This is a genomic window from Paraburkholderia ginsengiterrae (assembly GCF_001645125.1).
In the GTDB taxonomy this organism is placed as follows: Bacteria; Pseudomonadota; Gammaproteobacteria; order Burkholderiales; family Burkholderiaceae; genus Paraburkholderia; species Paraburkholderia ginsengiterrae.
On the sequence record NZ_LXKA01000221.1, the window covers coordinates 287,876 to 343,472 of the forward strand.

The following is a 55,597-nucleotide window of genomic DNA, read 5'->3' on the forward strand; positions in this document are numbered from 1 at the left end:
TCAGATCCGCACCCGTCATGTAGGAGCTCTGGTCCGACGCCAGGAAGAGCGCCGCGCTGGCCATCTCCTCTGCCCGCGCGAGGCGGCCGATCGGGACCATGCTCTGGTACATGCTCACCAGATCCTCGCGGGACGCCGACTGGGCGTCGAGAATCGGCGTGTCGGTGACGCCTGGGCTGAGCATGTTGACGCGAATGCCGCGATCCTTGAATTCCGCGGCCCAGGTGCGGGCATAGGAGCGCAATGCCGCCTTGGTCGCCGCGTAGGCGGTGTGGCCGGGAATGCCCATGAGGTGCATGGCCGACGAGACCAGGATGATCGATCCGCTTCCTGTCATCAGCGGCAGCAGCTTCTGCACGAGGAACACGGGGCCGCGAGCCATGAGGTTGAATGCCTTGTCGAAATGCTCGGGTGTGATGGTGTCGATCGTAGCCTGCTCCGTATAGCCGGCGTTCGACACGACGATGTCGACCACGCCTTTTTCGCGCTTGACGATTGCGGCGACACGGTCGAGATCATCGAGATTCGCGGCGTCGGCCTGGATGGCGGTGACGTTGCGCCCAATCAGCCTGGCGGCTTCGTCGAGCTGTGCCTGGCGACGGCCGAAGATAAACACGTGAGCGCCTTCGGCGACGAACCGCCGGGCGATCGCCAAACCGATGCCGGTCGTTGCGCCGCTAATGACGGCAATCTTTCCTGCGAGGGTGGACATCAGAACCTTCTGTCTGTTCGTGAATGACAGAACGATGGTAATTGCCACCTTCGCGAATGATAATTGGCGGAATTTTCATAAGATCCATTCTTTGCGAGAATAGATCGTGGAACCTGGTGCAGCGGTCAGTCACCCCGTGGCCATGCGAGCCGATCACCGCCCATTGCGTCCTTTTGGGAGCGTGAACCGTCTACTTCGCGTGGTCGAACGCCGGCTCCGAGAACCGCTCGATCCAGACTGCCAGGCGGTCGGCCGCAAAACTGGCAGCGCGTGTGCCCGCGCGGCAGACGATGGCGTCACCTTCGCGCACACACTGCAGGGCGCCGCCGGCTTCTTCCAGCCAAAGCAGGCAGGCCAGCCAGGCAGCGTGCTCGGCCGAGACGGCCAGACCCACCGGCCGGGTGAGGAACTCACTCAGCGTGGCAGGTGTTGTCCAGGTCAGCGCATCGCCATCGCCGCGTACCGAGGCGCCGAGGACTTCAGTGAAGATCTGCACCGCGTCGGCCGCGCCGCGCCCCGCATTCCGCGTGCGCAATTCCATCAGGCGCGTGCTGACCGCGTGGCCGAAGCTGCCGCTGCATTCGCTCTCGGCACGCACAAGGTCGGCGTAGTCCATACGCTGCCAGTCCGGTTCCACATTGCGCGTGCCGGCCAGTTCGTTGCCGACCAGCCAGGTTTCCACCGGCTGGAAGCGGCCCGGGCCGATCAGGCTGGCGCACAGCGTGTGCACGATGCCGATGCGGGTGGCCACGGTCTGCGTCTGCAGCACGCTCAGCTTCTCGCGCACGAGTTGGTCGCGTTCCTTGCGCAGTCCCGACAGCTCCAGTGCCTGCTTCATCTCCATGCGCAGCGCGGCGATGTCCCACGGCTTCTTGATGTAGCGATGTATCTGGCCCTGATTGACGGCCTCGACCGTCTGGTCCAGCTCCGAATAGGCCGTCGTCAGGATCCGGACGATGTGGGGATAGCGCTCGCGCGCGTAGCGCAGAAGTTCGTTGCCATGTTCGCCCGGCATGCGCTGGTCGGACACCAGTACGGCCAGGCTGGCGGCGTGGGCATCCAGCATGGCCTTGCCGTCCTCGACGGAGGCGCCCGTCACCACCGGCGCGATCGCGCCGATGGCGCGCTCGAAGTATTTGACCGCAGTGGCTTCGTCATCGACGAACAGAATCGCCGGAGGTGGCGTCTGGTTGGCAAGCGTGTTGCTCATTGGTAACTCCTGTGCATTCGATTCTTCAAATGGGGTAACTCCGGCGTCGCGGCCGTGCCGGCGCCAGACGCGGATGCAATCCTGATACTCCCGCCAAAGGACTGCATGACGCGGTTGCAGAAAATCATGCCGAAGCCGCCAACGCCGGCGTGCGGGATAACTGGGCCGGCCAGCAATCGCTGCTCAATCGCTGTATCACCTCGGGCGCAATTGCTGGGCCGCTACCGCGGATGCCAGCACCTCACGGACCGTGCCCACGCCCAACGGCTTCTCCAGGATTCGAAACACCTCGTCAGGATTGACCGCTCCCCGCAGCGCGTCCTTGTCCACGTAGGCTGTCACCAGGATCCGCACGATATGCGGATACTCCTGCGAGACCTGCCGCAGCAGTTCGCCGCCGTGCCGGCCCGGCATGCGGAAGTCGGTCACCAGGATCGCCACCCGTGCGCCTTCGCGGCGCAGGATCGAGATGGCCTCTTCCGCGTCGCTCGCGAGCAGCACCTCATAGCCGCTGCCGGCCGAGCGCGCAAAATACTTGCGGGCCAATTCCTCATCATCGACATAGACGACAGTCGGCCGCGCTTGCTGGGTCTCACTCATTTCATTCTCAATCTGAATCTCACTCGACACGCGGCAGGTCGAAATTGAACGCGGTCCACTCTCCCAACTGGCTTTCCGCAAACAATGTGCCGCCGTGCCGCTCCACCACTGCATAGCTGATGGACAGGCCAAGGCCGAGGCCCTGGCCGACATCGCGGGTAGTGAAGAACGGTTCGAACACGCGCGCCAGATTTTCCTCGGCAATCCCCGGGCCGTTGTCGTGCACGTTCACGTGCAGCCGGTCGTCGCGCCATCGTGCCGAGACATGAACCTGCGGCGATACGGTGGCTTCCTTGTGCATGGCCAGAGCCGCATTCGAGAACAGATTGATGAGCACGCCGATAATGGCGGCTTCGTCGCCCAGCACGAGGGTGTCGCCGGGCAGGTCGCGCGTGACCGTCACGCCGCGCAGCTCATGGGCGCTCAGCCGGATCGACGAATCAAGCGCCTTCTCGAACAGGAACGGCACGTCGTCCGCCTCCGCGCCTGGCTTGCGGTAGGCAAAGGTTTTCAGGTCCGACACGATATGCTGGATGCGGTGCATGCCCTGCTTGACGTCAACCAGGCACTCCTGCAGCGACGGACTGTCCTTGACCTGCGGTTCCTCCATGGCGATTTCGATCGCCATCAGGCAGAAGTTCACCGGGTTGTTGACCTCGTGGAGCAGCCCCGCGGACAACGTGCCGATCGCAGCCATCTTCTCCTGCTGCAGAAGCTGGCCCTTGATCTGCGACAGGTTTTCATTGGTGCGGGCGAGCTGATCGTTTTTGTGCGCCACCTCGTCCTTCAGCCGGAAAAGCTGGAAACGGCCCTTCTCGTTGAAATACGTGTAAATGGAGCTGGCCAAAGCGCAGAAGAAGATCAGGATGAGCTGGAACTCAAACTTGCTAGGGTCCTTGATGCCGCCCAGATGTGTCACGCAGGCGACGTAGTAGAGCGCGCCCGTGGCGAGGCCGAATGCCAGCGTCTGCAGGTAGCCGGAGGGGAACAGGATCCCCACCGCAAAGATCGTCAGCATGAGCCCGGCATAGAACAGCGATTGCTCGCCCTGCGTGGCAAAAATCATCCACGAGATCATGATCTGTGGCAGCAGCAGCCAGCAGAAGGTGATGACCTGCACGTGGCGTTTGCCTGTTTTCGTGTAAAGCGAGAGCAATGCCAGGCCGATCGCCGCGCTGGTCAGCATCCGGACGATGGCAAAGTACTTCTGCTCAGCCGGATACACGACATAGTCCATCGCCATGCCCATCAGCACCAGCACGATCACGGTCACGCCACCGGCCTTGCTGCACAGCAACCGGTAGTCGCGCAGCTCTTCACGATAGTTCGATTGCAGCCCAACCAGTGATGTCGTCATCTCAGGCTACTTGTTGCTGGCCGATCACCACCTCGGCAAACACATTAACCCCGGTCGGGTCCGTGTACAGACGTGGCTCGCCGCAGTTCTCCGGCATGATTTCGGCCATCTGTGCCTCGTTGCGGTAGATCAGATACCACTCCAGCACGTGTTCCATGCTGAAGCGCTCCGGGTTGTCGGCGTGGACGTTGGTGACGAGCAGGCGGCCGCCCAGTCTGGTGCGGCTGGCGAAATGCTGGTTCAGGCGGGCGCAGACCTTGTCCGACAGGTAGTCGAACAGGCCGGCGCAATAGACCGCGTCGAACTCGCGCGCGTCCGGCGCGTCCGCGTCGATCCGGCGCTTGAGCAGGTGGTGGACCGAATCATGCGTGTAGCTGATGGTCATGCGCTTGGACTTTTGCTGTGCGATGGCCCCGAGGCGCTCGCGCGTCCAGTCTAGCGTTTCCTGGCTGAAGTCGAGCAGGTCGAACGTCAGCCATTCCGGTTCGTCGTATTCATCCATGAAACGCTGGATTTCCTGAGCCGGGCCACATCCCACGTTCAGCACCCGGAACGGCCGCTGCGCGGCGCGCGCCTCATTGGCCAGCCGGGTCAGGTAGTCCACCAGCAGATCGATGCGATTGCGGTGCGCGCGTGCCACGGCCGTCTGCAGGAAGGCCGCGTTGACGATCTGGAAATACGTGCTCGGGCCCTGGCGCGGATCGTCGATCATCTGGTTGACCATCTGATAGTCACCGGCATAGCCCAGCGGCTTCGTGAAAGTTCGGAAGACGAAGGGCGAGCGCAGCAGCAGCGGATGGAGCGCCGCTTGGGCAAACGCACGGTGCGCCGGCGCCAGTTCTTCGTCGACGAGGCGCGCCTCGCCTTCGAATTCGTCGAAGTAGAACTTGGTCCTTTCCATCAGTGGCGATGCCAGTTCGAGGAAGAAGTCCTCGCGCAGGCTTTTGCCGTCCTTCGGCATAACGTCGGCCAGGTCCGCTTGCTCGACCCAGCGCGACATGTCCGACAGAAAAGCCCGGATCTGGTTGACCGCGATCTGGTAGTCACGGCGGATCTGGAAACGATCGGTCCAGTCCTGCGCGAACCGGCGGGCTTCTTCTCCCACGGCGCGCGCTTCCAGCGTGCCGCCACTCAATTCCCGCCACTCGTCGATCAGCGTCACCGAGACAATGGCTGTCAGGCCGGTGTTGACCATACTGATGACGACCGCCTTGCCCGAATAGGCGTGTTCCACGCCCATCTTGACCGACAGGTCGCTCAGCACCTCACTGACCTGGACGATCGAGTACGGGTTATAGACCTCCATCACCAGGGACTTGCGCTGGAGATTGATGATCGTGCCCCGCACCTGCTCGCCCTGCGAGTTGCGGAAGCTCACTACCGGATCGATTTGCGTTTTGGAATACACAGTATTGCGGCTAGGTAGGTACCACGAGAGGTTGGCGGCATCACGGCTTTATCGAGGCTTGGTGGCCTGATGGGCCTGAAGGCCGGCTTCGGAACGATACGGACCTTTGCGATTGCAGCATTCTACTGATAAAAAAAGAATACTGTGATCCTACGCGGGTTTCATCTGATGATACTAGCTGTGAGAGCCGCGCTCCCTAACAAATTGCGTAGCATGCACGTCATCTTCCGGAGAAATACGATGGACCGGTTTCACGAAGTGACCGCCTTTATCGCCGTCGTGGAAGCGGGGGGGTTTTCCGCGGCGGCGCGCAGGACCGGCGAGTCGCAGTCCGCCATCAGCAAGGCAATCGGCGCTCTCGAGCGGCGCCTCGGCGTCGCGCTATTCAATCGGAGCACCAGGAGCGTGACCCTGACGGATCAGGGGCAGCGGTACTACGATCGGACGAGGCCGCTGGTCGACGAGATGGATGACGCCGACAGCGAAATGACCAGCAGCACGCTCGCTGTCTCGGGTTCGATCAGGATCGCCGCAGCGTCCACCTTTGGCCGCCTGCACGTTCTTCCTCTCATCCCCGGCCTGCTGTCGCGCTATCCTGGCCTTCAAGTGGATCTGGTTCTTTCGGACTTCGTACGAAATATGGTGGACGATCGGATCGATCTGGCGATCCGAGTAGGACAGGTCAATGAACCTGACGCGGTCGTCAAACGAGTAGCGGGTACTCCGCTTGTGTGCGTCGGCTCCCGCCGCTACTTCGAGCAGCGCGGCATCCCCAGCACGCCCGCGGACCTGGTGCATCACAATTGCCTTTTATACGGCGGCCTGGAGGAGTCGGCGGATTGGCCGTTTGTTGGGCCGGAAGGGCGATTCAGCGTGACCGTTCGCGGCAACCTTTCGTCCAACAGTGTCGAGACGATTCGGGCTGGTGTGCTCGCCGGTGTGGGAATTGGTCTCTTTGCGAAGGTTTCGCTTTCGGACGAACTTCAGCATCCGGACGTGATCACGGTTCTCGACGAATTCATCAGCGACGTTAGAGATGTCAGCCTCGTCTGGCCCAAACGCCGGTTTGTGCCGGAGCGCGTGCGGCGCGTGACGGAGTTCTTCGCTTCGTCACTGCCGTCACGTCTTTAGCCACTCGGAATCAGTAGTCGTACACGTGCTCGGTCACGAGGCCGTTTTTCCCGGCTGCCGCCAGAAAATCGGACAAGCCGCGAACCGGCATCAGCAGCGCGACGCGCCGTGTATTGGCGGGCAGAGTCAGCGGCTGTTCGAACAGGATGCGACCGCTGCTGGCCGGCAGCGACGCGTCGTTTTTCATCCACACCGTAACCAGAATCTCCGATGTATTGCCCGCGATATCCGTGAGCCGAATGCCCTGTTGCGCAAGTGCTGTCGCCGCCACCCTGAAATCGAAATAGCGGGGCAACGCAAGTAACGCGCGACCGTCCGGCAGACGAGCCAGCACGCTGACGTGAGCCTGCGCCGACCAGCCATCGGGCAGGTGGTCGACGACCACGTCGGTCGTCATCAGGGCCGGGGTGTAGGCGGCCCGGGTGGCCTTCTCGATCAGCTTTCCGTACACGGCCTTGATCGCGTATTCGGTGGTCAGCGCATAGCGGCGTTCCCATTTGCGCACGACCCCCGGCCCCCACATCGGCACATCGCTCCAGAGGTGACGCAGCCGTGCGCCGAAGTCGAACAGATACCACGGCTCCTGACGGATGAAGTCCACGTACTCCTGCGCCGCCTGGGCGGCGAAGCGATCCTCGTCGGTCAGCTTTTTCCCGCCGAGCAGCCAGCTCGCGCGACCCACGGTGTTTTCGTAGAGCGAGCGCAGCACGTATTCCACAGTCGTGCTCGATGCGATCACCCAGATCATCACGTGATAACCGGGATTGAGCGGGTAGTTGTCGCGCATCTGCTCACGCGTGACCGTTGCGTAACTCGACCAGAGTTGGCCGATCTGATCCAGAAACGGAAAATCATGCGGCGGCGCATGTTGCACGATCCGCGCGTATTCCGCCGGGCTATGGACCAGATACCACTCGGGGAAAGTCAGCAGCGTCTGCTCAGTGCCGCGGCGATCCGCGTCCGGCACGGGGCTTTGGTATAACGCTCCCGGCGTTCCGGACGAAAGGGGCGCCTCCTCCGCCTGCGCAGCCGGCGCCGCGAACGCGAGCGCGACGCCGATGACTAGCAGCGCGTTGCGCAACAGCCGCGTCATGCCGCGCCTCCCTGGCGCACGAACGCCAGCAGGATGTTGTCCGACGGATCGCCCTGTTGAGTCAGGCGCATGCCGGTATGGCGAAAGCCGGCGGCTTCGACACGCGCAATCCAGTCATCCACGCTCGCGAAATGACGCAATTCGGACCGGTTGGTTTCCCAGCTTTCGCCGAGCCCCGCGTTGAACACCGTGTGGGCCAGCGACACGAATGCATCCATGGCCGGCGTCGTGACGTCGTGATCGCGAACCACGAAATAGCCGCCGGGCCGGACGATGCGCGCGATCGAGTCGAGAAACGGCGCGAGCTTTTCCGGCGCCATGTGATGCAGGCCGACGAAGCAACTCACGAGATCGGCGCTGGCGGCAGGCAGCGCGATGGGTGCATAGTCGTTCAACGGCTGGAACTCGCCGATCGAGCCGAACTGCCCGCGCTCGACGATATCGACCGGGCTCATGCCCGGCTGCACGTCGTGCACAAGGGTCACCTTGCCTTTAAGGTGCAGATATTTTTTCATGGCCCGGACGTAGCGCCCGGTCGTGCCGATCTCCACGTAGTCCTGTAACGGCGCATCGCCCAGCAGCATGGCGGTCTGGCGGCCCATTTCAGCCTTCTGCATCGACAGTGACGGCAGCGCGTGCGTGAGCATGGCGAGGCGCGGAGTGATCGCTTGGAGCCCCGCCTGGATCGCGCGATAAATGTGCTCGTCGCCCGTATGTTCGGCCGTCGACGCCTTGATCAACGTATGCAAACGGTCTTCGGGCAGCACGTTGAAAATGTTCTGCAGGAACGTATAGAAACGATCGGCTTCGCGCTCGCTGTGATAGATCGTTTCGAACAGGGTGCCGTCGCGGTCCGCCTGGTTCGCCGCCATGGTCGCCATGGTCACCATGGCCGGCGAGGAATCAGGTGTTGCGGCGGCCGGCAAATGCGCCGCTTCAGACGCGCTGAGTTCGGGTGCATAGTACCGATCCCACAGCGCACCCCGCAGCCGATACCGCGGATCGAATTGCCGCTTGAGTGCAAACATTTCACGTGCGCGCGGATAGGCACGATGGAATTGCTCGTGCGTCGCGTGCAACTGGTAGGGCAGGTAGTAAGTGCCCCCCACTTCGAGTACTGCGTCGATCAGTTCACGCGTCCAGACCGCCACGCGCTCGATCGCATTCGCGCGGGTGCGCTGCTTGTAGTAAAGCACGAACGCAAACGTCTCACCGCGGGCCCACGCCATGACGGTGCGGTTGTCGGCGAGTGCGTGGCGGATCGAAATGTTGACCGCGTTCACCCGGTGCCGCGAAAGTACCGCCGAGAGCGCCTCGGCGAATCGCGTGACGGCTTCCACGGGCACGAAGTACTCCTGCAGCACATACGTGCGCCGGCGGCGGCCGACCGGCTCGAGTTCCGCGACGTCGTACCCGGCTTCGTAGTTGCGCCAATGCACTTTCTTGCCGAAATGCAGCAGCGGGTCGTACAGGAATTCGCGGCGGAATTTACCGAGCGGCGTTTCAGTGATCGCCCATAGAAAATACTTCGCGGCAAGAAAGCCGCGACTGAGCGGCTGCAGCCGCGCCGAAGTGGCCGGCTCGTCGGTGACCGTCCAGCTGATCGCGCGGCCGCGCACATAACGCGGCGGATAGAGATCGAAATTGTGGAAGATCACATCATGATGGCTGCGCACGTTGGCGTCGAACCACGCCTTGTAGTCGGCGGTGCGCATGGTGCGGTCGCTGCGCTTGACCCGCGTATTGGGCACGAGATCGAGTTCCGCTTCGGTGATGATGCCGACGCCGCCATAGCCGCCGATCGCCGCGTTGAACAACGTGGTGTTCTCAGTCGGGCTGGCGTCGACGACCTCGCCGTCGGCCAGCACGAGCCTGATCGCCCTGACCGACAGCACGACTGGCCCCAGGCCCATGTAGCGCCCATGCGCGTTGACGGACAGCGCGCCACCCACCGTGAAGTTCGCATAGGTCTGCATGATCTTCACCGACAGACCGTGCGGATCGATAAAACGCTGGATGTCACACCAGCGGATCCCGGCCTGCACGCGAATCACCGACGTGTGCGGCTCGAAGCGCAGCACCCGGTTCATCTTGCGCATATCCAGGTGCAGGGTGCCCGGACTCGCGGTGTGTCCGCCCATGCTGAAGTGGCCGCCGCCTATCGACACTGGCAGCGTGGTCTGCGTGAGCGCCTCGACGACCTCTTCGGTCGTGGTGGGCGTGGCGATGGAAAATACCGGAATGCGGTTCAGCTGAGTAACGTCGTTGACGGTAGTCATATCCGCATCACTCCGAGATATCGACTTTGAGGTAATCCGAGCGGGCCGCCGGATCGGGGCCGAAGCGGTTTTCGTGCTCGACGCCACGGCGAAGCAGATGCATCAGCACCCAGATCGGCCCGAAAACCGGGATCACGGCGCTCAGCAACGACCATCCGCCACGGCCGATGTCGTGCAGGCGCTGGGTGCCGAGCGCGCTCGCACTCCAAAGAAAGACCAGCGCGAAGAAGGCCGCGCCTGTTTCGCCAAACCACGCAGCGGCGAGCTCGCCAAAGGCCGCGCACACGAGTGCGGCGATGACGATCCGTGTCAGCCATTCGCCGCGCGTAATGCGGCCGCGGCTCGTAAAGAATGCGGGGGCGAGGGTCGTTAAAAGCATTTTATTTTTACCTATTCCCGTGAGTCAGTTATCGGTTTCCAAAACCATCAAAATGTCTCAAGCTTTGCTGCGCAAGTTTAAGCGGACTTGTTATTATCGGTCGATCCCAATTCCGAGAAAAACAGCTCAGCATGACTGTACATAGTCGTTTGACGTGACAAGTGTGCGCAATTGAACCCATAAAGCATAAAAACGAATGCATGGGACGTCATGAAATTTTATAAGGTCGCGCTTGCACTGATCGCCGTGCCTGTCGTAGCGTTAGCTGCGGTATTGGGCAGCGCCGAGCTATTCGCGCATCTTCGCGAGCGGGACGTTGCGCAGAGCGCAGCGCCGGCCGGTTCCCGCTTCGTGCGTGCGGCGGACGTCGATATGCTCATACAGGAGCGCGGCCCTGCCAACGGACAACCCATCGTGTTCATTTCGGGCGCCGGCGCCTGGAGTTCGACATGGCTGCCGACCATGGAGCATCTCGCTCAGGCCGGCTATCGCAGCATTGCGGTGGACCTGCCGCCGTTCGGGTACACCAGCCGGCCCGCGGCCAATACCTACGACACCGGCAGCCAGGCTTTGCGCATTCTCGGCATGCTCGACACGCTGGCGCTTTCGCGCGTGATTCTCGTCGGCCATTCGTTCGGCGGACGGGCCACAGTCGAAGCGCTGATGGCTGAACCTTCCCGATTCACGGCAGCCGTGCTGGTGGACGTTGCGCTGTCGATTGATCCGCAGCCGTCCGAACCTGGTCTGCTCGGCAGTCTGATCGAGCTGCCGGCCGTGGCACGGCCGGTGATCGCCGCGACGGCAACCAATCCATGGCTCACGGGATGGTTTCTGCGCAAGTTCACTTCCCGTCACGATGCGCTCACGGCCGACCGGATCGCCGTCTATCAGCGGCCGCTTTCTGTGACTGACACAACGCAGGCGTACGGATACTGGCTGGACGCATTTATCAATGATCCGGGGCTCAGCCGGAGCAGCCGCTCGGCGGATTACGCGTCGTTGATCATGCCAATCGATGTGATCTGGGGCGCGACCGACGGCGTGACACCGGTGAGCGAGGGATTGCGCCTGTCGCGACTGTTGCCTGACGCAAGCATGAGCGTGTTGCCGGGAATCGGACACATCCCTCATGTCGAAGACAACGCCGCGTTCAATCGCGCGCTTGAAAAATTCCTCATTCGCGTCAAGGGCGCGCAGGCAAGCTGACGCTCACGAATCCATGCGCGCGTCGCGCCGAACCGCCTGGGGCGGACGGCCAAACCCGCGGATGAACGCCTCGCGCATATGGTGGCGGTCGCGAAAGCCGGTTTCTTTAGCGATGACATCCAGCGGGTGCCGGCTCTGCTCGATCATCAGCCGCGCGGCTTCGAGGCGCAGCCCTTCGATCGCCTTGGCCGGAGACTGTCCGGTTTCGAGTGTGAACACCCGGCTGAACTGGCGCGGACTCAGATGAGCGGTACTGGCCAGCTCCTCCACGGTCAACGAACGGCTCAGATTCTGGCGCGCGTAGTTCAGCGCATTCTGGATCCGGTCGGACTTCGGCGCGAGGTCCAGCATTTCGGAGTGTTGCGACTGGCCGCCCGCGCGGCGCTGATACATGACCAGCTTGTGCGCCACCGAGCGGGCCACTTCGGCGCCCAGATCCTTTTCCACCATCGCCAGCGCCAGATCCAGGCCGGCCGTCATGCCCGCGGATGTCCAGACAGGCCCGTCGACGATATAGATGCGGTCTTCCTCGACCCGGACATCCGGAAAGCGCTTCTGCATCTCGCGGCCGAACGCCCAGTGGGTGGTGGCCCGCCGTTGTGCCAGCAGGCCGGCTTCCGCGAGCACGAAGCCGCCCGTGCAGATTCCGGCGATGCGCCTCGCGCGGCTGCCGCCTTTGCGCAGGAAGGCCAGAATCCGCTCGGGAGCCGGCGAGGTGAGCGGATCGTTGACTCCGGCGACCATCCAGGTGTCCACGTCGAGCCGCCCGCGCAGCGACCGCGTGCCGACCTGCACGCCAAGCGACGAGCGCACTTCGCCGCCGGATACCGAGAAATTGTCGAGCGTGTAGAACGCCTCGCCTGTCACCATGTTCGCGTACTCGAACACGGCCTGCGGCGCGAGCGCCATGATCTGGAAGCCGTCGCTAAGCAGAAACCCGATCCGGTGCATGGGCGTTCTCCGTCAAGGTATGTCCTAAATCATACACTTATACGTCATTTCCGTCGCAGCGGTTCGAAACCATAATTCGCTCACGCTTCATCCACAACCATTGAAACGGAGTGACATCATGAGCAAGACACATCAAGGCACCGCCCTCATTACCGGCGCATCGTCGGGCATCGGCGCGATCTACGCGGACCGCCTGGCACGCCGCGGCTACGATCTGATTCTGGTCGCGCGCAGCCGGGACCGGCTGGCCGCCCTCGCGGACCGCATCACGAACGAGACGCACCAGAGCGTCGAGATCATCGATGCGGACCTGGGCGATCGCGCGGCACTGGCCACCGTCGAAGCGAAACTGAAACAGGACGCGAGCATCACGCTGCTGGTCAACAACGCGGGCTTCGGCACGCATACGCCGCTGCTCGATACCAATGTCGATGACATGACGCGTCTGATCGACCTGAACGTCACCTCGCTGACCCGCCTGACCTATGCTGCGGTGCCGGGTTTCGTCGCGCGCGGCAAGGGTGCGGTCATCAACATTTCGTCGATCGTGGCGATCTCGCCGGAGACGCTCAACGGCGTGTATGGCGGCAGCAAGGCCTTCGTGCTCGCCTTCAGCCAGTCGCTGCACCACGAACTCGCCGGCAAGGGCGTGCAGGTGCAAGCCGTGCTGCCCGGTGCAACCGCCACCGATTTCTGGCAGACCGCGGGCCTTCCGATCGAGCATTTGCCAGCGGCCATCGTCATGCAGGCCACGGACCTGGTCGACGCAGCGTTGACGGGATTCGAACGCAATGAACTCGTGACCATTCCGTCACTGCATGCGGGCGAAGAGTGGGACGCCTATGAAGCCGCGCGTCAAACGATGGCCCCGCATCTGTCGACCAATACGCTTGCACCGCGTTATGTGACGGCACGATAAGCACCGCCGGTCGTCAAACGCAGGCACGGCGACTGGCTCGCCGTGCCTGCACGTCTGTTTACAGCAGGCCCAGCGCCGAAGCCTTGAGCGTCGCGGCGGCACGCGTCGAGCAGTCGAGCTTGCGAAACACGCTCTCGACATGCGTGCGAACCGTGCTCGGGCTCAGTTCGAGTTCGCGTGCCGCTTCCTTGTTGCTGGCTCCACGGCTGATCGAACGCAGCACGTCGACCTCGCGTGCGGACAGGACCGTCGGTTGGCGGGGACGTGCGCTGCGCGGCGGCGCGTCCTGCGTATCGATCAGCGCCTCGACGATGTCGCTGTCGAAGCGCCCCTGGCTCGCCTCGCTGCGCAATTGCTGCGCGACTTCCGCGGCGGGCAGCGCCTCGCGCCACGGCCGCTTCGAGCGCAGCGCCACGCAGGCGGCCGCCGTGCTCAACACCCGGGCGTCGCGCGACAGCGCCGCTCCGCTCACGCCGCGGAAGTAGCCGGAGCCGTCGAGCCGCTCGTATGCGTACGACGCCAGTTCCGCCGCCTGAGCGAGCGTGCCGGTTTGCTTGCCGGCGCGCGCTGTCCAGTACGGCACGAGCCGCACCTTTTCCCAATCGGCAGCCGACAGTCGCCCGGACGCATTCCAGATCGCGTTCGGCACCGCGGCACGTCCGATGCCATGAATCAAGCCCGCGGCATAAAGGCCCGCCTGGCTCGCGTCGCTGCCGCCAAGCCGCGCGCTGCAAGCGGCCGCGGCGCAGGCGACGGCGCGCGAGTAGCCGGTCATCCACGGCAGCTTGAGGTCGATCACATCCGCAATCAGCTCGGTCGAGGTGGTTTCCAGCAGATGAGATGTCAGGATCGCCTCGTCCAGCCCGGCAGACTCCATCGTTGCCAGCGTGTCCAGCCACGGCGCCGCCTGATCGGCGACCAGCGCAGCGAGTTCCGCCGGATAGCGCGTGCCGGTCTGAGCGGCGATCAACTCAAGGGCGCGGGGCAAGCCGTAGACGCGGCTGAAGATTTCCAGGTCGCCCGCGAGCCACACCATGTACACCGCGCGGGGCACCGCCCCGCCTGCCAGGCCGTCGGGGACCCCGGTGCCATCCCATGTCTCGAAGATATGCCGCAGCGACGCTTCGGTGTCGGGCGTGAGGCGCAGTATCCGCGCGACTTCACCTGAGACCTCGCAGTGAATCTGCGCAAGCGGGCTGATCGCGCGCTTGACGCCGTGCGCTTCGAGTGGCTTCGCCCAGCCTTGGCGCTGCGCCAGCATCGCCTCGCGGCTGGCGACATCGTCGCCGAGCGCATCGGCGAATCCCGCGGCATTGGCCGTGCAGCCCGACCACCGCAGCAGCGCCGCTTGCGCGGCGGTTGCGGCACCCGCCTCGCCGTCGCCGGCCGCGCGGGCCAGTTGCGCGGCAAGCCAGGCCGTGCGCTGCGAGTGGTCGGTCGGCTGCCCCATGCTGAGGTCGCCGACGAAGGCGAGCGCCTTGATGGCGTCGTACACGCGAACCGACGCGTGGCCGTTTGAAGCGTTTTCGTTTTCGTTTCCGTTCACGGATTCACCGGTAAATGGCGTGCGCCGTTGTACGCGACTATAGCGCAGCCCGGGTCGGTCATCTGACCGATACCGCCGCGGCGGCGCGGCTGCGATCCTTACGGCCAATCCCATCCGTTACGAGGAGTCCACCATGAACCGTTTGCTTAAGAAGTGTCTGGCGTCGGCGTTGCTGCTCGGCAGCCTGTTTGCCGTCTCCGCCGCGCAAGCCGCGCCTGTTGCGGACCTGAAGGGCAAGAATGTCGTGCTCGTGCACGGCGCGTTTGCCGACGGATCGAGCTGGAATAAAGTGATCCCGCTGCTCGAGGCGCGCGGCCTGCATGTGGTGTCCGTGCAGAATTCGCTCAAATCGCTGTCCGACGACGCAGCGGCGACCCAGCGCGCGATCGACCAGCAGCAAGGCCCGGTCGTGCTCGTCGGCCACTCGTGGGGCGGTGTCGTCATCACCCAGGCCGGCAACGACGACAAGGTGAAGGCGCTCGTCTATGTGGCCGCGTTCGCACCGGATAACGGCGAGTCGATCAACGACAAGCTGAAGGGCAAACCTGCGCCGGCATGGGCCGGAGAATTGCAGAAGGATTCCGGCGGCTTCCTGACCTTGTCGACCAACGCGATCGAACACGATTTCGCGCAGGATCTGCCGCCGGCGCAGGCGCGTCTCGTGGCGGCCACGCAGGGCCCATGGTTCGCGGGCTGCACGGACGACAAGGTTACCGACGCGGCGTGGCACAACAAGCCGTCGTGGTTCGTCGTCACGGGGCGCGACCGGATGATCGACCCGCGCATGCAGCAGGAGATGGCAAGCCAGATCGGCGCGACTGAAGTCAAGGTCGACGCCAGCCACGTCGTGATGCTGAGCCAGCCGCGCGTGGTTGCCGACGCGATCATTGCGGCCGCTGAAAAAGTGAAATAAGGTCTGGCGAGTTCGCAAGGAAGATTCGCGGGAAGGGCAGGCGCGTGCGCCTGCCCTTCGTCGTTCAGGCGTTGCGCAGCGCGGCAACTGCCTTGATCTCGACAAACAGGGTGGGTCGCGCCAATGCCGCCACGCCGAGGATGGTCCACGCCGGGGCGTGCTCCTTGATGTAGCGGTCCTTGATCTCGCGAAACGCCGCGAGTTGCTGGTCAACGCCGACGTGGTAGCTGACCAGTTCAACGAGATCGTCGAAGCCAAGCCCTGCCGCTTGCAGGATTGCGCCCAGCCGCTGGAACGCGAGATCGATCTGTTCTTCGACGCTCGCCGGAATCGTCCCGTCAGCCCGAATACCAATCTGGCCGGCGATGAATAGCAGACCACCGGCAGCAACCGCTGGCGCGTAGTTGAACGCCTTGAACACCTCCGTGCTGCCGAAAACAGGATGAGGATGGGAAAGTGCGATAGTGGTTTTGGATGGTTGCATGGTGAGTCCGTCAGAAATGAATGGAAGTGCTGGATGACCTATGTGGCGACCTACGACGCGTTGAGTGAGCCGCGACGAACCTGGTCCTGCTCCTGCGATTCGAAGAGCGCCTTGAAATTGCCCTCGCCGAAGCCGTCTTCGCCGCGCCGCTCGATGATCTCGAAGAAGATCGGACCGATCTGGCGGCGCGTGAACCGTTGCAGCAGGATTCTTCCGTCGCCCTTGCCGTCCACCAGAATCCCCCGGCGTGCCATGCTCTCCAGCTTCGTGCCGTGGCCTGGCACGCGTGCGTCGAGGTGCTGGTAGTAGGTTGTCGGGGGCGCATCCATGAACGCGATTCCCGCTGCTTCCAACGCGTCGATAGTCATCTCGATGTTCGACGACAGCAGCGCAATGTGCTGGATACCTTCGCCGTTGTAGTCGCGAATAAACTCGTCGTTCTGATTCAATACGCCGGGATGGTCGTGCGCGGAAGCGGCGATCGGAATCGAGACCTTCCCGCAAGGGCTGACCATGGATCTTGCCCGCATGCCGGTCTGCTTGCCCTTCACCTCGAGATACTGCTTCTGGACAAATGAAAAGGTATCCTTATAGAAGTCGGCCCAACGATCGAGACTCTCCGGCCGCACGATATTCGACGTATGATCGATCGCTTCGATTGCCGCTGCGGCCACCGCTGTGGATCGCTCCCGCCGATACGGAGCCGAGAACGCCGCCATGAAGTCGTGGTCGACGAAATGGACCAGGCTGTCGCCGATACCCACAATGGCAGGCGAATCGACGACATACTCGCCGAAACCGGCGGGCGTCGCCGCGCACGCGCCGCCTTCGAGCGCCCGCGTCAACGCATTCGCCGCGCTATCCACCTTGATCCCGATGGCACGCGCCGAAACGCCGTGGACATCGCGAAACGGGTTGGGCGCGGGATTCACGATAAAGACCGCCTCGTTCTGACGCAGAAGAACGGCGCCTGTCCGTTCATGCTGCCCCAGCACGGCGAAACCGAACTTCTCGAACAGGCAAACAAGTGCCTCCAGGTCCGTGCCTACGAATTCGACGAAGGCAAACCCCGCCGTAGTAACGCTTTGCATACCACCGTCCTAAAGTAAGTTAGTGACGGTTCAAGTTTGCTTTATATGCACTGGGTGCGAGCTTTAGAATCGAAAGTCTTCACCTACCCATTCTTTTGTTTTCATGGAAAACACGGACCGAAACTTTCTCGACGCGATAGACCTGAAGCTGGTCAAGATTCTGCTGCAGGACGGCAGGGCGCCGTACAAGTCACTGGCCGCGGAGGTCGGGCTCACGGCGCCGGCGTGTGCCGAGCGGGTGCGTCGGCTGAAGGAGAGGGGCGTCATCAAGGGGTATCGAGCCGAAGTGGACTGGACTCGCCTTGGCTTTCCGATCAACGCCGTGATCCGGATCGGCGCTTCGGCCGAGGGCGGCACCCGGCTTCTCAAGACGTTTCGCGAGACGCCGAACGTGGTGGAGGTGCTGAGAGTGACCGGGGCGGACAGCTACATCGTCCACGTGCTGGCCCGGTCGAGCGCGGAGCTGGAGGCTGTGATCGACAGGATCGGCAGCTTTGGCACCATCACCACTTCGCTGGTGCTCTCGATACCCGTGCCCGCGGGCGAACGCGTCAGCCAGGTGCTCCAGGCTGACGCGGCACCTCACGCCGGCACGGCCTGAAACACGGGGTAGTCCGTGTAGCCTGCTGCGGTCGCACCATAGACGTTTTTCCAATCGACCTCGGCCAGCGGCGCAACGGCCGCGAAGCGTGCCGGCAGATCCGGGTTGGCAATGAACGGCCGGCCAAACGCGACCATGTCCACCAATCCCGCTTCGATCAGACGATTACCGCGCGCACGATCAACACCGACGTTCGCCACGATGTTGCCGCGGTAAATGTCGCGGTAGTGGCGGAACATGCCGTCGCCCGCCAGCGCGGCGAGCGGCGTCGCCGACACGTCGGCCATCGCGCCCATCAGCAGCAGATGCGAAAGATCGAAGTCGTTGAGCCGGCCAATTACGTAGTCGGAGGTGGCGAGGGTTTCGTCGTTAGACACGAACGCACCCGTTTCCGAAGTCGCCGGTCCCGTCTTGATGCCGGTGCGGGACGCGCCAGCCGCTTCGGCCACCGTCTCCACGACCTCGAACAGAAACCGCGCGCGGTTCCCTACCGAGCCGCCGTATTCGTCCGTGCGCAGATTGGTGCAAACGTTGAGAAACTGGTTGAACAGGTAGTGATAGCCGCCCTGGATCTGCACGCCGTCAAAACCGGCGGCGATCGCGTTGCGCGCGGCCACGCCAAAGTCCGCGACCGTGCGGCGGATTTGATCCTTCGCCATGGGACGCGGGACCACCGTGTCCTGGTGGCCGGTCGCGGTCACGCTTTGCTGCTCCGGGTTGACGGCTGACGCGGATAGCGGCGCCTTGCCCGCGTGGAAGTCCGGATGCCCCAATGACCCGGTATGCCAGAGCTGCGCGACGATCCGGCCGCCCGCGCGGTGTACGGCGTCCGTTACCACGCGCCAGCCGCGCACCTGAGCGTCGCTCCAGAGGCCGGGCACGTCGGCCCAGCCGACTGCCTCGGGGCTCACGAAAATCCCTTCGCTGATGATCAGCCCCGCCGAGGCGCGCTGCGCGTAGTAGTCGGCGTGCAGCGCGGTCGGGGCAAGCTCCGGGTTGGCCGCGCGCATGCGCGTGAGCGGCGCCATCACGATGCGATTGGGCAAATCGAGGTGCCCCAGCCGGATCGGCTCGAACAGGGGTTGGTTGCTTTCGAAGCTCATGAACAGTGTCCTGCGAAATTTAAAGGGTCCACCGAAATACAATGGTGATTGACATCGAGTTTGGTGGCTTCGCCCGAAAATGTCAATGTCAATCACCATTGTATTTTTTAAATCGGGCTATAATCGAGCGGACAACGGTTGGAGCACTGAGCTATGGGCGTTTCAAAACAGCAGGCGGTGGAGAACCGCAAGACCATCATCGAGGCCTCGGAGAAGCTGTTCCGTGAACATGGCATCGACGGTGTGGGCCTGAGCGCGCTGATGAAGGCCGCAGGCTTTACCCAGGGCGGGTTCTATAACCACTTCCAGTCGAAAGACGCGCTCGCTGCGGAAGTCGTGGCGAGCGCCATGGAAAAGGCCGGCCAGGATCTGCAAGAAGCGCTTGCCGTGCCTGTCAAGCGAGGCGGGAACCGGTTAAAGCGCCAGGTGGATTTCTATCTGTCCGGCCCGCATTGCGCCGATATCGAGCAGGGTTGCGCGATCGCCGGCCTCGCCGCGGACGTCCGCCGGCTCGGTCATGAGGCGCAGGGGCATTTTGCCGGCGGCTTGCAGCAGGTGTTTGACATCGTGGCAAAGCTCATCACGGAACAGCACGCGCAAGGCAGGGACCCGGACGAAGCGCGCCGCGAAGCGATCGCGTTGTACAGCGAGATGGTCGGCGCGCTCATCCTGTCGCGTTCGGTGGCCGCGACTGATCCCGCGCTCGGCAAGGAAATACTCACTGCGAACCATGAGATGCTGCTGGAGCGTCTTGCGCGTGACGCGGAAGAGGACAAGCGCTGAAGCGCGAGAAGCGGGCGGCTTCTCGCGGCTTGTCATGGAAGGAAACGATTCGATCACGCGGTGATCGACTGACACTCATAAAACACGGTTTATCCGCGACGCCCTGCTACGTATCATTTTTTCAGGGCGCCGATGAAGGCGCGAATCTGATTTGTTATCGCCGGCGAGCTGGATCGCGTCGACAGCCTCCAACTGCACAAGACCGAATTGCTCCCCCGCATCCCGCACGCGAAGCTCCACGTGCTGGCGGGCACAGGGCACTTGTCGCCGCTCGAGTCGCCGAACGAAGTGGCGCGTCTCATTCATGCGTTCGTGTCGGAGCTCGACCAGGATCATGCCAGGCCAAAAACGCTGGAGGCATTCCCGGTCGCGTTCGACACCGCTTGCTCTTTCGGTGCTACCTTCAGGGTCTGACTGGAAAATAGGATTCGGTATGGACCGCATGGCAGCGATGGAAACCTTTGTTGCGGTTGTCGAGGCGGGCTCTTTTTCCGCGGCCGCGCGGCGCCTCAACGTCGGGCAACCGGCGGTGTCCAAGTCGATCGCGCAACTCGAGGAACGGATCGGCACGCGCTTGCTTCTGCGATCCACGCGCGGTCTCAACACAACAGATGCCGGCCAGCATTTCTACGAGCATGCGAGGGTGGCGATCGAGGAGGCGGACGAGGCGGAGCACGCCGCGCGGCAGTCTTCGGCGAGCGTGTCCGGCCGGCTGCGCGTGTCGGCGGCGACCACGTTCGCGCGCTTGCATGTCATGCCTGCGCTCAAGCGCTTCCTGGACCAGCATCCGCAGCTCGAGATCGACGTCGTGCTGGACGACCGCAACATCGATCTGCTCGAAGAGGGAACGGACGTTGCGCTGCGCATGGGCAGCCTCGACGATTCCGCCATGACTGCCCGCCGCATTGGCCGGTGCCCGCGGTATGTGGTCGGCACGCCCGCCTATTTCGCGGAGGCCGGCGTGCCGGTGACACCGGCCGATTTGAGCCGTCATCAGGCGATCGTGTATTCGCAACGCGGTGGCGGCGAATCGTGGTCGTTCTCGCGGAGCGGCAAGGAGACGGCTGTGGTGGTGTCGGGGCGATTGCGCGTCAGTGCGGCCGAAGGTATTCGCACGGCAGTGCTCGGCAACATGGGCGTGGCTATCGCGTCGGAATGGATGTTCGCCCCCGAACTGGCCGATGGCAGCGTGCGCGCTGTTCTCACGGACTGGCAATTGCCGCCGCTCGATCTGTGGGCGGTCTTTCCCGCGGGGCGGCTCGTCACGTCCAGAGCGCGTGCATTCGTGGCTTTTGTCGAAAGCGTGCTGGCCGAGGCATCCCGCTGATAGCTGTATGACGTAGCCGCGCCCGCGATATGGCGGGCGCGGTTTCAACATGGGGACGTCAGGCCGGTTGTGTCAGCTTTTGCAGAACCGGAATCATCTCGGAAGGATCGGGGCGATGCGTGTAATCCGGATTGACTTCGGAGTACGCAACGACACCGTCCATGCCGATCACATACCGCGCCGGCATCGGCAGAGTCCAGCTCGGATCGCCATTGAATGCAGGCAGATCGTTCTTGAGGTTCTTGTAAAGCTCAACCAGATAGTCGGGCAGCGCAAAGCGAAGTCCGAATGCGGCGGCGGTCTCGTTGCGCGTATCGTTGAGCACCGGGAAATTCAGCCCATTGACGCGGACCGACTTGCGGCTATTCACAGCGGACTGCGGTGAAATGGCCACGACGCTCGCGCCATAGCGCTGCAGCTCGGGCAGGGCTTCGTTGAGTGCCTGCAGTTCCAGATTGCAGTAGGGGCACCAGACACCGCGATAGAACGTCACGATGAGCGGGCCTTTTTCGAGCAACGCTGCCGACGAGACTTCATTGCCGTCCTGGTCTTGCAAAATAAAGTTCGGGATGATGTCTCCCGCTGCCAATGCGCGGGTTGCCTGGCCGCTCGCAATGAGTTCGGTGGTCGCGCGTTCCATAATCGGATGAATTTCCGGCGGCGCGAAAAAGGGTGCCTTGCCGCCCTTGAAGTCTGCTTTGAATGCGTCGAGTTTGTCCTGAAGTGACATGATAGCTCCGATGATGCGTTGAATAAGTGACAGGTGGTGTGCTTTCATCAGCAAGTCACATGGACGCTTTGCCGATCGAAGCGCCGCCATCGACATAAAGCGTTTGACCGGTGATGAATCCGGCGTCCTCAGAAAGCAGAAAGGCGATGGCGGCGGCGATTTCATCCGGTTTGCCGAAGCGCTGCATGGGCACGCCCGACAGATACCGCTTTTCGCCCGCGCTCCCTGGCGGGTTGTTGGCACGAAAGAGTTCGGTTTCCGTGGGCCCCGGCGCGACCACATTCACCGTAATTCCCGTCGCCGCGAGTTCGAGCGCCCAGGAGCGCGCGAAACTCATGAGCCCCGCTTTGGCAGCGGCATAGGCGGTCCTTTCGATCGCCCCGAGAACCGTGAGGCTCGAGACGTTCACGACCCGTCCCCAGCCGCGTGAGCGCATGCCGGGCAGGATGGCCTGCATCGCCAGCACCGCGGGGTGGAGGTTGACGGCGAGGACGCTGTCCAGATCGTCCAGCTTGACTTCGCCGATAGCCTGCGGACGCACCAGGCCGACATTGTTCACGAGGCCATCGAATACATATCGGCTGGTCAGGTCGTGTAGAACCTGCTCTGTCGCCAAACGGTCGGCGAGGTCAACGGTGACGAGGTGGCCGGGAAAGCCTTCACTGTGCCGCGCAAGTCCAACGACGTTGTGACCCGCCGCGCTCAACTGTTGCGACAAGGCGAGCCCAATCCCTTTGGTGGCGCCAGTGATGAGAAATGTGCGCGTCTTCATGCGTGTGCCTCCTGCTGAAATCCCGAGGCATGGCTCGAGGCGAATGGATAGTCGGTATAGCCGCGCGTGTCGCCACCGTAGAAGGTCGAGCGGTCGTAGCGATTGAGCGGCAGTCCGTGGCGCAGGCGGTCGGGCAGGTCGGGATTGGCGATGAACATCCGGCCGAACGCGACGAGATCGGCGTGTCCGTCGATCACGATCTGCTCGGCGCTGTCGCGTGTAAAACCGCCGGCGGCAACGAGAGGGCCTTTGAATACGCGGCGGATGTCCTTCGACGATACCTCCGACTCGTTCGACTCACGTTCGACGATGCCGCTTATGCGCGGCTCGATCACATGCAGATAGGCCAGGTCGTAGCCGTTCAGACGCGCCGCAACGTAGCCGAAAGTGGCGTGCGGATCGCTGTCGGACATGGTGCCGTAGGTGCCGCTGGGTGACAGGCGCACGGCGACACGGTGGGGCCCCCAGACGCCGACTACCGCGTCGAGCGTATCGAACAGAAACTTCGCGCGATTTTCGATCGGGCCGCCGTACGCGTCGGTGCGATGGTTGGATCCGTCGAGCAGGAACTGCTCGAAGAGATAGCCATTGGCGCCATGCAACTCGATGCCGTCGAAGCCTGCCTCTTTTGCGAGAATCGCGCTCTGCCGGAACTGCTCGACGATGCCGGCAATTTCATCCGTCTCGAGCTCGCGCGGCACGACCAGTTCGGTTTCGGCGATGTCGCCGTGTTCGTCGCGGATCGCGGCGTGCTCGAGCGAACGCAGCGCGGATGGTGCGACCGGGGTGAGCCCGCCGGTGTTGGCGGGATGCGCCTGGCGGCCGGCATGCCAGAGTTGCACGAAGAGGTGGCCGCCCTTGGCGTGGACGGCCTGGACCACGCGCTTCCAGCCGGCGACCTGGTCACGTGTCCACATGCCCGGCGCGTCGACATAAGCAATGCCGAGCGGCGCGACGGCCGTTGCATCCGTAATCAGCAGGCCGCCCTCCGACGCCCGCTGCGCGTAGTACTCGACCATCGCGTCACCAGGGACATTGCCGGGTTCGGTTCTCATGCGCGTGAGTGGCGCGAGGACGACCCGATGCTTGAGGTTCAGCGTCCCGACGTTGGTTTGGCTAAACAGCTTCATTTCGTGCTCCTTCCTGCAGATTGGGGTGAGGCAATGTTCGCGGCAATGGCCGCGCAGGAGAAGACAGGCGCCGGCGATAGCAGTCATTCCTGCGCGGCATGGGCTGCTAAACGAGGGATATGCCCAACAGGAATCGCTGATATGCGTGGCAGCGGCCTACCCGGACGCCGTCTGATGGGCCAAAGTGGCTGCAAGCCGTGACGTTCGGCGCCATGGGATGACCGGCGCGAACGTGATGGAAGCCGATGTCGCGGTGTCGACGTGGGCCCTTAACTTCCAGGAGAAACGCAATGACCTCGTTTAACGTACCGACCCGTGACAATGTATCGCCCGCCAATCAGGCCATCTTCGACAAGCTGAAGGCGGGTCTGGGCACCGTGCCAAATCTGTACGCGACGTTCGCCCATTCCGAACATGCGCTCGGCACCTACCTCGCCTTGCAGAATGCGAAGAGCAGTGTCACGGGCAAGGCGCGCGAAGTCATCAATCTGGTCGTCAGTCAGGTGAACGAATGCGAGTACTGTCTGGCCGCGCATACCGTCATCGGCAAGATGAGTGGGTTCTCGGACGAGCAGATCCTTGAGATCCGCGGCGGGCGCGCGTCGTTCGACCCGAAGCTCGACGCGTTGGCGCAACTGGTAAAGGACATCGCTGTGCGTCGCGGACACGCCGACCAGGAACGCGTCGATGCGTTCTTTGCCGCGGGATGGACGAAGGAAAACCTCGTTGACACCATCGTCACAATTGGCGACAAGATCGTCACCAACTATCTGCACGGCGTGACGCGCGTGGCGGTCGATTTCCCCGCCGCACCGAAGCTGCCGCAGTAAGCTCGTGCCGGGCGGCGGCTAGCCGCTCGCAACCACGATGCCTGAGGCCCATTCGTTTCTCCGGGCGCCGTCGACGGACTCGGCTACCATACTGAGCAAACGAAAGCGGAGCGGCGCCACTTCGAGTGGGCCTCAGGGAACTCAAACAATGCGCCTTTCAAAGATCGATCTGAATCTTTTCGTTGTATTCGAGGCGGTCTATCGAACGCGTAATCTCACACGCGCGGCCGAATTGCTGTTCATCACGCAGCCGGCGGTCAGCAACGCCTTGGCGCGCATGCGCAAGGCGCTCGACGATCAGCTCTTTGTCAGCACGCCGGCCGGCATGCTGCCCACACCCGTTTCCGAAAACATTATCGGCCGGGTTCGCGAGGCGCTTCAGTTGCTGGATTCGAGTACGCATGCCGCGGAGCACTTCGATCCGGCGTCGTCACAACGCACCTTCCGGCTCAGCATGAACGACCTGACCGAGGCCATCCTGCTGCCCGCGCTGGAGGAGGTGCTGCAGCGCGAGGCGCCGGGTATCCGGATCGAGAGCTACTTCACGACGCGGCGGGAAGTACCTGAGGCGCTCGCCAACGGCGCGGTCAATCTGGCGATCGACGCCCCCCTGATCGACGATCCGCACCTCGAGCAGGAACCGCTGGGGCGCGACCGGTATGCGTGCCTGCTGCGCCGGGACCATCCCTTCGCGAAGAAGAAGCTCACCATCGACGACTACCTCAAGCTCGGCCATATCCACGTCTCCAGCCGCAGGCAGGGACCGGGTCTTGTCGATGCGGAACTCAACAAGCTCGGGCTCAGACGCACGATTCAGACCCGGGTGCAGCACTATCTGGTGGCGCCATTGATCGCCATGCGAACCGATCTCGTCCTGACCGGCCCGCTGATGCTGCTTCGGCGATATGACGCGCGAATCCTGGAACTGCCGTTCGATCTCCCTGATCTCGAGTCTCACGGCTACTGGCACCGGAGCGTGACAGGGGATCCAGCTCATGGCTGGCTACGCGAGCAGATTGGCCGCCTGATGAAGGAAGAGAACAAATAGCCGGCGGGTCCGACCCGGCGCTATCATGCACCCGCCATGAGTATCACGGTAGGTTATGGCGCGGTATAAAAACAATAAATTTCCTGAATGCCGCGGAGCCCGGTATTGTTCTAGTCATGTTTAGTCGAGGACGGCATGGCGGAACTCTATCTTGTACGGCATGGGCAGGCGTCGTTCGGCGCGGAAAACTACGATGAGCTATCCGCTTCCGGCGGCAGCCAATCACGTTGGCTGGGCGAGTACTTCGCGCAGTCGGACCTGCAGTTTGATCGCGTCGTGATCGGAACGATGCGCCGGCACGCTCAAACTGCCGACGCCATTCTCTCGGAGATGCGCGCTACGCAAGCCGAGGTCGTGCAGGACGCGGATCTGAACGAGTACGATTTTGGCGCTTTGCTTTCCGCCCTTGGCGAGAGCGGCCTGGCGCCCGACCAACCGGCCGCAGGTTCGAAGAAGGACTTCTACAAGTTGCTCAAGCAGGCGCTGCACTTGTGGTCCGAGGACCGCCTGCCGGGGCGCCTTCCAGAAAGCTGGAGTCAATTTCAGGCACGCGTCGAGCGGGCGCGTCTCGCCATTCAGCGTTTGGGCGGCAAAAAGGTCCTGGTCGTGAGTTCAGGAGGCCCGATTGCCGCATTCACCCAGCAGCTTCTGCAGGCGCCGGCGGCTGGCGCGATTGCGCTCAACTTGCAGATCCGCAATAGCAGCGTGAGCCAGTATGTCTTTAACGACAGCTCGATGTCGCTCGTCAGCTTCAACGCGCTGCCTCATCTCGAACGCACCGAAAGGCGTGAATTCATCACTTATGGTTGATTCGAACCCGGAATCGCTCAACATCATGAATGCCAGTCTTCAATTCGACGTCGAACAGCTCACGCGTTATCTGACGGCCCATGTGCCCGGATTTCAGGGGCCCATGTCCATCGAGAAGTTTGCCGGCGGACAATCCAACCCCACGTTTCTTCTCACGGCGCAAAGTGGCCGCTACGTTCTGCGGCGTCAGCCGCCCGGAACGTTGCTCAAGTCCGCGCACGCGGTCGACCGCGAGTTCCGTGTGCTGACTGCGGTCAGCGCCACACCTGTTCCCGTCGCACGGGCCTTGCACTTGTGCGAGGACCGCGACGTGATCGGCAGCATGTTCTACGTGATGAGCTTCGAAGAGGGCGAAATCTTCTGGGATCCGGCGTTGCCCGGCCTGCCCGCGGGCGAGCGCGGCGCCATCTACGACGCTTTGCTCGGCACCATGGCTGCTCTTCACGACGTGGATGTCGAAGCCGTCGGTCTCGCCGATTACGGCCGCGCCGGCAACTACTTCTCGCGCCAGATCGACGTCTGGACCAAGCAATATCGCGCGGCGCAAACGGATAACCTGGATTCGATAGAGGCGCTGATCGAGTGGCTGCCGGCGCACTGTCCGGCCGAAACCGGAAAGCCGTCGCTTGTGCACGGCGATTTCCGTATCGACAACATCATGTTCCGGCACGGCACGCCACAAGTTCGCGCCGTGCTCGACTGGGAACTCTCTACGCTCGGCAATCCGCTGGCTGACATCGCGTATTTCTGCATGTGTCTCCGGCTCCCCCCTGCCGGTCATATCGTCGGGCTCGCAGGGTTGGACAGGGCCGCGATGGGGGTGCCGGACGAGTCCGCGATCATCGCGCAGTACTGCCGCCTGCGGGGCATCGCCTCGATCGAGAACTGGAATTTCTATCTGGCGTTCAGCTTCTTCCGGCTTGCGGCCATTGCGCAGGGCGTGAAGAAACGCGCCTTGGGCGGCAATGCATCGAATGACAAGGCGCGCCAGGTCGGCGAAATGGCCGGTGCGCTGGCGAAGATGGGCGTCGAGCTGATCTGACGGGCCCAAAGTAAACGTATCGACGTGGACATAGGAAAGGTAATCGTGACTACTAATCTGTTTAGCCTTGAATCGAAGATTGCACTGGTCACCGGTGCCAGCCGGGGGATTGGCGAAGAGATCGCCAAGCTGCTCGCGCAGCAGGGCGCGCACGTGATCGTGTCGAGCCGCAAGCTCGAAGACTGCGAGTCCGTGGCGCGCGAAATCAGGGAAGCGGGCGGCAGCGCCGAGGCCTACCCGTGCCACGTCGGTCGGCTGGATGACATTCTCGGGATCTTTCAGCATATCCGCGCAAGGCATGGCCGGCTGGACATTCTCGTGAATAACGCCGCGGCGAATCCGTACTTCGGCCACATTCTCGATACCGACCTGGCGTCGTTCGAAAAGACGGTGGAAGTCAATTTGCGCGGCTACTTCTTCATGTCGGTCGAGGCGGGCAAGCTGATGCGCGAGCACGGCGGCGGTGCGATCGTCAACACGGCATCCGTCAATGCGCTGCAGCCGGGCGACAAGCAGGGCATCTACTCGATCACCAAAGCCGCGGTGGTCAACATGACGCGTGCATTCGCCAAGGAGTGTGGACCGCTGGGAATTCGGGTGAACGCGCTGCTGCCGGGACTGACTAAAACGCGCTTTGCGGGGGCGCTGTTTGCAGATCAGGCCATCTATGACAACTGGATTGCCAAGATCCCGCTGCGGCGACACGCGGAACCTCGCGAGATGGCCGGCACCGTGCTCTATCTGGTGTCCGATGCGGCGAGCTATACCAACGGAGAGTGCATCGTCGTCGACGGTGGGCTGACGATCTAATCACGCGGCGACGCACGGCACCTGCCAACGCGTCGACCCCATTCACCCAGATTCAGGAAGAACGAGATGGACTTTGCATATCGCCCCAAAGTGGAAGCGCTGCGTGCGCAACTGAGTGCGTTCATGGACAAGCATATCGTGCCGCGCATTCACCAATGGCACGAAGAAGTGAACGCGGGGCAATATCCCGTTTCCTTCATGGAAACGCTCAAGGATCAGGCGCGTGAAGAGGGTCTCTGGAATCTGTTCCTGCCGCATCTGCGGGGTGACGAGCCAGGCACACCACTGACCAATCTCGAGTACGCGCCGCTGGCTGAGATCATGGGGCGCGTATCGTGGGCCTCCGAGGTGTTCAACTGCAATGCGCCGGACACGGGCAACATGGAATTGCTCCATATGTTCGCCACACCGGCGCAGCGCGAGCAGTGGCTCGAGCCGCTTCTCGACGGCAAGATCCGCTCGGCGTTTGCGATGACTGAACCCGCTGTGGCTTCGTCGGACGCGACCAATATCACCACGTCGATTCGCCGTGACGGCGACGACTACGTGATTAACGGCCGGAAATGGTTCATCACGAACGCGGCCCACCCGAATTGCCAATTGTTCATCGTGATGGGCAAAACCGACCCGGATGCCCCGAGCCACGCGCAGCAAAGCATGATTCTGGTGCCGCGCGATACGCCGGGCGTCAAGGTGATCCGCAATATCACGGTGGTCAATCACACGGCGCCGGAAGGTCACTGCGAGATCGAGTTCAAAGACGTGCGCGTACCGCGGTCGAATCTGCTCGGTGAAGAGGGCAGTGGTTTCGCGCTCGCTCAGGCACGTCTCGGACCGGGGCGGATTCACCACTGCATGCGGTCGATCGGCGCCGCCGAACTTGCGCTCGAGTTGATGATCGAGCGGGCCCAAGCGCGCACGGCATTTGGCAAGCCGCTGCACAAGCATGGCTCGGTCGCGGAGTGGATCGCGAAATCGCGTATAGAAATCGATCAGGCGCGGCTGTTCGTTCTGAAAACCGCGTGGATGATCGACAACGTGGGCGCCAAGGCGGCGCGCAAGGAAATCTCGATGATCAAGGCGCTCGTGCCGGGCGTGCACACCGCCGTTTGCGATCGCGCCATGCAGGTATTCGGTGCGATGGGGCTGAGTCCCGATACGCCGTTGGCGGACAGCTGGACCTGGGGGCGTGCCTTGCGCTTTGCCGATGGCCCGGATGAGGTACATCTGCAGAGCATCGCGCGGATGGAAATCAAGGCCCGGCCCCATGAACCGGGCCGTGACAATCCCTACCTGACGGCGCCGAAGTAAAACAGTCCCGCGAAGCCGCGCTGGCGGCTTCGCTCAATCGTCGGCCGATTCGTTCAGCAGGGCGCGCGTTTCGGCCGACGGTTCTGCGACAAGCATGCCTTCAAAGGTGTCCATCAGGCTGGACACGGCATAGCCGGGCGACCAGAGCCGCCCCGGCTCGCCGCTGTCGCGGCCCGCTTCCCACGCCGCCAGGGCAGCATTGCCATAGATGCTGACGAGCGACAGCCGGTGATCGACGATTGCCGGCGGGATAGGCGCAAGCAGGTCGCGCAGCAGCGCATTGCAGCGCTGATAGCCCAGATTCCACTTGTTCTCGAGCGCCTCGCGCAGGAACGCGCGGTTGTTCAACTGCAAGTTGGCAATCATGCGGATGTACGTTGCCTGACCGGTTCGCTCGGCCAGATCGAGCATCGGAAACGTCAAGGCGCCCAATACCGCTCGCACGGTAATTCCACCCTCTGTCTCCAGCCTGTCGACCTGCGCCTGACGTTCCTCGTCAATCAGACGCGCGCCGTCGACGATCAACTCGCGCGCCAGCTCGAGCTTGTTCCCGAAGTAGTACCGCAACGAAGCGCTATTGCGCTGTCCCGCGGCCGAAATGATGTCCTGCACGGACACACCATCCAATCCTCGCAACGCAAACAGCCGCTGCGCCTCCTCTTTGAGGCGAACGCGGGTCTCAGCGCCATCTGATCTAAGGGTTTTACCTGATGTTGCCATTACTTTACCGTTTCGAGTTAATTAACTAGACTGAGATAACTAACCGTAAAGGAGAAACTTAGCATGAAAGTCGTCGTCGTTGGAGGTGGTATTGGCGGGCTCACGACCGCACTGGCGCTGCTGCGCCATGGTATCGAGCCGATTGTACTGGAGCGTGCTCCGCAGTTGACCGAGGTCGGAGCGGGCGTCCAGATCGCCGCGAACGGCACGATCGTGTTGCGTGAACTGGGGCTGGAACCCGAACTGGCGAAGATCGCGATGGTGCCGGAGCGGTTCGACTACCTCGAGTTGTCGACCGGGCGCCTGCTTTACGTCGCGCCGCTTGGCAAGGAAGCCGAGGCGCGCTACGGCGGCTTGCTTTACAACATTCATCGTGCCGATCTGATCGATCTGCTCGCGAAAGCGTTGCCGCCTCACGTGGTCCGTCTGGGCGCGGAGTGTGCATCCATCTCGCAGGACGACGAAGGCGCGTACGTCACGCTGCAAAACGGCGAAGTCATTCGCGGCGACGCCGTGATTGGCGCGGACGGCATCCACTCCGCTGTCCGGACGGCGCTGCGCGGGCCCGAAGAGAAGCAGTTCGCCAACATCCTCATGTGGCGCTCGCTGATCCCCGCCGATCGCCTCAAGGGCTTGAATCTGCCGGTAGCGGGCAACAACTGGTTTGGCGTGGGCCGCAACATCGTCTCGTACTGGGTTCGCCCGGACCTCTACAGCATTCTCGCTTCGGTGCCGGCCGCCGAGGTGAGCCGCGAGTCCTGGACGCAGTCGGGCGACGTCGAACAACTGCGCCGCTCGTTTGAAGGTTGCGAGCCGACCGTGCAGAAGATGCTGGATGCGGTGGACTCGACGTTCATCACCGGCATGTATCACCGCGATCCGATCGAACATTGGGCGACTGGCCGCATCGCTCTGCTCGGCGACGCCGCGCACGCGATGGTGCCGTACCTGGCACAGGGCGCTTGCCAGGCGATCGAAGACGCCTGGGTTCTGGCCAGTTGCCTGAACGAACATGGCTCGGACGGCATCAGTGAGGCGCTGCTGGAATACGAACGTCGTCGCCAGCCCCGTACCACACGCATTCAGGCCGGCGCGCGCTTCGTCGTCGACTGGGCGCACGAGCCCGATGAGGCGCGTGTGCACCAACGCAATGGACGCCTGAAAGGGCTTTCGCGCATCGATCCGCTCGCCGAGGCTTCGTGGTCGTTTGCCTGGGGGCACGATGTGCTCGCGGCTGCCAAACTGCCGCCGGGCGAGGTGGTGGGGCTGAGCGCGGCGCGCGAGGGCAAGCGGATGGAGCGTCCCGAGAGCCAGCGTGCTTTTGATCTCTGGAAGGGCGTGTTCGCGCCGGATGACATCGCGCGTGGCGATCGCGGACAGCGCGACGCGTACGAACGTTTCCTGCTCAAAGAGTTTCCCGTGCCAGCCGGCACCGAAGTGAGCCACGCCGATCTTCACGGCGTCAGTGCGCTGCGCACGGTCGCCGCGGGAGCGGGGCATCAGGCGACGGTGCTGCACTTCCACGGCGGCGGCTACGTGCTGGGTTCGGCGAAGAGCTCGGTTGAATACGCCGGCCGCCTGTCGCGCGCGCTGAACGGTCCGTGCTACACGGTCGACTATCGTCTTGCGCCCGAGCACCCGTACCCCGCCGCGTTCGATGACGCGTTCAGTGCGTATCGCGGCCTGCTCGCGTCCGGTGTCGATCCGTCGACGGTGTTTCTGAGCGGCGAATCGTCCGGCGGCGGTCTTGCGCTGGCGCTGGGCGCCGCGTTACGTCGCGCGTGCGTGCCGCTGCCGGCGGGCGTCATTGCCGTTTGTCCGCTGACTGACCTCACGCTGAGCGGTCCGTCCGTCAAGGCGAATTCGGGCGACGACCCGGCGGCGAATCGCGAGACGCTTTCCAATCTCGTTGCTTCGTACTTCCAGGCACACGAGCCGACCGATCCGATGGTGTCGCCGCTGTTCGCGGACCTGGCCGATCTGCCGCCGGTGTTCCTCGCCGCCGTGAAGGGCGAAGTGCTGGAGAGCGACACAACGCGTTTTGCCGAACGGGCGAAGGCAGCCGGCGCGAATGTGACGTTGAAGTTGGTGGACGACTCGGTTCACGTCTTCACGCTCTTCCCGTTCTTGCCTGAAACGGCCGGGACGCTGGAAGAAATCGGGCAGTGGAGCCGCAATCTGCTGAAGCAGTAACGAGAGGGGCATTCGAGTCGGGCTCCGCGCCCGACTCGTCCTTTCCAAAGCTTTTCAAAGCGCAACGCTTTACCTCTGTATTTCGTCCCCTGCATGGAGTAGACATGACGGCAACCTCATTGCGTCAGCCGGACGGCATGCCGCGCCAGTTATGGGCGCCGCAGACATCGCTGTACACGAATCTCGACGTTTCCGCGAACCGGCATCCAGACAAGGCCGCCATCCTGTACTACGGCAATTCTTTGAGCTATGGGCAGTTGCGGCGAGAAGTGGAAGCCATGGCCGGGTTTCTGCAGCAGCACTGCGGCGTCGCTCGAGGCGAGCGCGTCGTGCTCTATATGCAGAACAGCCCGCAGTTTGTCATTGCCTTCTATGCGATTCTGCGTGCCGATGCCGTCGTCGTGCCCGTAAATCCGATGAACCGGGCGTCCGAGCTCCAACATATCTTTGAAGACAGCGGCGCAAAAGTGGCATTTGCCGGAGAAGAACTCATGGAACACGTGCGGCCGCTTTCGGGCCGTCACGTGGATCACGTTGTCGTTGCCCGCTATGCCGACTATCTGCGCGATCAGACCGATCTGCCGCTGCCCGACATGCTGACCCCGGCCGTAGAGCCGGCCCACGCAAGCCCCGCAGCGGGTGTCATCCGCTGGAACGACGCACTGTCCGGCGGATTCCTGCCGAGCGCACATGCGTCCGGTCCGGAAGATCTCGCCGTCATTCCGTATACGTCCGGCACCACCGGTCGTCCAAAGGGATGCGTCCATACACACCGTAGCGTGATGCATTCGACGGTGTCGTGCGCTGAATGGCCCAATCTTCCAGACGACAGCGTGCTGCTCTGCTCCGTGCCGCTGTTCCACGTCACCGGCATGCAGAACTGCATGAACATGCCGTTATACATCGGCGCGACGATGGCGATCATGACCCGCTGGGACGCGCAATGCGCTGCGCTGCTGATCGAACGCCAGCGCGTGAGCACATGGATCACGGTGCCCACCATGGTCATCGACTTGCTGAACCTTCCCGGCATCGACCAGTTCGACCTGAGTTCGATCACCTACCTGAGCGGCGGCGGAGCTGCCATGCCGCAGGCCGTTGCGCAGCAGATTCAGGACCGCTGGCGCATCGCCTATGTGGAAGGCTATGGGCTCACCGAAACGATGGCGGCAACCCACACCAATCCGCCGAAGCACAGCAAGCCGCAGTGCATGGGTGTACCGGTCTTCAACACGTACTCGCTCATCGTCGATCCCGACACCCTGGTGCCGCTGGGCGGTGAAATTCTCGTGAGCGGGCCGCAGGTTTTCGAAGGGTACTGGAATGCGCCCGAAGCGTCGCGCGATGCCTTTGCGACGATTGGCGGCCGGCGCTATCTGCGCACCGGTGATCTTGGCTATGTCGATCGCGACGGTTACTTCTTCGTGGTTGACCGGCTCAAGCGCATGATCAACGCGTCGGGCTACAAGGTGTGGCCAGCCGAGGTGGAGGCCATGCTATTCGAGCATCCTGCCATCCAGGAGGCCTGTGTGATTGCGACCCACGACCGGCGTCGCGGCGAATCCGTCAAGGCGGTCATCGTGCTTCGGCACGGTGCCTGTGCAACAGAGCAGGAGATTGTCTCGTGGGCGCGCCAGCACATGGCGGCCTATAAGGTTCCGCGCGTCATCACGTTTGCCGACAGCTTGCCTCGTACTGCGAGCGGAAAGATTCAGTGGAAACAGTTGCAGGAAGCTGAGAATCAGCGTGGCGGCGCGTGATCCGCAGACGGCTTTCTCTGTCAGCGCGATGCGGGCTGTCTCGGCAACACGACACCGAAGAAACAGTGTGCACCAGACGGCCCCGAAGGGTACCGGCATCGCCGTGCCCAACACTGCAAGATTTCTTGCAATTTCGGGGTTACCACGCCCCCTTCAGTGACGCTCCATGTTGTGCGTTGCAGACACCTGCGCAGACACATCGGGAAATGTAAGTTTTCTGACGGTCCAGACATATTTTCCCGGGCAACGTGTGGTCGTGGACACATCACTCCGCCAGCGAGTGGGGTCTGCCGCGTGGAAGGGCGAGCGGGGCTTTGCAGGAAAAATGCATGGCAGTGGTCGATATGTTTCGTAGTACAACATAAGCATAAAATTGGAGTCGTCAGATGAGGAAGGTAAGGAGATTGGCCGGCAATGCAGTTTGGCGGCCGCGCAGTATGAAAGCGTTGTACTCAGGAAAGGCCGGCGTGCTGGCCGGCGTCATTTCGACCGTGTCGCTGTGTTCGGTCCCGGCGCACGCGCAGTCGTCCGTGACGCTCTACGGCCTGATGGATGCCGGCATTCGCTATACGACGCGTGCGGATCCGGCGGGCGATTCCCAGTTCAAGCTGGGAAGCGGCGAGAACGAGAGCCACTTCGGCATCAAGGGCGCGGAGGACATTGGCGGCGGGACGAAGGTTGTGTTCGATATCGAGGATCGTTTCTTCGTGAACACGGGGGCGGTCGACCCGGCCTATCCGTTCTTCAATACGGCTTTTGTCGGCTTGCAATCGAATACCTACGGCAAGCTGACCATGGGGCGTCAGCTCAATCCGCTCTCCGACGCGGTGCTGAGCGCTTTCGTGACGAACCGCTGGCTGCCGACCTTCTATCAATTCCGCCCGGAAGTGACGATGGCTCAGGGCGTCTGGACCAGCAACATGGTCAAGTACGCCGCGCGCTGGCAGTACCTGACGGCCGAGGTCTCGTACGCATTTGGCGGCATGGCAGGGCAGTTTGGCGCGGGCAGCCAGATCGGGGCATCGATCCTGTATCTGCCCGGTGCGCCGTTGACCTTTGCTGCCGCGTATCTCGACTCGCGCGACGCAGTGAACTCCGACGCCCACCTCAAATCGTGGACCGCTGGCGGGTCCTACACGTTCGACTCCACCACGTTCACTTTTGGCTGGTCCGTCAACCGGCAGGACCCTGGCTTTGCCGGCAATTTCCCGAATGGTCCATTCTCCGCCCCCGCACTGACCGCGCTGAAATTCAATACATTCAGCTCGCGGCAAATGTTCTTTGGCGGTGTGACGCAGCTGATCGGGACGGCCACCCACCTGTCCGCGAATGTGTGGCGCACCACCCAGTCCGGGAAGACTCAGCCCTCCGACGGCAACGCCACACAGTTCCAGCTGCTTGCGGACTACAACTGGTCGAAACGCACGGACACTTATGTCGAAGTCGACTACTCGCTATATCGCGGTGGGATGATCGGCGCGCAATTCCAGGGCATCAATGCGGTGAGCTCGGCGTTCGGCAGCACCCAGCTGGGCGTGACGGCCGGTGTGCGGCATTTGTTCTAGGCAGGCAGCCGGGCGGTACGCCGCTCGAACGAGCCGGCATGCATGGGCGCGATCATTGGTAATCCTGAAAGGACGCGAGAAGATCTCTCGAACATATTTCGATCCGTCCATACCGCAGCGTGATCGCGCCCTCCTGCGCCATGGCCTTGAGTTCGAGCGAAAGCGTCTGGCGCGTGATGCCGAGCATCATGGCGAGCGTGTCCTGCGAGAGGCTCACGTCCTGGCGGCACTGCGGCGAGAATGTCACGTCGCCGGAAGCGAGCAGCAGCAGGCGCCGGGCAATGCGCGCGCGCGTGGAATGAAGCGTGGCGTCCTCGACCATGCGATAGAGCCAGTTCATGTGGATGGACTGCAGTTCGTTGATCGCCCTGACGAATGCGTTGCTCTGCATCAGCTCCTCGAAGGAGGCGGCCTTGACCACCAGGACGGTTGACCGTTCGAGCGCCACGACATCGCGCAGGCGTGGTTGACGGCTCGTCAGGGAGGTCTGTCCAAACCAGTTGCCCGCTTCGATGACGGCGAGGATCGCTTCCTTGCCGTCTTCGCGAAGCGTGAAGGCTTTGAAGCGGCCACTTTTGATTCCGTAGAAGCCGACCGGCGCATCGCCCCGGTGGAACAGAAATTCCCCAGGGTGCAGCGTGATCAGCTCGCCGCGGCGAATCAGCGCCTCCTGCTCTTCGGCAGGCAGGGCGCTGAACCACTGGTTGGTCCGCATTGCTTCGGACGTGTCGGTCATGAAAGCCATTTGGGCACGCGGAGTCCGCTCAGATAACCGCTTCGATCAGCATCGGGCCGCGACGCTTCATCGCGCGCGCGAAGGCGGCGTCGAAATCCACGCTCGTTTCAGCACGAACCGCTTCGACACCCATGCCTTGCGCGAGGGCGACAAAATCGAGCGACGGGTTCTGCAGATCGAACATGGAGGCGGCATGGACGCCATCCGTGCGCGCGCCGACGCGCGTGAGTTCATTGGCGAGGATCTTGTAGCCGCGATTCGCGTAGATGACCGTCACGACGTCGATGTTTTCCCGCGCCTGCGTCCACAGAGACTGAATCGTGTACATGGCGCTGCCGTCGCCCTGAAGGTTGACGACCTTGCGGTCGGGGCACGCGATGCCCGCGCCGATCGAAACGGGCATCATGCTGCCGATCGCGCCGCCCGTCAGGGTCAGGAAATCGTGCGGCGCGGCCGACTCGGTCAGGCCGTAGTACGCCATTGCGAGCGACGCCTCTTCGGTAATGATCGCGTTCTCGGGCAGATGCAGGGCGACGCTGCGCATGATCGACTCGCCGGTCAGCGGGCCATTCGGCGAGTACTCGAGTGCCGTGCGCACGCTGAGCGGGGCGACCGCATGCTGGGCACCGAGCGCCTCGACCAGCGCTTCGAGTGCCGCGGTGCCGTCTTCGTGCGGATGTGCGAGGACGGCGATGCGGCATCCTTGCGGCGTCAGCCAGCTCGGCTTGTCCGGGTAGCCGAAGAAGCTGACCGGCGGCTGCGCACCGACGAGCACGATCAGTTCGGTGCCGGCGAGGAAGTCGACAACCTGCTCGGCAAAATACGGCAGGCGTTCGACCGCCACGCGACCGGCGCCACGCTGCAAACGCGGTGCGAACGTGTCGCAGAGCAAGCGGGCACCCGTCCTGGCGGCGATCCGGCCGGCCGCGCGAAGACCCTGGTCCTGCAACGCCTTGCCGCGCAGCAGGAAGGCGGTCCGCACGCCGCTTCGGGCAAGCGCGGCAATCCGCTCGACGGTGTCGTCGCTCACGCGCGCGGGCACCGGAGCCGGCAGCGGCGCGGCGACGCTATCGGCCGGCGACCACGCGGTGTCGGCGGGCAGAATCAGCGTGGCGATCTGGCCTGCGCCTTCCAGGGAGGCCTGCACCGCGCGTGCGGCGTCGGCGCCAACTGTCAGCGCGCTGCTCGACGAGTGGATCCACTGCGACACCGGCCGGGCGAAACCCTTGATGTCGGAGGTGAGCGGCGCTTCGTAGCGTGCATGAGTCGACGAATGGTCGCCGACGATATTGACGACCGGGCTCGATGCGCGGCGGGCGTTGTGCAGATTGGCGAGGCCATTCGCGAGTCCAGGGCCGAGATGAAGCAGCGTGCAGGCCGGCTTGCCCGCCATGCGCCCGTAGCCGTCGGCGGCACCCGTCACGACGCCTTCGAAAAGGCCGAGAATCGGTCGCATTCCTTCGACCGAATCGAGTGCCGCCACAAAATGCATTTCAGACGTGCCCGGGTTTCCGAAGCACACGTCCACACCACTTGCGATCAGGGAACGCAACAGACTTTCAGCGCCGTTCATAGTGAGTCACCTCAATGTCGAAACTATCAATCAAGCTTTGCACCCTCGGTATTTCAGGGGCCTGGACGTCGTGCATCGACGTATGAATTGATGGTATCGACGGGGTCGTCGTGCAAAAATACAGTCTGATCGGAAAAATTGTTACGTCATGCGCAAAAATCTCGATTACGGATTGCTGCACGCCATGACCGCGTTCGTGCGGGTTGTCGACGCGGGAAGCTTTACGGCAGCCTCCGAACTGATGGAGCTGACCACGGCGCAGGTGTCGAGGCTGGTTTCCGAACTGGAGAACCGTCTGCAGACGAAACTGCTCCAGCGCACCACGCGGCGCATGGCGCTCACCAGTGCCGGCGAGCGCTACGTCAGCCAATGCCGGACGATTCTGGAACTGGTCGATGAAGCCGAAGGCGAGGCGAGCGGCGCGCGAATCCAGCCGACCGGCCGGCTGAGGGTGCTGTGCATGGCAAGCTTCGGCGACCGCTACGTGGTGCCGATCGTGGCAAAGTACTGCGCGATGTATCCGGCGGTGACGGTCGAGTACAGCGCCTCGCAATACGTGCCCGATCTGCTGGCTGAAGGGGTGGATGTGAGCGTCTACCTGGCTCAGAGACTGCCGGATTCGAGCGTGGTCGCGCAGCGGCTGGGCGCGGTTCATGGGGTGCTGTGCGCCGCGCCGGCGTACCTCAAGCGGCATGGTTCGCCCAAAACCTGGCAAGAGCTGGCCGACCATGCGTGCCTGCGCCTCGTCAATCCGTCAACCACGCCTCATTGGGAGTTGACCGACGGGAAGATGACCCACTCAATGCAGCCGGCGGGTCCTTTGGTCGGCGATCATCCCGAGGCGGTATTGCATGCGGCATGCAGCGGGTTGGGCATTGCATTGCTGCCGGTGTTTTCGGTGCTGGACAGGATACGGAGCGGCGAACTCGTGCAGGTGTTGCCTCAGTGGCGCTCGCCTGACGTGGGGGTGTACGTGTTGATGCCGTCGAGGAAATTCCTCGAAGCCAAGACGCGCGCGTGGATCGATCTATTGAAGGCGGAGTTGCCGCCCGCGCTGGAACATGACGCCATGCAGATCCGCCAGGATGAAAAGCCCAAACGGCGCCGCCCACGGCCGGCAAGTTCCGCGCGTTGATTGACCTTCACGTACCCGATAATCCAGCTATCTGATCGAGGAGCGCATGGACCGGTTGACTGGCATTGCAGTATTCGTCGCGGCGTGTTGCGCATTGCCGCGCCCGTTACCTTCGGGGCGATGCATCTCGGCGAGCGCAAACGTGCGGGCTCCTAGATCGCTGCGCAGAGATCTATGCCAAAAGAGGTAGGTCATCCAGGTGATGGCTCCGGCCCTTTTCTGAACCAGAATGCGGCTTGACGCGCTACGACGAGCTGTCCGGCATGTCGAAGTCGACGCTCCGTTCGGCGGGGATATGATCTGCCCCGTGGTGGTTGCAGACAGCTCCCCATCAGCCAATACGAACGCCCGTGCCGTGCACACGAACCGGGCGCCGTCAGCGCCGTGTGACGCGCGCCGGCGGCGCGCGACGTTTCCGCTTCGCCGCCTCGCGCTTGCTGTTTTCATCAGCGTAGTCGCGGATCATGTCAATCAAGGCGCGCAGACCCGCGGGAACATGGCGCCGGCCCGGGTAGTACAGGCATAGCCCGTCCAACGCCGGCGTCCAGTCTTCGAGCACCCGGACCAGCGTGCCCGCCTCCAGATCAGCGTTGACGTGCCATTCGGCCAGATAGGTCAGACCGACGCCGGCGCGCGCCGCCTCCAGCATCAGGCCCGCATCGTTCAGCGTCATTGGACCATTGCCGTCGATGCGCAATGTTTCGCCATGCCGTTCGAATTCCCACTGATAGATGGATCCGCTCGGCATCCGGCTGCGGATGCACTGATGCGCATTGAGGTCCGACGGCGTGCGCGGCGGCTTGTGCCGCGCAAAATACGCCGGACTGCCGACAACGGCAAACCGCTGCCTGTCGCCGAACGGCACGGCGATCATGTCTTGCGGCACGACATCCATCAGACGGATGCCCGCGTCGAACCCTTCGACCACGATATCGATCAGACGCCCCTCGGTGACGAGGTCGATCTTCATTTCGGGGTAGCGGTTCAGAAAGGCGATGAAGAGCGGCATGACCTGATTCGCCGCGCCCAACGAGGTATTGATGCGCAACGTGCCCGACGGCGTGTCGCGGAAGCTGCCGGCCTGCTCGATCGCTGCCTGAATGGTCGAGAGGGCCGGCGCGACGCTGCTCACGAATTGGGCTCCGGCTTCGGAGAGCGACACGCTTCGCGTGGTGCGATTGAAGAGCCGCACACCGATGCGCGCTTCAAGTGCCGCCACGGCATGGCTTAGCGCGGATGTCGATACGCTTAATTCGTTTGCCGCGGCGCGAAAACTGCGATGACGCGCCACGGCCAGAACGGCTTCCAGTTCGCTCAGGCCCGATGTCTTCATTGTCCTAAATCACTCAACAGGTCATCCTCGATTGTACGGCTAGTCAGTTCAATCACGAGAGCCTATCTTGTGTCCAACGCAACCTTTTTTCGGACAAACCATGCAGATCATCGACAAAATCTATATCGACGGTGCATTCGTGACGCCGCACGGCGACGAGCTCTTCGACCTTGTCAATCCATCAACCGAGCAGGTCATTGGCCGCGTGCGTCTTGCCGACGCCGAGGACGCCCGCGCCGCCATCGCGGCGGCGAAGCGGGCCTTTCCGGCGTTCTCGCGCACTGGCAAGGCCGAGCGCGTCGCGATGCTGAGGCGCATGCACGCGGCTGTGGTCGCAAAAGAGGATGAACTCTTCGAGGCCATCGTCGAGGAATACGGCGCTCCGGTATCGCGCGGCCGCTGGATGGCCAGCCACGCCAGCGACGTTCTGCTGCAAATGGCGAACACGCTGGAGAACTATTCGTTCGTACGTCGCGCCGGATCGGCCGAAGTGGTGATGCAGCCGCTCGGCGTTGCTGGGCTGATCACGCCGTGGAACAGCAATGCAGGCTTTATCTGCGGCAAACTGGCGGCGGCGCTTGCCGCTGGTTGCACGGCTGTCATCAAGCCAAGCGAGATGAGCGCGATCCAGACGCGTGTGATCACCGAGGCACTGCATGAAGCGGGGCTCCCGGCAGGCGTGTTCAACATCGTCACGGGACGGGGCGAAACGGTGGGCGCGGAGATCAGTTCGCACCCCGACATCGCAAAGATCTCGTTCACGGGATCGACGGCCGTCGGCAAAACGATTCTGCGCACGGCCGCGGACACGCTCAAGCGTGTGACCCTGGAACTGGGCGGCAAGTCACCCATGATCGTGCTCGACGACGCAAACTTTGACGAAGCCGTCCCGCTTGCGCTTCAGGCAGGGTTCATGAACAGCGGGCAGGCATGCATTGCCGGCACGCGGATTCTGGTGCCGCAGGCAAGACTCGCGGAATTCGAGCAGAAAATGGCAGACGCCGTGGCGGATATTCAGTCTGGCGACCCGCGTGATCCGCACACGAGTATTGGCCCAATGGTGAATCAGAAGCAGTGGGAGAGGGTGCAGCGCTGTATTCGCATCGGTGTCGACGAAGGCGCACGCCTGATTGCCGGAGGCGAAGGGCGTCCAGATGGCGCGAAAGCAGGCTGGTTCGTGCGTCCAACGGTCTTCAGCGATGTGCGAAACGACATGACCATCGCGCGCGAAGAAATCTTCGGACCGGTGCTGTCGATCATCGCCTATCGAGATACAGAAGACGCAATCAGGATTGCCAACGATACGCCGTACGGTCTGCAGGCTTACGTCTGTTCGTCCGACGCCACGCGAGCAAGCGCGGTGGCGTCGCAGATCGAAGCGGGACGTGTGCTGGTCAACACGCTTGCACACGAACCGGCGGCGCCCTTCGGCGGGTTCAAGCAGTCGGGGATCGGCCGCGAATACGGTACGTTCGGACTCGAAGCGTTTCTCGAACCGAAGTCGCTGCTTGGTAGTGTGTGACCGTCAGTGGGTCGGCTGTTGCTCCACGCAAGGGCAGGTGACGCGGGCGCGTTAGCCCATAAGCGGCGGCAGTTCTTCCTTCAGGAAGTCGGCCAGCGCGCGTACCGACGGCATCATGCCGCGACGGGTCGGGAATAGTACTGCCAGGCGTCCTTCCCTCGGGCGCCACTCCGGCAATACGACGCACAAAGTCCCAAATTCGATCTCTCGCGTACATGCATACAGAGGCAGGCTTGCGATCCCCATTCCTTCCAACGCGGCCTCTTTCAGCGCCGCGATATTGTCGCTGTGCAGGCGGGGTCGAATGGTCCGCTGGGCAACGTCGCCATCGGCGCCGAGCAGGCGCAGCACCGTCGCCGGCTCATTGAGCGACGCGTAGATCAGCAGATCGCCCGGTGGCAGCGCGTCCGGCTCATCAATCGTTCCGGTCTGCGGGGCTCGCCACCAGCCCCCAGCGCGCGGTGCACAGCGGAGCCTGGATCAGGCTGGACGACGCCACTTCAACACCTAGCCGCCGTACCACCACATCGACATATTCTTCGACAAGATCGACTTGCCGGTGACTGGCCTCGATGGCCAGACGAACCTTGGGGTAGCGCAGCATGAAGCGGGGCAGCAACCGGGCCAGCACGATGTCCGTAATCGCGACGGGCATGCTGGCCCGCACGAGACCCGACGGTTCGATGATCCTTCGCGCTCTATGCCTTCCTGGGGCACTGCCCAAATTCCTCCATGAGGAAACCCAGAAACGCCCGTATCTTCGGCGCGACGTGCTGCCGCGACGGATAGATCGCATAGAGCGTGGTTTCCACCGTGCTCCAGTCTTCCAGTGCCGCTTGCAGCCGTCCTTCTCTCAAGTCGTCTTCGACGTAGGGGTAGGGGATCAGGCTAACGCCGAAACCCGCGCGCAGCGCGTCACGTATAGCGAGACTCGATGCCACCGAATAGCGGGCCTTCACGGCAATCCTCTCAACACGGTCGGCTTTCCTGAACTCCCAAAGATCCGCATGTCCCGACAGGCTGAAGCGAATGCAGTTGAGCCCTTTCAGGTCGGCCGGCGTGCGGGGCTCGCCATGCTCCGCGAAATACGACGGCGCGGCACACAGCACATGCCGCATGACCGTCAGCTTTCTGGCAATCAGGCTGGAGTCCTCGAGATTGTCGCTGCCGCGAATGGCAAGGTCGAACCCTTCGCGCACGAGATCGACGCGCCGGTCGTCGAGATGCAGATCGAGCTTCAGGTCGGGATAGCGCGATAGAAACCGGGGAATGGCGGTCGAGAGCCGGGTCAACGTCCAGGTCATCGGCGCGGTGACCCGCAACGTGCCGCCAGGCGCTGTCTTGATCGGGTGCAGCGCTTCGTCCGCCTCGGTCAGCGCATCCAGCCCGCGCGTGACATGTTCGAGATAAATCCGGCCTTCCTCGGTGAGCGCCATGCGCCGCGTCGTCCGGTTGATGAGCCGCGCGCCGACCGCCGCTTCCAGCTCGGCGATGTTCTTGCTGATCGCCGCCGGCGACAGCGCCAGCCGCCGTCCGGCCTCGGCAAAGCTGTTCAGCTCCGCCACGTGGCGAAACACCTGCAAGGCGGTATAGCGATCCATTTAATCATTCACCGTGGGTAAAGGATGTTCTTCTTTAATTGATATTATCATTCGTCAGTGAATTCCGTATTCTGCACTGAGACCTTGTCAGTTCGGAGCGGAATCGTGACCCATCCCACCATCGCGCGGATCGAGCAGCGTGCTTCGGCCAACCTGCTGCTCACGGCAATCGCGCCCGCCATCTGGGGCAGCACCTATATCGTCACCACCACGTTGCTGCCGGGTTTTTTCCCCGTCACGGTCGCCATGCTGCGCGCCTTGCCCGCCGGGTTACTGTTGCTCCTGATCGTGCGGCAATTGCCGACAGGCATCTGGTGGCTGCGCGTGTTCGTCCTTGGGGCGCTCAACATCGCGTTCTTTCTGAGCATGCTGTTCGTCGCAGCGTACCGGCTGCCAGGCGGGGTTGCTGCGACGGTGGCCGCGGTGCAGCCGTTGATCGCGGTGTTCGTAGCCGCTTTCCTGATCGGCAGCGCGGTTCGCGCGTTGTCGATCGTCGCCGCGCTGGTCGGGATGGGCGGTGTTGCACTGCTGGTGATGACTCCCCACGCGGCGCTAGATGGGGTGGGCGTTGCGGCGGGTCTCGCCGGCGCGGTCTCGATGGCCGTCGGCAACGTGTTGACCCGCAAGTGGCAGCCGCCGGTATCGCTGCTGACTTTTACGGCCTGGCAACTGAGCGCAGGTGGCCTTCTTCTGGTTCCGGTAGCCCTCGTTTTCGAACCGGCTTTTCCGGTTCCGACCGCGGCCAACCTGCTTGGACTCGCGTGGCTCGGACTGATCGGCGCGGCCTTGACGTATGCGCTCTGGTTCCGGGGTATTGCGCGGCTGGAGTCCTCCGTGGTGTCGTCGCTCCTGTTCCTCAGTCCCTTGACCGCGGTGCTGCTGGGATGGGTGTTCCTGAATCAAGCCTTGAGCCTGCCGCAGATCTGCGGTGTCGCGTTCATCGTTGGTAGCATATGGCTTGGTCAACGTGCCAATCGCAGCTCCGCAGCTCCTTCCAAACCGACGAGAGATCATGCCCATGCGACTTGCCCGCCTTGTTCTACCTCTGCTCGCCATCCTCGCCGCCTCGCCGGCGTTCGCGAAGATGGTCGCGAAACCCGTCGATTGGACGCTGGACGGCACGACGTTCAGGAGCATGCTCGTTTATGACGACGCCTCCACCGCGAAGCGCCCTGGTCTTGTGATGGTGCCCAACTGGTTTGGCATCAACGACACGGCCGTTGCGAAGGCCAAGATGATCGCCGGCCAGGACTATGTAATCCTGCTGACCGACATGTATGGCGAAGGCACGCGTCCCAAAGGCGACGCGCAGGCCAAGGCGGCAGTCGCACCGCTTTACGCCGATCGCAGGCTGATGCGCAAACGCATCGGCAGAGCGTTCGAGCAGTTCAAGGCCGAAGCCGCCAATGCCCCGATCGATCCGTCGCGTCTTGCGGCCATCGGCTTCTGTTTCGGCGGCGGCGTGGTGCTCGACCTCGCGCGCAGCGGCTCGGATGCGAAAGCCGTGGTCGCATTCCATGGCGATCTCAGTACCGACGATCCCGCTCTCGCCAAAAACATCAAGGCACGCGTGCTCGCCATGAACGGCGCCGACGATACCTACACCATGCCGGACGCCCCCAAATTCACGGAGCAAATGCGCAGCAGCAGCGCCGATTGGCAGTTTGTCGAGATCGGGCACGCGGTTCATTGCTTCACCGAAACCGAGGCGACGGCCAAGACGGGCGGTTGCCGTTACGACGCCAAGGCCGCAGCCCGCTCTTATACGATGATGCGGGACTGGCTGACGGAAAGTTTCGCCACGAACTGAAGCAGTGCGTGGCGCGCGGCCTCGAGAGAGAGGCGCGCGCCAGCTAGTCCGCTACGCGGCTAGGCCGCGGCGCCCCGCAGATCCCGGATATGCTGGTAGACGGTCGCGCGCCCCATGCCAAGCACGTTGGCGACATAGTTGGCGGCGCTCTTTCCCTTGAATGCGCCTTCCTCCCATAATGCTTCCACCAGTTCGCGCCGGTGGTCGCGCGTCAGCGAGTTCAGCGCCAATTGCCGTTCCTGCAGCCACGCGTGCAGGAAGGTGTTGATGCGCTCCTGCCAGTCGTCCTTGAACAGTTCTTCAGGTTGTTTGACGAGGCCTGCGCCCGAGATGACGCGGTCGATCACATGCTTCATGTCTTCGAACACGGCGATGTTGTAGTTGACGCACATCACGCCCGCCGCGACCCCGGCGTCGTCGAACAGAACGGTGCTCACACAGCGCATGCGCCTGCCGTCCCAATTGATCTTTTCGTAGGGGCCGATCGTACCCACACCCGCGGTGTGATCGATATCTTCCAGCGCGGAGTCGTCGCCGAGTTCGCGTTTGGACAGGTTGTTGGCGATGTACGCAATCGTCTGGCTGTGCAGGTCATGAATGACGATTTCGACGTACGGAAAGAAGAGCAGGGCGATACCGTCGGCGACACGGCTGTATCGTTCGAGCAGAAGCCGGCGCGCGGGCGCAGTCTTGGTCTTTCTCATTGGCGGGAGTGAGATGTCAGGTTGGGCGAGATCCGGCGATGCCCGCCGCCGCCGCGCAACCCGTGGTCATGTGATGCCCTATTTTGCCACGGGCGATGCGCGTCACGCGTCACGGTGTTCCCGGCTTCGGCGCGCGATGCGGCGTCAGGCGGCGGTGTGGCCGCGTTGCGCGGCCGCGTGCCTGAACAGTTCATACGCGATCGCCACGTCTTCCAGGCCGAGTCCGATGGAACGGAAAAACGCATGACGCCGATACGAAGGTTGAGCGGCCGTTCCGGCCACCAGTTCGGCCAGATCGCCCCGCACGCTCTGCGCGGACCAGTCGTGCTGTTGGGCCGCCAGTTTCATTTCGCCGGCGCTGGCCGGGGTGGTCTTCCGGTAGTCGCAATAGACGTCCATTTCAGGAATCCACGAAGGCGGAATTTCGTGAGCGTTGGCGACGTTCGTGCTGATCGACGTGATGAGCGCGGGTTGGGTGAGCATGCCCTGCTCGAGCACGGGCGTGCCCGATGACGTGCACAGCGCCACCACGTCGGCATCGCGTACGCAGTCTTCAAGACGGGTGGCGATCCGCACGCGTTGATCCAGTGCGGCGAGCTGGGCGCGTTTCGTCTCGTCCTGCGCGAGGCCAGGGGAAAACACGCTAACCGACTCCCACTGCCGCAGTGGCGCAAGGTGACGCAGATGCGCCTGTCCCGCCGCGCCGGTGCCGATGATGGCGAGCCGGCGAGCTCCCGCAGTGGCGAGGCGGTCCACCGCCAGCGCCGTGGCACCGGCGGTGCGCTCGATGGTGAGCAGGCCCGCGTCGCACCACATCAGCGGCTGGCCCGTTTCCATCGACATCAGCGCGGTCCACGCCGTGATGACCGGCTTCGATTCCGTGACGATGTACGGCGACAGCTTCGCGCCGAACACTTTGGCGTCCGCGACCGCGCCAAGGTATGTGATGAAATCGCCGGCGCCGTGCGGAAACACCGTGAGGGTCTGAGGCGGCTGCACCGCGTTGTCGTTGGCAAGTGCGAGAAACATGCGGGTCAACGCGCCGCGTACGTCGAGGTGAGGCAGCGCATTGCGCACCTCGTCATGCTGGACGATCAGCGGGAAACCCTTGTCGGTGCTGCTCATTGGCCTGCTCTCCAGATGGCTGCCGGCTTGCGGCGGTAGGGCAATTCTAAAGTCAAAAAGTCCAGATTGGACTTTTATTTTGAAAATTTCTTGCAATTTAGAGTGTCCAGAATAGACTGTGTGTCCAGAGCGAGTGTGAGGACCGGCCGGCCGGCGCCTCATGCCTGACCTCGAGTTCGCGCGGGTGCGTCACCGTCCGCGCCCCACGTTAGCGATCGATCCGCAACCACCCAGGGAACCACCATGCCTCTGAAGCTTTCACTCTCATTTGTCGTCGCGGCCGCGTTGATGGGCTCAGCCAGCATCGTCAGCGCCGAAACGCAAAGCACGTTGCGCTTCGGTATCGAGGCGGCCTATCCGCCGTTCGAAAGCAAGTCGCCCAGCGGGCAATTGCAGGGCTTCGACGTTGACGTCGGCAACGCGGTCTGCGCGAAGATGGCGGTCAAGTGCGAGTGGGTGGAGAATTCATTCGACGGATTGATTCCCGCGTTGCAGGCGCGCAAGTTCGACGTGATCAATTCCGCCATGAACATCACCGAAAAGCGCAAGCAGTCCATCAATTTCACGCCGGCCATCTACGTCGTGCCGATCGTGATGGTGGTCAAGCGGGGTTCGCCGTTGCTGCCGGACGTGAAGAGCCTGCAGGGCAAGCGTGTCGGTGTGCTGCAGGGCTCGTCGCAGGAGGATTTCCTGAAGCAGCACTGGGCGCCGGCCGGCGTGTCGATCGTCTCGTATCAGGATCAGGACCAGGTCTATACCGACCTCGTTGCCGGCCGCCTCGACGCCGCCGTCCAGGAGGCACAGACCGCCGAGGACGGCTTCCTGAACAAGCCCGCGGGACATGACTACACGATCGTCGGCAACCCGCTCTCGGACCCGGCCACGCTGGGTGAGGGCACGGGCTTCGGCATGCGCAAGGGCGACAAGGCGCTGGCCGGCAAGGTCAACGCGGCGCTGGAAGCGTTGAAGAAAGACGGCACGCTCAGCAGCCTGTCGCAGAAGTATTTCAAGCGCGACATCATCGCGAAGTAAGGTGTGGCCGACCCGGCGTCAGCAGCATCGCGCCGGGCGTTCTGAATGGATAGCGGGTTAGCCGGAGCCGGGGACGCGTCGTTGTATGCACACTCGCGTTTCCCGAGATGGAAATGAGAGCGAGTGTATGGATTTCGATGTGATCGTGTTGGGGGCGGGCATTGTCGGCGTGTCGGCTGCGCTGCATCTGCAGGACCGCGGACGCCGCGTGGCGCTCGTCGACCGGCGTGGCCCGGGCGAGGAGACGAGCTTCGGCAATGCCGGCCTGATCGAGAGTTCGTCCGTGGTCCCGTATGCGTTTCCGCGCGATCCCGCCACGCTGCTGCGCTATTTGCGCAATCAATCGACGGACCTCTACTGGGACTACAAGGCGCTGCCGTCTTTCGCGACGTGGCTCGCGCGCTTCTGGTGGGCGTCGTCTCCGGCGCGGCTCGCGGCCGCTGCCCGCGACATGCTTCCGCTGATCCGGCAAAGCGTCGCCGAACACGATGCGCTGATCGAACGCGCACGCGTGGGCGATCTCGTGCACGACGGCGGCTGGATCGAGGCATTTCGCACACCAGAAGAATTTGCACGGCAAGCGGTGGCGGCCGAAACCACGGCGCGTACCCATGGACTGCGCGTGGCGCCGCTCGACGCCGCCGCGCTGCAGAGGCGGGAGAGCGGACTCGGGCCGGGTTTCTGCGGCGCGCTGCATTGGCAGGATCCGAAGAGCGTCGCGAATCCGGGCGCCTTGACCAAGGGTTATGCGCGGCTCTTCGAGGAGGGCGGCGGCGTGTTTCTGTCCGGCGAGGCAACCACGCTACGCCAGCAAGCGGGCGCATGGACCGTGCAGACCTCGCAAGGCAGCATCAGCGCCACGGAGGTCGTCGTCGCACTCGGCCCGTGGTCCGACAAGATTTTTGCGCCGCTCGGCTACCGCATACCGCTACGCGCGAAGCGCGGCTATCACATGCACTACGAGGCCACCAGAGCCATGCTGTCGGTGCCGCTCGTCGACACTGAGCTGGGTTACGTCGTCGCGCCCATGCAAGGACGCTTGCGTTTGACCACGGGTGTGGAAATCGCGCGGCGCGAGGCGCCGCCGACGGGGATTCAACTGGCGCGGGCCGAAAGCATCGCCCGCCCGATCTTCGCGCTGGGGCGCCGCCTCGACGACGCGCCCTGGCTGGGTCTGCGGCCGTGCACGCCGGATATGCGTCCGGTCATTGGCGAGGCGCCTCGCCATCGCGGACTCTGGTTCTCATTCGGGCACAACCATCATGGCCTGACGCTCGGCCCCGTGACAGGCCGGTTGCTGGCGGAAATGATGACGGGCGCAAAACCCTTCGCCGATCCTCGGCCGTTTCGTCCCGGGCGATTCCTGTAGACGAATCCGCCTGCTTATTGCTCAGTCATTGCTCAGTCGAAACGGCGCTCAAAACCCAGGGTAACTACTAACAAAAAATGTCCGCCAGCGGCCGGTTTAACAAAGTTAGAATGATTCATCTAATGCTGCATCGCGGAATCATTTGCCCTGTGGTTGAGCCATTGCGCGGCAGCGGATGAAGCAGTTTCCGGCTTGTGTGCCGGCAGGTTTCTTGTGTCTCGTCTTGAGCAATTCGTATGTTTAATGAAGGAGTGCAGAGTGTATTTTTCAACGCCAGAGCAATTCATCTCAACGCAAAGTGCCAATGTTTCCGCCGCGTATTCGTTGGCGCAGCAAACATTCCAGTATTTTGAAGAGCTGGCCAAGTTGAACCTGCAGGCAGTCAAGACCACGCTCGCGGAAAGCGAACAGGTCTGGCAGACGGCGTTCTCGGGTAAAACGCCGATCGAGTTGTTCGTGCTTCAAGCCAACTCCGCGCAACCCCTCGCCGAGAAAATGCTGTCGTACAACAATCACATTCTCGACATCGCCAAAAATACTCAAGCCGAATTTCTGAAAATCGTCGAAGACCGGTTGGAGCAATCCAACGCCCGCGTGCAGACGGTGGTCGACGAGATCGCGCGGAATGCGCCGGCAGGTTCAGAGGTCGCCGTCGCGGCGTTCAAGGCGGCCATGGCCAATGCCGGTTCGGCTTATGACGCAATGCGCAAAGCGACCGCGCAAGCCATTGCTATGGCACAGGCAGTCCAGCCGGCGGCATCCGTATCGGCTCGGGCCAAGTCGAGCTAAGGTCGAAGCAGATCGGGTGACAGGATTCGCGCAGCCCGGCTAAAGGCGTCAGGGCTGTTCTTTCGCTTTCCTGCTAACAGGACGGATCAGCCGTTTCGGAAACGGCATGGGTATCGCTTTGCCCGCCAACTCTTTAACAAGGCGATCCGAAGGCGTTTAAAAGTTATCCGGAAATGTCATGGGAACTTATGCCTCTTACAAGACCGATTTGTTGCACATTGAAACGATCGTGACGGCACTCGAGCGCCTCACCTCGAAAGGCGATTCGATGGCGTGCACGTCGCTTGTGAACGAACCGTGTTATTGGCGTCGGCGTATCGAGACGATACTGAGCCACCGCGAGCTATCCAAAGGGGAGCGGGATCATGCCGATATTCTGCTGAAACGGTTGAGCAAATTACTCAAGATGCCTTAACAAGTGGATTCGCGGGACGCGTCGGATGATGCGTCCCGCGCTCTGTCGCCACTAGGCCGTCCATCGATTAACGATGCAGGCTTTCGAGGTGCTCCGATGTGTTATTCGAGTGCAGCAGCCGGACCGAAGAACTCATAGTGGCTTTGCGACTCCGGTACGCCGATCGCCTTGAGGTGCTTCTTGACGGACTTCATGAACGCAATGGGCCCGAGAAAATACACGTCGACGTCACGGTTCTTCGGCAGCCATTCATTCAGGTGCGTTTCGTCGAGGTAACCGATCCCGTGCGCGTCGGCATCTTCCGCGCGGCGCTGCTCGTAGCAATAGAAACGCTTCAATTGCGGGTGGCGTGCGGCCAGTTTGTCGATCATTTCGCGGAACGCGTGAACGCCGCCATGACGCGCCGCGTGAATGAAGTGCACGGGGCGAGCGGTCACCAGCGCGGCTTGCAGCATCGCCAGCGTGGGGGTGATGCCCACGCCGCCGCTAATCAGTACCAGCGGTTTGTCGCTGTCCTGAAGCTTGAAGTCGCCGGCCGGCGCGTAGAGCTCCACCGTGTCGTTCTCGTTCACGTGGGTGTGCAGATGGTTCGACACCTTCCCATTCGGTTCGCGTTTTACGCTGATGCGGTATTCGCGGCCGTTCGACATGGCCGAGAGTGAATAGTTACGGCGCACTTCTTCGCCATCAATGTGCAACCGCACGCCGATATATTGTCCCGGATGGAACGCGAGCAACTCGCCGTTATCGTCGGGACGCAGGTAGAACGAGGTGATCTCGTCGCTTTCGCGCTCTTTGCGGGCAACCCGGAAGAGGCGCGCGCCGCGCCATCCGCCCGGCGCTGCTTCGCGCTCCGCGTAGATTTTTTCCTCGAGTCCGATCAACAGATCGGCAAGCTGCTGATAGGCGGCGGCCCACGCTTCGATCACCGCGTCCGTGGCGATCTCGGCGCCGAGCACTTCGCGGATCGATCTGAGCAGGCACTGTCCGACGATCGGATAATGCTCCGGCAGGATATTCAGTGCGACGTGCTTGTTGATGATCTGCCCGACGAGTCCGCCAAGTTGTTCGAGCTGATCGATGTGGCGCGCGTACATCAGCACGCCGTTGGCCAGCGCGCGTTGCTGCGCACCGCTCGCCTGATTGGCCTGGTTGAACATGGGCCGCACTTCGGGATACTCACTGATCAGCATGTTGTAGAAGTGCGTGGTCAGCGCTTCGCCCCCGCTTTCGAGAAGAGGAACGGTGGCTTTGACGATGGCGCGATGTTCGGCGGAAAGCATGATGTAGTCCTGGTGATGAGTGGATAGGCAGTCGGCCTTCGACTGATGCGGGTTTTCTATCCATGTTTCGTGCCAGGTATAAAATTGTTTGAAATCAACGATCTTAATTTCAACATGGTCAATTCGACCTTGGTCAATACGACTCATGATGGAGTCGATTTGACCGCAGAGGCACTGCTCGACGCTCTGGCGCCGCCGATACTCGATCTCTCTCGCGACCTCTCCGACCGCGAGCGCTATCGCCGCCTGCTCAGCAGCCTGCGCACGCTGTTTCCCGGCGACGCGGCCGCGTTGCTGCGTCTGGAGGGCGATACGCTGGTGCCGCTTGCCATCGACGGTTTGAGCAGCGACACGCTGGGCCGGCGCTTTCGCGTCGCCGAGCATCCGCGTTTCGAGCAACTGCTGTCGCGCTCGGAGCCGACGCGCTTTGCGGCCGACTCCGACTTGCCCGATCCGTATGACGGTCTCGTTCAAGGGGTTGGCGGGCATCTCGAAGTCCATGATTGCCTCGGCTGTCCGCTGTATGTTCGTGGCCGTCCCTGGGGTCTTCTGACACTCGACGCCCTGGACCCGGCGCGCTTCGACAGCATCGACATGGCATCCTTGCGGGCGTTTCTCGGCCTCGCCGCGGCCACCGTGAGCGTAGTGGAGCGGATCGATACGCTCGCGCGCAGCGGCGAGGAGGAGCGGCGCCGAGCCGAGGCCTACCGCCAGGCGAGCAGCCAGAGCCGGCGCGAGATGATCGGCAGCAGCGACGCGCACGCCCATCTGATCAAGGAAATCGAGGTCGTCGCCGGCAGCGATCTAACAGTGCTAATCACCGGCGAGACCGGTGTCGGCAAGGAGCTTGTGGCGAATGCGATTCATGCCTTGTCGTCGCGAGCGAACAAGCCGCTGGTCAGCCTGAACTGTGCCGCGTTGCCGGATACGCTCGTCGAGAGTGAACTGTTCGGACATGTGCGCGGCGCATTTTCCGGCGCGTCGTCGGATCGGCGCGGCAAATTCGAACTGGCCGACGGCGGCACGATTTTTCTCGATGAGGTCGGCGAATTGCCGCTTCTTGTGCAAGCCAAGCTCCTGCGCGTGCTGCAGAACGGCCAGTTGCAGCGAATCGGCTCTGACCAGGAGCATAAGGTCGACGTGCGGCTGATCGCGGCAACGAATCGCGACCTGGCGGAAGAGGTGCGCGCCGGGCGGTTTCGCGCGGACTTCTATCATCGGCTCAGCGTCTATCCGTTGCGCGTGCCGCCGTTGCGCGAACGGGGCCGCGACGTGCTGCTGCTGGCGGGTTTTTTTCTGGAGGAGAACCGTTCGCGGCTTGGTCTGCTGAGTCTGCGCCTGGCCGCCGATGCGCAAGCCATGCTGCTGCGTTATCCGTGGCCGGGCAATGTGCGCGAACTGGAGCATCTGATCGGGCGCAGCGCGTTGAAGGCGCTGGCCGCCAATCGCGAGCGCCGTCGCATTCTGACTTTGACCGCGGACGATTTCGCGTTGTCAGACGCGCCGGGCGGCGAGCAACGTGAAGCGTCCGCCGAGACGGTGGTGACTGAAGCGAAGGATTTTCGCAGCGCGGTGACGGAGTTCGAGAGGACGACCGTCCTCGATACACTCGCGCGCCACAATCAGAACTGGGCGGCGGCCGCCCGCGAGCTTGGGCTGGATCGCGCGAATCTGAACCGGCTGGCCAAGCGGCTCGGCCTCAAATGACGGGCGGCACCGGCGGTATCGGCGCGACCGGCGGCGATTTCATGCCGCCGGACAAGCGTCGCCTCGCGGCCGTTATTCCGCGATCGAAAAGCGCGCCGGGCGTGCTGGCCGTTGTTGCGGCGGCGTTGCCGGACGCTCCACGCGCGGGCTGGCGCCGCGAATGAACAGAACGGCGCAAATGGCCACCATGGCCCAGATGCTGAGAACTACCGTTAGAGCGGACATGTCGGTTTACAGAAAGTAAGACTGCAATGAGGACTGCCTGGCCTGCAAGCCGGTCAATGTACCGTATGCGGGTCGCTGTCGTCGAACAAAAGCTCGTCGATCAGGCGCGTGGACAGGGCCAGCTGCTGGGCGAGCGACGCACGCGCGGCCTGCATGCCCGCCGCGTCGCCGCGTGCCGCGGCTTCGTAGGTTTGTGTCGCGAGGCACAACACGTTTTGCGAAGCGAGGTGCAAGCCGCGCATCGCACCGTCGTCGGCGCCTGGCATCGGGTTGCGCCATTCGGACGCCAGGGCGCCCGTCAGACCGGATTCGAATTCGTCATCGTGATTGTGGCGGGAAGACATCGCAGGCTCCTTGCGCGAGTGGCACGAACCCAGTGTGCGCCGCCAAGGCGAGTTTCAAATCGCCGAAAAGAGGCTTGTTTTTTAGTCAATCCGGGGGTACGAAAAAAACGGCGTATTCCGCTGAAGAATAGGCTGGGCGGGGCTGCGCCGGTCACAAGGCGGACGATGACGGGCAAGCGCGTGCCGCCAGCGCCGCGTCGCGCACTAGCCGGCGTCCAGGTGCAGAAATTTATGGGCAAACGCGATCGCCATGCTGCCCTCGCCGACGGCGGCGGCAACACGCTTCACCGGGCTCAGCCGCACGTCGCCGCAAGCGAATACGCCCGGCACACTCGATTCGAGCAGGTAGGGATCGCGGCTCTGGGACCAGCGGCCCGCCTTGACGACGTCGTCGCCGGTCAGCACGTAGCCGCGCGCGTCGCGGGCGATTTCGGCGGGCAGCCAGCCGGTTTCCGCATCCGCGCCAATAAACACGAACAATCCCCCGCAATCGTGGCGGCGCACTTCGCCGCTCTGCGCGTTGCGCACGTCGATGGCCGTCAGATGCGTGTCGCCGTACGCACCGGCCACTTCCGAGCGCAGTTGCACCGCGACGTTCGATTTCCCGTGCAGCTGTTCGATCAGATAGCGCGACATGCTCTTCTCGAGCGAATCGCCGCGCAGCAGCAGCGTGACCATGCGAGCGTGATTGGCGAAGTACAACGCGGCCTGGCCAGCCGAGTTGCCGCCGCCGATCAGGTACACGTCGAGTCCGTGAGTCGCGTTCGCTTCGCTGCGTGACGCGCCGTAGTAAATGCCCTTGCCGATAAGCCGGTCGAAGCCTTCGATCGACAGGCGCCGCCACGTGACGCCGGTGGCGAGAATGAGCGTTCGCGCACGGATGACGTCGCCGCCGTCGAGGTGAACGTCGCGCGCTTGAACATCGATTCGCTCGACCGTGCGTGTCACCAGAATCTCCGCGCCGAGCCGCCTCGCCTGCTGCAGCGCACGGCTCGCGAGTTCGTCGCCAGACACACCGTTGGGAAAGCCGAGATAGTTCTCGATGCGCGAAGAGGTTCCGGCTTGCCCGCCTGGCGCTTC

The 55,597-nt window shown here is 62.9% G+C and carries 54 protein-coding genes (2 of these 54 cut by a window edge); 26 read left to right on the forward strand and 28 right to left on the reverse strand.

The features are described from left to right. From A6V37_RS17810 to A6V37_RS17835, 5 genes are all read right to left on the reverse strand, one after another. On the reverse strand, positions 1-712 hold the 5' portion of the coding sequence (locus A6V37_RS17810; protein WP_064270677.1) for an SDR family NAD(P)-dependent oxidoreductase. Its footprint begins 29 nt before the window's first position; only the first 712 of its 741 coding nucleotides appear in the window; it begins with the start codon at positions 710-712; the stop codon falls past the left edge of the window. A 190-nt stretch (positions 713-902) separates the two neighbouring features. Further along, a complete protein-coding gene (locus A6V37_RS17815; protein WP_064270542.1) occupies positions 903-1,922 on the reverse strand; it encodes a response regulator in 1,020 nt (339 codons plus the stop codon). 195 nt (positions 1,923-2,117) lie between these two features. After that, positions 2,118-2,522 carry a response regulator gene (locus tag A6V37_RS17825; protein WP_064270544.1) on the reverse strand — a complete coding sequence of 135 codons (405 nt, stop codon included), beginning with the start codon at positions 2,520-2,522 and terminating at the stop codon, positions 2,118-2,120. 19 nt (positions 2,523-2,541) lie between these two features. Then, positions 2,542-3,879, reverse strand: coding sequence for a sensor histidine kinase (locus tag A6V37_RS17830; RefSeq protein WP_064270545.1), 1,338 nt, complete (start codon positions 3,877-3,879; stop codon positions 2,542-2,544). A gap of 1 nt (position 3,880) precedes the next feature. Beyond that, the gene (locus A6V37_RS17835; RefSeq protein ID WP_064270546.1) at positions 3,881-5,287 is read right to left on the reverse strand and encodes a class I SAM-dependent methyltransferase; all 1,407 of its coding nucleotides are present in this window, start codon (positions 5,285-5,287) and stop codon (positions 3,881-3,883) included. 240 nt (positions 5,288-5,527) lie between these two features. Here A6V37_RS17835 and A6V37_RS17840 point away from each other — a divergent pair, with 240 nt between their 5' ends. Continuing rightward, the gene (locus A6V37_RS17840) at positions 5,528-6,418 is read left to right on the forward strand and encodes a LysR family transcriptional regulator (RefSeq protein ID WP_064270547.1); all 891 of its coding nucleotides are present in this window, start codon (positions 5,528-5,530) and stop codon (positions 6,416-6,418) included. Between the two features lie 10 nt (positions 6,419-6,428). Here A6V37_RS17840 and A6V37_RS17845 read toward each other — a convergent pair whose 3' ends face one another. From A6V37_RS17845 to A6V37_RS17855, 3 genes are read right to left on the reverse strand one after another with little or no spacing between them, the layout of a single operon-like run. Then, positions 6,429-7,511, reverse strand: coding sequence for a hypothetical protein (locus tag A6V37_RS17845; RefSeq protein ID WP_064270548.1), 1,083 nt, complete (start codon positions 7,509-7,511; stop codon positions 6,429-6,431). Then, positions 7,508-9,790 carry an FAD-binding protein gene (locus tag A6V37_RS17850; RefSeq protein WP_064270549.1) on the reverse strand — a complete coding sequence of 761 codons (2,283 nt, stop codon included), beginning with the start codon at positions 9,788-9,790 and terminating at the stop codon, positions 7,508-7,510. The genes A6V37_RS17845 and A6V37_RS17850 overlap by 4 nt, the downstream gene beginning before the upstream one ends. 7 nt (positions 9,791-9,797) lie before the next feature. Further along, the gene (locus A6V37_RS17855; protein WP_064270550.1) at positions 9,798-10,169 is read right to left on the reverse strand and encodes a DUF805 domain-containing protein; all 372 of its coding nucleotides are present in this window, start codon (positions 10,167-10,169) and stop codon (positions 9,798-9,800) included. Between the two features lie 210 nt (positions 10,170-10,379). On the opposite strand from A6V37_RS17855, the gene A6V37_RS17860 reads away from it, so the two are divergent. Next, positions 10,380-11,375, forward strand: a complete 996-nt coding sequence (locus A6V37_RS17860; RefSeq protein WP_082902842.1) for an alpha/beta fold hydrolase — start codon at positions 10,380-10,382, stop codon at positions 11,373-11,375. Between the two features lie 3 nt (positions 11,376-11,378). Here A6V37_RS17860 and A6V37_RS17865 read toward each other — a convergent pair whose 3' ends face one another. Beyond that, positions 11,379-12,326, reverse strand: coding sequence for a GlxA family transcriptional regulator (locus tag A6V37_RS17865; protein WP_064270551.1), 948 nt, complete (start codon positions 12,324-12,326; stop codon positions 11,379-11,381). A gap of 118 nt (positions 12,327-12,444) precedes the next feature. Between A6V37_RS17865 and A6V37_RS17870 the strand changes: the two genes are divergently transcribed. Then, positions 12,445-13,245, forward strand: a complete 801-nt coding sequence (locus A6V37_RS17870; protein WP_064270552.1) for an SDR family NAD(P)-dependent oxidoreductase — start codon at positions 12,445-12,447, stop codon at positions 13,243-13,245. Positions 13,246-13,303: 58 nt separating this feature from the next. Here A6V37_RS17870 and A6V37_RS17875 read toward each other — a convergent pair whose 3' ends face one another. Further along, positions 13,304-14,791, reverse strand: coding sequence for an HD domain-containing phosphohydrolase (locus tag A6V37_RS17875; RefSeq protein WP_064286167.1), 1,488 nt, complete (start codon positions 14,789-14,791; stop codon positions 13,304-13,306). Positions 14,792-14,924: 133 nt separating this feature from the next. Here A6V37_RS17875 and A6V37_RS17880 point away from each other — a divergent pair, with 133 nt between their 5' ends. Next, positions 14,925-15,704, forward strand: a complete 780-nt coding sequence (locus A6V37_RS17880) for an alpha/beta fold hydrolase (RefSeq protein ID WP_064270554.1) — start codon at positions 14,925-14,927, stop codon at positions 15,702-15,704. A gap of 64 nt (positions 15,705-15,768) precedes the next feature. Here A6V37_RS17880 and A6V37_RS17885 read toward each other — a convergent pair whose 3' ends face one another. Both A6V37_RS17885 and hppD read right to left on the reverse strand, forming a co-directional pair. Further along, positions 15,769-16,188 carry a RidA family protein gene (locus A6V37_RS17885; RefSeq protein WP_064270555.1) on the reverse strand — a complete coding sequence of 140 codons (420 nt, stop codon included), beginning with the start codon at positions 16,186-16,188 and terminating at the stop codon, positions 15,769-15,771. Positions 16,189-16,238: 50 nt separating this feature from the next. Further along, positions 16,239-17,279 (reverse strand): 4-hydroxyphenylpyruvate dioxygenase, encoded by a 1,041-nt coding sequence (hppD, locus tag A6V37_RS17890; protein WP_064270556.1) that lies wholly within the window; start codon positions 17,277-17,279, stop codon positions 16,239-16,241. 103 nt (positions 17,280-17,382) lie between these two features. Between hppD and A6V37_RS17895 the strand changes: the two genes are divergently transcribed. Beyond that, on the forward strand, positions 17,383-17,880 hold the full coding sequence (locus A6V37_RS17895; RefSeq protein ID WP_064270557.1) for an Lrp/AsnC family transcriptional regulator: 498 nt from the start codon (positions 17,383-17,385) through the stop codon (positions 17,878-17,880). Here the strand turns inward: A6V37_RS17895 and A6V37_RS17900 are convergent. Beyond that, the gene (locus A6V37_RS17900) at positions 17,862-18,983 is read right to left on the reverse strand and encodes an alkene reductase (RefSeq protein WP_064270558.1); all 1,122 of its coding nucleotides are present in this window, start codon (positions 18,981-18,983) and stop codon (positions 17,862-17,864) included. The two genes, A6V37_RS17895 and A6V37_RS17900, sit on opposite strands and share 19 nt — an antisense overlap. Before the next feature lie 153 nt (positions 18,984-19,136). On the opposite strand from A6V37_RS17900, the gene A6V37_RS17905 reads away from it, so the two are divergent. After that, complete coding sequence (locus A6V37_RS17905; protein ID WP_064270559.1) at positions 19,137-19,766, forward strand: TetR/AcrR family transcriptional regulator; 630 nt, start codon at positions 19,137-19,139, stop codon at positions 19,764-19,766. A 433-nt stretch (positions 19,767-20,199) separates the two neighbouring features. Next, complete coding sequence (locus tag A6V37_RS17915) at positions 20,200-21,093, forward strand: LysR family transcriptional regulator (protein WP_064286168.1); 894 nt, start codon at positions 20,200-20,202, stop codon at positions 21,091-21,093. A 58-nt stretch (positions 21,094-21,151) separates the two neighbouring features. Here the strand turns inward: A6V37_RS17915 and A6V37_RS17920 are convergent, their stop codons facing one another. From A6V37_RS17920 to A6V37_RS17930, 3 genes are read right to left on the reverse strand one after another with little or no spacing between them, the layout of a single operon-like run. Next, positions 21,152-21,823 carry a peroxiredoxin-like family protein gene (locus A6V37_RS17920; protein WP_064270562.1) on the reverse strand — a complete coding sequence of 224 codons (672 nt, stop codon included), beginning with the start codon at positions 21,821-21,823 and terminating at the stop codon, positions 21,152-21,154. A gap of 55 nt (positions 21,824-21,878) precedes the next feature. Beyond that, on the reverse strand, positions 21,879-22,595 hold the full coding sequence (locus tag A6V37_RS17925) for an SDR family oxidoreductase (protein WP_064270563.1): 717 nt from the start codon (positions 22,593-22,595) through the stop codon (positions 21,879-21,881). Continuing rightward, entirely contained in the window at positions 22,592-23,725 is a 1,134-nt protein-coding gene (locus A6V37_RS17930) for an alkene reductase (RefSeq protein ID WP_064270564.1), read from the reverse strand. The genes A6V37_RS17925 and A6V37_RS17930 overlap by 4 nt, the downstream gene beginning before the upstream one ends. A 290-nt stretch (positions 23,726-24,015) precedes the next feature. On the opposite strand from A6V37_RS17930, the gene A6V37_RS17935 reads away from it, so the two are divergent. The 6 genes from A6V37_RS17935 to A6V37_RS17960 all read left to right on the forward strand — a co-directional run bounded on the left by A6V37_RS17935 (position 24,016) and on the right by A6V37_RS17960 (position 29,576). Beyond that, positions 24,016-24,555 carry a carboxymuconolactone decarboxylase family protein gene (locus tag A6V37_RS17935; protein WP_064270565.1) on the forward strand — a complete coding sequence of 180 codons (540 nt, stop codon included), beginning with the start codon at positions 24,016-24,018 and terminating at the stop codon, positions 24,553-24,555. A 148-nt stretch (positions 24,556-24,703) separates the two neighbouring features. Beyond that, complete coding sequence (locus tag A6V37_RS17940; RefSeq protein WP_064270566.1) at positions 24,704-25,603, forward strand: LysR family transcriptional regulator; 900 nt, start codon at positions 24,704-24,706, stop codon at positions 25,601-25,603. A gap of 135 nt (positions 25,604-25,738) precedes the next feature. Next, complete coding sequence (locus tag A6V37_RS17945; RefSeq protein ID WP_064270567.1) at positions 25,739-26,413, forward strand: histidine phosphatase family protein; 675 nt, start codon at positions 25,739-25,741, stop codon at positions 26,411-26,413. Between the two features lie 25 nt (positions 26,414-26,438). Next, positions 26,439-27,455: a phosphotransferase gene (locus A6V37_RS17950; RefSeq protein WP_064270680.1), complete on the forward strand. Its 1,017-nt coding sequence runs from the start codon at positions 26,439-26,441 to the stop codon at positions 27,453-27,455. Positions 27,456-27,500: 45 nt separating this feature from the next. Next, positions 27,501-28,265 (forward strand): SDR family oxidoreductase, encoded by a 765-nt coding sequence (locus tag A6V37_RS17955; protein WP_064270568.1) that lies wholly within the window; start codon positions 27,501-27,503, stop codon positions 28,263-28,265. A gap of 66 nt (positions 28,266-28,331) precedes the next feature. After that, a complete protein-coding gene (locus A6V37_RS17960) occupies positions 28,332-29,576 on the forward strand; it encodes an acyl-CoA dehydrogenase family protein (RefSeq protein ID WP_064270569.1) in 1,245 nt (414 codons plus the stop codon). A 33-nt stretch (positions 29,577-29,609) separates the two neighbouring features. Here the strand turns inward: A6V37_RS17960 and A6V37_RS17965 are convergent, their stop codons facing one another. Next, positions 29,610-30,296, reverse strand: coding sequence for a TetR/AcrR family transcriptional regulator (locus A6V37_RS17965; protein WP_064270570.1), 687 nt, complete (start codon positions 30,294-30,296; stop codon positions 29,610-29,612). A gap of 63 nt (positions 30,297-30,359) precedes the next feature. On the opposite strand from A6V37_RS17965, the gene A6V37_RS17970 reads away from it, so the two are divergent. The 3 genes from A6V37_RS17970 to A6V37_RS17980 all read left to right on the forward strand — a co-directional run bounded on the left by A6V37_RS17970 (position 30,360) and on the right by A6V37_RS17980 (position 35,814). Further along, positions 30,360-32,489, forward strand: coding sequence for an alpha/beta hydrolase fold domain-containing protein (locus tag A6V37_RS17970; RefSeq protein ID WP_064286169.1), 2,130 nt, complete (start codon positions 30,360-30,362; stop codon positions 32,487-32,489). 104 nt (positions 32,490-32,593) lie between these two features. After that, positions 32,594-34,249, forward strand: a complete 1,656-nt coding sequence (locus A6V37_RS17975) for a long-chain-fatty-acid--CoA ligase (protein WP_064270572.1) — start codon at positions 32,594-32,596, stop codon at positions 34,247-34,249. Positions 34,250-34,686: 437 nt separating this feature from the next. Continuing rightward, positions 34,687-35,814, forward strand: a complete 1,128-nt coding sequence (locus tag A6V37_RS17980; RefSeq protein ID WP_064286170.1) for a porin — start codon at positions 34,687-34,689, stop codon at positions 35,812-35,814. A 52-nt stretch (positions 35,815-35,866) separates the two neighbouring features. Here A6V37_RS17980 and A6V37_RS17985 read toward each other — a convergent pair whose 3' ends face one another. Together A6V37_RS17985 and A6V37_RS17990 are read right to left on the reverse strand one after the other, a co-directional pair. Then, positions 35,867-36,559, reverse strand: a complete 693-nt coding sequence (locus A6V37_RS17985; protein ID WP_242665913.1) for a Crp/Fnr family transcriptional regulator — start codon at positions 36,557-36,559, stop codon at positions 35,867-35,869. 19 nt (positions 36,560-36,578) lie between these two features. Next, positions 36,579-38,123, reverse strand: a complete 1,545-nt coding sequence (locus A6V37_RS17990) for an acetolactate synthase large subunit (RefSeq protein WP_064270574.1) — start codon at positions 38,121-38,123, stop codon at positions 36,579-36,581. A 148-nt stretch (positions 38,124-38,271) separates the two neighbouring features. Here A6V37_RS17990 and A6V37_RS17995 point away from each other — a divergent pair, with 148 nt between their 5' ends. Next, entirely contained in the window at positions 38,272-39,258 is a 987-nt protein-coding gene (locus A6V37_RS17995; protein ID WP_064270575.1) for a LysR family transcriptional regulator, read from the forward strand. 376 nt (positions 39,259-39,634) lie between these two features. On the opposite strand, the gene A6V37_RS18000 is transcribed toward A6V37_RS17995, so the two are convergent. Next, positions 39,635-40,591, reverse strand: coding sequence for a LysR family transcriptional regulator (locus A6V37_RS18000; RefSeq protein ID WP_064286171.1), 957 nt, complete (start codon positions 40,589-40,591; stop codon positions 39,635-39,637). A 100-nt stretch (positions 40,592-40,691) separates the two neighbouring features. Between A6V37_RS18000 and A6V37_RS18005 the strand changes: the two genes are divergently transcribed. Continuing rightward, positions 40,692-42,113 carry an aldehyde dehydrogenase family protein gene (locus A6V37_RS18005; RefSeq protein WP_064270577.1) on the forward strand — a complete coding sequence of 474 codons (1,422 nt, stop codon included), beginning with the start codon at positions 40,692-40,694 and terminating at the stop codon, positions 42,111-42,113. A 51-nt stretch (positions 42,114-42,164) separates the two neighbouring features. Here A6V37_RS18005 and A6V37_RS42855 read toward each other — a convergent pair whose 3' ends face one another. From A6V37_RS42855 to A6V37_RS18020, 3 genes are all read right to left on the reverse strand, one after another. Continuing rightward, positions 42,165-42,464 carry a LysR substrate-binding domain-containing protein gene (locus tag A6V37_RS42855; RefSeq protein WP_064270578.1) on the reverse strand — a complete coding sequence of 100 codons (300 nt, stop codon included), beginning with the start codon at positions 42,462-42,464 and terminating at the stop codon, positions 42,165-42,167. Between the two features lie 64 nt (positions 42,465-42,528). After that, the gene (locus A6V37_RS42860; protein WP_082902845.1) at positions 42,529-42,909 is read right to left on the reverse strand and encodes a LysR substrate-binding domain-containing protein; all 381 of its coding nucleotides are present in this window, start codon (positions 42,907-42,909) and stop codon (positions 42,529-42,531) included. Then, complete coding sequence (locus A6V37_RS18020; protein WP_064270580.1) at positions 42,812-43,714, reverse strand: LysR family transcriptional regulator; 903 nt, start codon at positions 43,712-43,714, stop codon at positions 42,812-42,814. The genes A6V37_RS42860 and A6V37_RS18020 overlap by 98 nt, the downstream gene beginning before the upstream one ends. A gap of 105 nt (positions 43,715-43,819) precedes the next feature. Here A6V37_RS18020 and A6V37_RS18025 point away from each other — a divergent pair, with 105 nt between their 5' ends. Beyond that, positions 43,820-44,863: a DMT family transporter gene (locus A6V37_RS18025; RefSeq protein ID WP_242665914.1), complete on the forward strand. Its 1,044-nt coding sequence runs from the start codon at positions 43,820-43,822 to the stop codon at positions 44,861-44,863. Further along, positions 44,799-45,524 (forward strand): dienelactone hydrolase family protein, encoded by a 726-nt coding sequence (locus tag A6V37_RS18030; RefSeq protein WP_207547663.1) that lies wholly within the window; start codon positions 44,799-44,801, stop codon positions 45,522-45,524. The genes A6V37_RS18025 and A6V37_RS18030 overlap by 65 nt, the downstream gene beginning before the upstream one ends. Before the next feature lie 59 nt (positions 45,525-45,583). Here the strand turns inward: A6V37_RS18030 and A6V37_RS18035 are convergent, their stop codons facing one another. Further along, the gene (locus A6V37_RS18035) at positions 45,584-46,228 is read right to left on the reverse strand and encodes a helix-turn-helix transcriptional regulator (RefSeq protein ID WP_064270582.1); all 645 of its coding nucleotides are present in this window, start codon (positions 46,226-46,228) and stop codon (positions 45,584-45,586) included. 144 nt (positions 46,229-46,372) lie between these two features. Beyond that, complete coding sequence (locus A6V37_RS18040; protein WP_064270583.1) at positions 46,373-47,353, reverse strand: ornithine cyclodeaminase family protein; 981 nt, start codon at positions 47,351-47,353, stop codon at positions 46,373-46,375. Between the two features lie 243 nt (positions 47,354-47,596). On the opposite strand from A6V37_RS18040, the gene A6V37_RS18045 reads away from it, so the two are divergent. The 4 genes from A6V37_RS18045 (at position 47,597) to A6V37_RS18060 (ending at position 50,958) form a co-directional block, all read left to right on the forward strand. Continuing rightward, complete coding sequence (locus A6V37_RS18045; protein ID WP_064270584.1) at positions 47,597-48,385, forward strand: ABC transporter substrate-binding protein; 789 nt, start codon at positions 47,597-47,599, stop codon at positions 48,383-48,385. 127 nt (positions 48,386-48,512) lie between these two features. Beyond that, entirely contained in the window at positions 48,513-49,754 is a 1,242-nt protein-coding gene (locus A6V37_RS18050) for an NAD(P)/FAD-dependent oxidoreductase (RefSeq protein ID WP_064286172.1), read from the forward strand. Between the two features lie 258 nt (positions 49,755-50,012). Continuing rightward, on the forward strand, positions 50,013-50,543 hold the full coding sequence (locus A6V37_RS18055) for a phasin family protein (RefSeq protein ID WP_082902846.1): 531 nt from the start codon (positions 50,013-50,015) through the stop codon (positions 50,541-50,543). 178 nt (positions 50,544-50,721) lie between these two features. Next, positions 50,722-50,958, forward strand: coding sequence for a hypothetical protein (locus tag A6V37_RS18060; protein WP_064270587.1), 237 nt, complete (start codon positions 50,722-50,724; stop codon positions 50,956-50,958). Between the two features lie 101 nt (positions 50,959-51,059). Here the strand turns inward: A6V37_RS18060 and hmpA are convergent, their stop codons facing one another. Beyond that, positions 51,060-52,241: an NO-inducible flavohemoprotein gene (hmpA, locus tag A6V37_RS18065; RefSeq protein ID WP_064286173.1), complete on the reverse strand. Its 1,182-nt coding sequence runs from the start codon at positions 52,239-52,241 to the stop codon at positions 51,060-51,062. A gap of 114 nt (positions 52,242-52,355) precedes the next feature. Between hmpA and norR the strand changes: the two genes are divergently transcribed. Together norR and A6V37_RS40780 are read left to right on the forward strand one after the other, a co-directional pair. Further along, positions 52,356-53,948: a nitric oxide reductase transcriptional regulator NorR gene (norR, locus tag A6V37_RS18070; RefSeq protein ID WP_064286182.1), complete on the forward strand. Its 1,593-nt coding sequence runs from the start codon at positions 52,356-52,358 to the stop codon at positions 53,946-53,948. Then, positions 53,945-54,112, forward strand: coding sequence for a hypothetical protein (locus A6V37_RS40780; protein ID WP_157447884.1), 168 nt, complete (start codon positions 53,945-53,947; stop codon positions 54,110-54,112). The genes norR and A6V37_RS40780 overlap by 4 nt, the downstream gene beginning before the upstream one ends. 114 nt (positions 54,113-54,226) lie before the next feature. On the opposite strand, the gene A6V37_RS18075 is transcribed toward A6V37_RS40780, so the two are convergent. After that, positions 54,227-54,517, reverse strand: coding sequence for a hypothetical protein (locus A6V37_RS18075; RefSeq protein WP_064270589.1), 291 nt, complete (start codon positions 54,515-54,517; stop codon positions 54,227-54,229). A gap of 204 nt (positions 54,518-54,721) precedes the next feature. Next, positions 54,722-55,597, reverse strand: partial view of an FAD-dependent oxidoreductase gene (locus tag A6V37_RS18080; RefSeq protein ID WP_064270590.1) — the 3' portion only. 777 nt of this gene lie beyond the right edge of the window; the window shows 876 of its 1,653 coding nt (coding positions 778-1,653); its start codon lies off the right edge, out of view — the gene reads right to left on this strand; its stop codon occupies positions 54,722-54,724.

Bases quoted from the DNA above. Each gene is read 5' to 3' on its own strand.
- A6V37_RS17880 (WP_064270554.1), top strand. From the start codon at position 14,925: ATGAACCGTTTGCTTAAGAAGTGTCTGGCGTCGGCGTTGCTGCTCGGC.
- norR (WP_064286182.1), top strand. From the start codon at position 52,356: ATGGTCAATTCGACCTTGGTCAATACGACTCATGATGGAGTCGATTTG.
- A6V37_RS17920 (WP_064270562.1), bottom strand. From the start codon at position 21,823: ATGTCACTTCAGGACAAACTCGACGCATTCAAAGCAGACTTCAAGGGC.
- A6V37_RS18035 (WP_064270582.1), bottom strand. From the start codon at position 46,228: ATGAGAAAGACCAAGACTGCGCCCGCGCGCCGGCTTCTGCTCGAACGA.
- A6V37_RS17855 (WP_064270550.1), bottom strand. From the start codon at position 10,169: ATGCTTTTAACGACCCTCGCCCCCGCATTCTTTACGAGCCGCGGCCGC.
- A6V37_RS17980 (WP_064286170.1), top strand. From the start codon at position 34,687: ATGAAAGCGTTGTACTCAGGAAAGGCCGGCGTGCTGGCCGGCGTCATT.
- A6V37_RS18030 (WP_207547663.1), top strand. From the start codon at position 44,799: ATGGTCGCGAAACCCGTCGATTGGACGCTGGACGGCACGACGTTCAGG.
- A6V37_RS17900 (WP_064270558.1), bottom strand. From the start codon at position 18,983: ATGAGCTTCGAAAGCAACCAACCCCTGTTCGAGCCGATCCGGCTGGGG.
- A6V37_RS17895 (WP_064270557.1), top strand. From the start codon at position 17,383: ATGGAAAACACGGACCGAAACTTTCTCGACGCGATAGACCTGAAGCTG.
- A6V37_RS17915 (WP_064286168.1), top strand. From the start codon at position 20,200: ATGGACCGCATGGCAGCGATGGAAACCTTTGTTGCGGTTGTCGAGGCG.
- A6V37_RS17985 (WP_242665913.1), bottom strand. From the start codon at position 36,559: ATGGCTTTCATGACCGACACGTCCGAAGCAATGCGGACCAACCAGTGG.
- A6V37_RS17945 (WP_064270567.1), top strand. From the start codon at position 25,739: ATGGCGGAACTCTATCTTGTACGGCATGGGCAGGCGTCGTTCGGCGCG.
- A6V37_RS18000 (WP_064286171.1), bottom strand. From the start codon at position 40,591: ATGAAGACATCGGGCCTGAGCGAACTGGAAGCCGTTCTGGCCGTGGCG.
- A6V37_RS17840 (WP_064270547.1), top strand. From the start codon at position 5,528: ATGGACCGGTTTCACGAAGTGACCGCCTTTATCGCCGTCGTGGAAGCG.
- A6V37_RS17960 (WP_064270569.1), top strand. From the start codon at position 28,332: ATGGACTTTGCATATCGCCCCAAAGTGGAAGCGCTGCGTGCGCAACTG.
- A6V37_RS18060 (WP_064270587.1), top strand. From the start codon at position 50,722: ATGGGAACTTATGCCTCTTACAAGACCGATTTGTTGCACATTGAAACG.
- A6V37_RS18050 (WP_064286172.1), top strand. From the start codon at position 48,513: ATGGATTTCGATGTGATCGTGTTGGGGGCGGGCATTGTCGGCGTGTCG.
- A6V37_RS17830 (WP_064270545.1), bottom strand. From the start codon at position 3,879: ATGACGACATCACTGGTTGGGCTGCAATCGAACTATCGTGAAGAGCTG.
- A6V37_RS17975 (WP_064270572.1), top strand. From the start codon at position 32,594: ATGACGGCAACCTCATTGCGTCAGCCGGACGGCATGCCGCGCCAGTTA.
- A6V37_RS17905 (WP_064270559.1), top strand. From the start codon at position 19,137: ATGGGCGTTTCAAAACAGCAGGCGGTGGAGAACCGCAAGACCATCATC.
- A6V37_RS17940 (WP_064270566.1), top strand. From the start codon at position 24,704: ATGCGCCTTTCAAAGATCGATCTGAATCTTTTCGTTGTATTCGAGGCG.
- A6V37_RS18045 (WP_064270584.1), top strand. From the start codon at position 47,597: ATGCCTCTGAAGCTTTCACTCTCATTTGTCGTCGCGGCCGCGTTGATG.
- A6V37_RS40780 (WP_157447884.1), top strand. From the start codon at position 53,945: ATGACGGGCGGCACCGGCGGTATCGGCGCGACCGGCGGCGATTTCATG.
- A6V37_RS17950 (WP_064270680.1), top strand. From the start codon at position 26,439: ATGAATGCCAGTCTTCAATTCGACGTCGAACAGCTCACGCGTTATCTG.
- A6V37_RS18040 (WP_064270583.1), bottom strand. From the start codon at position 47,353: ATGAGCAGCACCGACAAGGGTTTCCCGCTGATCGTCCAGCATGACGAG.
- A6V37_RS17845 (WP_064270548.1), bottom strand. From the start codon at position 7,511: ATGACGCGGCTGTTGCGCAACGCGCTGCTAGTCATCGGCGTCGCGCTC.
- A6V37_RS17970 (WP_064286169.1), top strand. From the start codon at position 30,360: ATGAAAGTCGTCGTCGTTGGAGGTGGTATTGGCGGGCTCACGACCGCA.
- A6V37_RS17860 (WP_082902842.1), top strand. From the start codon at position 10,380: ATGAAATTTTATAAGGTCGCGCTTGCACTGATCGCCGTGCCTGTCGTA.
- A6V37_RS42860 (WP_082902845.1), bottom strand. From the start codon at position 42,909: ATGCGATCTATCCGTCGCGGCAGCACGTCGCGCCGAAGATACGGGCGT.
- hppD (WP_064270556.1), bottom strand. From the start codon at position 17,279: ATGCAAAGCGTTACTACGGCGGGGTTTGCCTTCGTCGAATTCGTAGGC.
- A6V37_RS18020 (WP_064270580.1), bottom strand. From the start codon at position 43,714: ATGGATCGCTATACCGCCTTGCAGGTGTTTCGCCACGTGGCGGAGCTG.
- A6V37_RS17825 (WP_064270544.1), bottom strand. From the start codon at position 2,522: ATGAGTGAGACCCAGCAAGCGCGGCCGACTGTCGTCTATGTCGATGAT.
- A6V37_RS17885 (WP_064270555.1), bottom strand. From the start codon at position 16,188: ATGCAACCATCCAAAACCACTATCGCACTTTCCCATCCTCATCCTGTT.
- A6V37_RS17815 (WP_064270542.1), bottom strand. From the start codon at position 1,922: ATGAGCAACACGCTTGCCAACCAGACGCCACCTCCGGCGATTCTGTTC.
- A6V37_RS17965 (WP_064270570.1), bottom strand. From the start codon at position 30,296: ATGGCAACATCAGGTAAAACCCTTAGATCAGATGGCGCTGAGACCCGC.
- A6V37_RS17995 (WP_064270575.1), top strand. From the start codon at position 38,272: ATGCGCAAAAATCTCGATTACGGATTGCTGCACGCCATGACCGCGTTC.
- A6V37_RS18005 (WP_064270577.1), top strand. From the start codon at position 40,692: ATGCAGATCATCGACAAAATCTATATCGACGGTGCATTCGTGACGCCG.
- A6V37_RS17850 (WP_064270549.1), bottom strand. From the start codon at position 9,790: ATGACTACCGTCAACGACGTTACTCAGCTGAACCGCATTCCGGTATTT.
- A6V37_RS17935 (WP_064270565.1), top strand. From the start codon at position 24,016: ATGACCTCGTTTAACGTACCGACCCGTGACAATGTATCGCCCGCCAAT.
- hmpA (WP_064286173.1), bottom strand. From the start codon at position 52,241: ATGCTTTCCGCCGAACATCGCGCCATCGTCAAAGCCACCGTTCCTCTT.
- A6V37_RS17925 (WP_064270563.1), bottom strand. From the start codon at position 22,595: ATGAAGACGCGCACATTTCTCATCACTGGCGCCACCAAAGGGATTGGG.
- A6V37_RS18075 (WP_064270589.1), bottom strand. From the start codon at position 54,517: ATGTCTTCCCGCCACAATCACGATGACGAATTCGAATCCGGTCTGACG.
- A6V37_RS17990 (WP_064270574.1), bottom strand. From the start codon at position 38,123: ATGAACGGCGCTGAAAGTCTGTTGCGTTCCCTGATCGCAAGTGGTGTG.
- A6V37_RS17870 (WP_064270552.1), top strand. From the start codon at position 12,445: ATGAGCAAGACACATCAAGGCACCGCCCTCATTACCGGCGCATCGTCG.
- A6V37_RS17930 (WP_064270564.1), bottom strand. From the start codon at position 23,725: ATGAAGCTGTTTAGCCAAACCAACGTCGGGACGCTGAACCTCAAGCAT.
- A6V37_RS17865 (WP_064270551.1), bottom strand. From the start codon at position 12,326: ATGCACCGGATCGGGTTTCTGCTTAGCGACGGCTTCCAGATCATGGCG.